The following is a 57671-nucleotide window of genomic DNA, read 5'->3' as shown; positions in this document are numbered from 1 at the left end:
CCCACTGTTTAAAAAGCCGGTTTGCGAAGTCCGATGCTTCCGCGCCTTCGAGAGTGCGGATTGTTACGACCGCTACTTGCGCCTGCGTTTTCCGATCGAGTTCGGCGCAGAGTGCATTGATTCGCTCACGATCCGCAGCATTCAAAACCCCAGCGAAATCGTTTAGGTAGTTCGTCGGACGCAGTTGCTCAACGCGCTCGGCAGACGCAAGCTGCCCAGACAGCAGAGCGATCACGCACAGAACAAGCGTGATTCTGGCTTGTTTCGTCATTATGGCTTTCTGGCACAGGGCGCGCCTGCGTGGATTCAATGACATCTCGCAATCGCGCACTCAGTCTGACTGCTACGCGCGACACAACTCCTAACTGGTTGGGGCCTTCGCAACAGGTTAATCGTACAGCGTTAAACTCTAGATGTGACTCTGGTTACGCCGGTTGGCTTACCGGGAGATGCTTGGCGCAAAGCATCCGTTAACCCTGAGCAGTTATTTCTCCGGTGAAGCCGTGCTGGCAGTCTGCATCAGAGACCAATGAGTATGGATGATGCGCCACTGGCTATCTTTAAGCCGATAGACTTCGGTCGTGTTCCAGCGCATTACTCCCTCGCTCCCGTGAGAAACGAAGTTGAACGTGAGAATTGCAGTATCTCCGCAGACTTGCACTTTGGGATCTATTAATTCATACCGGTCGAGTTTTATCTTGCCGCGCACTTCGTCGTATACCTTGCGCAGTTCTCCAATCCCGTTGAGACGGCGACTCTGAAACGGATTAAAATACGTTACGTCCGGAGCCGAAATTTCCAGGAAACCATCCGGATCACCGTTGCCCCAGCGATCAAGGGCGGCGCGCTCCATGCGAATGATCGTTGCCTCGGTGGCTTCCGATTCGTCAGCATGCAAAGCCGCCGGTATCAAGCCGACAACGAACAGCAAAGCGATTGCGGTCACAGCGTGATGCATAGGATTGCTCCAGTCCAGGTATGTTCCTGTTAGGCGAATACGTGCGCATCCCTTCTTTTGTGCAAAGCTGCCGGGACGCGCAGAAAACTTTTCGGGTGTACAGCCTACTCCGGACTAGCGGCTCTGGCGAATGAAAGCCAGGTGCTGGATTAGTTTCTTCGGTAGCGCCGAATAGCGAGACCATCGAGGCAGTCGCCTTGGCCGGTTTTCATTGAGGAGATTTCGCATCACAATAACCGGCGACTAGCGGGATGGAGTGCAACCATGGCATCGGTGCAAACAAATTCAGGTTCGATTGTTTCTCTCTGGCGGTACCCAGTGAAGTCCATGATGGGAGAGGAACTGAATGCTTCCGAGATCACCGAAGCAGGGCTGCTCGGAGACCGTGCTTACGCTCTCATCGACCGAGCTGACGGGAAGGTTGCAAGCGCCAAAAACCCGCGGAAATGGCCGCGCCTTTTCGACTTTCGCGCTACGCTGGCAGAAGCTCCACGGAGGGGGGAAAAGCCGCCGCCGGTCCGAATCACTCTGCCGGATGGCGCTACCGTCAATAGTCAGGACACAGGTGCCCACCAGAAGCTATCGATGGTGCTCCAGCGGGACGTAACGCTTCATGCGATCGTACACGGCAAGCGCGAGAAGATTGACTCCGCGGCACCCGATCTGCCGGCGGCCACGGCTGAGGAGTACTGGCCCGACATCGAAGGCCTTGATTACCGGAACACAGTCACCGAGTTCGGATTGCCTGAGGGTACGTTCTTCGACTCGGCAGTAGTGCATGTGCTGACTACGGCGACGCTCGACAGGTTGCGTACGCTGTATCCACAAGGGCGTTTTGAATCTCGACGGTTCCGGCCCAATCTCGTGGTACAAGCGGCATCTAGCGAAATTGATTTTGTCGAGAATGCCTGGATCGGGCACGTGCTCGCCATCGGCGATGCCGTACGCGTGAAGATCACTGGTCCTTGTCCCCGCTGCGTTATGACCACGCTGCCACAAGGCGATCTCCCCAGCGATGCGGGTATTCTGCGCACAGCGGCGCAGCACAACCACTCTAACGTTGGGGTCTATGCCTCCGTGTTGCATGGGGGAACGATTCGGCGTGGTGATTCCGTTCGACTCGAGTAGCTCGTATCAACGGTCAATCACGGCGCAATGCCAATGATTGGCCCACGTAGCTGGGTAGAAACAGAAATCTGCGTGAGTTTACCCGTCGCAGGGTCGAGACTAAAGCTCTTCGTGTCGTTGTCGCTGGCGACGAACAGAAAATCTCCAGTCGGATCGATCCATTGCGATTCCTGCCTCTATGAAACCAGTAGCCTGCGGATTATTCGCGAGCGGGGCGAGAGCACCCGAGCTTGCAATGCTGAAACCTTCGATTTCATCCGCTCCGTCAGCCTGTGATGCCCGAATGTAGAGGAACTTGCCATCCGGTGTGATGACCGGTCCGCCCGGGTTGAGTCCGGCGGGGAACGGTGAACCGGGCACCGGGGTCAATGATCCATCTCTGGCGAGTGAGAACACGCTGATGTCGCCATTCGTTGGAGGGGACACGATTGGTCCCGTGTCGTGGAAGTTAGTTACAAACACGAAATTTCCAAGTGGCGAGACAGCGACTGCGGATGGCGTGTTAGCGCTATCCGTTGAAAATGGAGACCCAGCAACAGGCGTAGCCGTGCCATTTGTATCCACGGCGTCAACGACGACCTGCTTGTTCTCCACATTGCTAGTGTCGATATTGAATAGGAATTTTCCATCGTGACTGATTGCGGGCTGGAACCCAGTGCCTGCTGTTCCTGAAGTGCCAACTTCCGTAAGCTGACCTGTGTTTGCATCCACAGACCACGTATCCCAGATCCTGTCGAGCCGCATGAAGAGGAACCGCCCGCCAGGGTCAACAAGCAGCACTCCCGCACCCATGGGCAGGTCGATCGGCGAGCCAGGCAGTTGCGTCAAACCTCCAGTGCTCTCGATTCGGAACTCTCCAATTTGATTCTTACCGAATGGTTCTCCGAATGAAGAGCTCGATATCCCACTGCCATACAGGAATTTCCCACTCGGCAGTGCAACTAGGGAGATGACGAACACGACATCGCCGAGCAGAATTGGTTTACTTCCAGACGTGAGCCTTCCGCCTGCCTGTATAGCTCCAATATCGATCTGATTGCTGGGCTCCCGCGTATAGATAAATCTCGCAGGCAACACTGGCGCGGGGGTTGGAGTGGGTACGGGAGTCGGATTGGGAACTGGAGCCGGACTTGGAATGGGTGCAGGAGTTGGAGTGTTTCCCGTCGGCTGATTGGTCGAGTTGGAATTATCGCCACAGGCAGTGAGAAAGACGAGCAGAAGCAGGGTGAACACAATCCTCAGTAATGGCGATTTACGGACAGGTGAAGGGGACAAAAGAGGTGGGCGATGGCGATGCACGGTAGCCTCAATTGCTCGATTGCTGTGGTCTGCCCTGCCAAGAGGAGGAGCACTCGCGTGCTTACGGCCTCGCGCACGGGCCAGCGTTTACTATCTGCGACCGGCTAACTGGGGGCTGGTTCTCAGGTGTAACCAGGAAGGATGGGACGACTCTAATGCCCTACTTGGTAGCACAACTGGGAAGCGGCTCAGAAATCGATGCCTGCAAGGTGCATGCACGTGGCAGCCCATATTCCGCGCCGCAACTCGCTAGCCAAAAGGCAGAGGCAGGATGCTCTTCGCTTCTATGAATTTAGCGGCCATTTCGGGTTGGGCTATTCCGGAGCTGAGGCAACGCATGCACAATTGAGCTATCACACGACAGTATCTCGGCAGAGAGATAATCTCTACACAGAATTGTACGGCGCAGATTCACGAAACTGATTCCAATTTACAAAAATAGCTCCCCATCGAAGTGGGCAAGCTCGGCATCCGAATTACCGTGATTCCGCATGCTCCGTCGAGGGTACCCGCATACGCAGGGTGTTTAGAAGATCGAGCGAAACTGAGTGGGAATTGGTCAATGAAGGCAGCCTAGCAAGGACGAGTGTGGGGGAGAAAATGAATTCCACTTCGATGCTCATGGAACTTGGATATCTACGACACAATTGGGGATGGTTTCTCGCACTGGGGATTATCCAGATTGTCATCGGAATTGTTGCTCTCGGGTTTATGCCCGCAGCCACGATCGGTACCGTCTTAGTGTTCGGATGGCTAATGCTGGTCGGCGGCATTGTTGAGGCTGTTTACGCTTTTCGATCACGCGGCGGGGGAGGATTCCTTCTTCATCTTGCGGGTGCCGTTCTTGGCGTGCTGATTGGCTTGCTCGTCGTCACCCATCCGGTTGCTGGCGCTCTCGCGTGGACGCTGCTGTTCGCCTCGTTGTTTACGGTCGGCGGACTCTTCCACGTCATCGCTGCCGCCTCGTTGAGATATCCCAAATGGGGCTGGTCGGTATTTGACGGCGCTATCACGCTGCTGCTCGGAATCATGCTCTGGGCCGAATGGCCGGTTTCGGGATTCTGGTTCCTGGGATTGGCGCTTGGGGTTAGCCTGGTTTTGCGTGGCTGGTCACACGTGATGTTCGCTCTCGCCGTTCGCAAAGTTAAGTCTCAGGCTCCCATTCGCCGTGTAGCCTGACCGAATCGCTAACCGCGAATTGGTTGCTATAGCTACTTACAGCTGCTGTTTCTTGCGTCAGACATTTCATGCGAGGCTTCCGGGACTGATTGCGACCCGGTGTTGTCTGCTAATGTTGGTGAAATGAAGACACTTGCGCGAACGCTTTCGGCCGTGATTGCTGTGGTTGTACTTAGCGCAGCGGTTATGATGATGAATGCCTCCAAGAAAAATGTCCGCACGATGGCGTACGTCTCAAATGCCGATAGCCGCGATATCTATGTGATGGAGTTAAGCGAAATTGACGGTAGCGTAAACGTCGTCCAGAGAATGACGGTTACAGGCACTGTCATGCCGCTGTCGATCAGCCCCGACCGCAAGTATCTTTACGCATCGCTCCGCTCGGAACCGAATTCGGTCAGCAGCTTTTCAATCAATCAGGACAGCGGAAAGCTGACACCCATAAAAACCGTCCCCTTGGCTGATGACATGGCGTACCTCTCAACGGACCGTACGGGCCGCTACCTGTTTGGCGCCTCATACTTCGGCAACAAGTTCTCGGTCAACGCCATCGGCCCCAATGGCGAAGTAGATCCAAAACCGCTGCGCGTGATACAGACAGGTAAGAACGCACACTGTGTCGCGACGGATCCATCCAATAGATTTCTGTTCGTCTCCAACCTCGGCGATGACGCTGTCATGCAGTACCACTTTAACGAAGCTAACGGCGAGGTCACGCCAAACGATCCTCCGGCTGTTAAAACCAAAAAAGGCGCCGGTCCACGCCATTTCATATTTCACCCGAACCGCCGTTTCGTATTCGGCACCAACGAAATCGACGGCACAGTGAATACCTATCGGCTCAATGTTCCCGGCACGCTCACGCTGCTCGCTTCGAATTCGGTGCTGTCCGCCGGTTTCGAGGGCAAGCCCTGGACCGCCGACATTCACATCACGCCCGATGGCAGGTTCCTCTATGCCTCCGAGCGCACCTCCAGCACGATCACGGCATTCCGGGTTGACGGAGACGACGGCAAGCTATCGCTGGTAGGCACATATCCGACCGAGACGCAGCCGCGGGGGTTCAATATCGACCCCAGCGGAAAATTTCTGCTAACAGCCGGCCAGAAATCGAATAGCGTGAGCAACTATGCCATTGATCAGAACACCGGGGCATTGCGCAAGGTGTCAGACGTGAACGTCGGGAAAAATCCCAATTGGATCGCAATCACGGAATTGCCTATCACGGAACTGCCTCGCTAGCGTTTCCCTAAGAACGAAGGGCAGCATGGTTGCGGTTGCGGCGTCGCGGTTCTTACCTTTATGATTACTGTGATGTCGGCCCGTGCCAAGTATATAGCGCTCTTCCTGCTTGCGTTTGTCTTCTTCGACTTAGGTATGCCTGAGTCTTGCTACGTACAGGCGGGTCCGTCAACCCAGAGCGAAATTCAATTCCAAGCTGAGCAGCAGGGCGGAACCGGCGGTCATTCTTGTCAGTTTGAGGAAGACTGCTTGTCATGCGCTCACTTTGCTCCTGCCGCCACGTTTGTTTTGCATGCCATTGCATTGACCTCTATGGCAGAACCTGAGCTGCAGATCCCCGCGCGCGCTGGATTATCGATCCTCCCTTATCACCCTCCTCGAGCTTAGCTCTCGCTTTGTCGTAGCAGCGTAGGCACTTTACTGCGCCTGTTCGTCCGTCATTTTTCATAAGCAGGACCATACTCACTCGCCCCGCCGTCGCAGGAACGGAATAGGGCCGGTGGCTAATATCCGGCCAAGCCGGTACCACACTGGAGTGTTCTAGTGAAAGCCAGGGGAATCATATTCATGCTGTTGGCCTGCGCGTTTGCGCAGAGTGTCTCTGCGCAGCAGTCCGAGGTCATTACCCTCGAACAGGCTCTTGCAAGAGCGCGCAACCGCGGACCGCAGATCATTTTGTCTCAATACCGCATTGACGAAGCACGCGGCCGACTCGCTGGAGCTTCGGTGTTCCTACAGGAAAACCCCACAGTCGAAACAGCAATTGGGCCTCGTATTTCCCCGAGTGGAGACACGACGGATTATGACGTGTCCCTGAGTCAGTCGTTCGAGCTTGGCGGCCGGCGCAGCGCGCGAATGGCCGGGGCTCGCGCCGGACTCGAACGCGAAACTGCCGCCAGCCGTGACGTACTCCGCCGGTTGCTGCGCGATGTCAGTGTAGCGTTTGCCAGAGGATTGGCCGCCAAGCAACGGCTCAAGCTCGCTGAGCAATCCAGCAAGATTGCGGGCGAACTGTTTCAGAGTATGGAGCGGCGTTATCAGGCGGGAGACGTTCCAATCCTCGACGTGAATCTCGCTCGCAACAGCGCGGCAAGAGCACGGGCTGACGTTCGGTCATCCCAAGCTGCGTACGCCTCTGCAGTCGGAGAGCTTCGCATCTTGTTGGGTGTGACCGCGGAAGAACCACTCGACATCGCCGGCGATCTCCGCGATCGCCGCCGTTTTGATTTATCTACGTTGACCGCGTTGTGCAGCGAACGACCGGACCTACGCGCACTCGCAGCAGAACGAGACGAAGCGCAGGCCGAGGTTCAGCTCGGCAATGCATTCCGTTGGCCAACGGTGGCCCCCTCTTTCAATTACAAGCGCGATCAGGGTGACCGAATCGTGCAGGGAGGACTCAGCTTCACGCTGCCGCTTTTCAATCGAGGCCAGGAGCTGCAAGCGGTCGGACAGGCCCGCACGCGGCGGCTCGAACGCGAACTCGAGGCGTCGAAGCGAGCTGTGTGGGTTGAAGTCCAAACGGCGTACGACGTTTATAACCTTCAGGTTTCCGCAGTCGAGGAGCTTGAACGCGATGCGCTACCGAGCTTGGAGGAGAACGAAACTTTGGCGCGACGTAGCTTCGAAGAGGGCGAGATCGGCCTGGCCGAACTGCTGCTGATCCGGCGCGAGGCACTTGAAACGCGTATCGCTTACGCAGAGCGGCTCTTCGAGGCCGCAGTAGCAGGAATCGAGCTAGAAGCACGAGCGGGGGTACTACGATGAAAATCATTACTACAGCACTCATAGCAATTCTGTTCCTAACGGGATGTTCTAAGCCGGAGAAGAAACAAGCCGAGCAAGATTCGGCGACTCCGGTTGCGAAAGAAGCAAAGCGCGAAGACACGTCCATTCTGCACATCGAGCAGTCGATGCTTCGTGATCTCCGCATCACCACGACAGCAGTCGAGTTCCGTACGGGAGGCGAGAGCATGGCGATTCTGGGCGAGTTGCATCCGAACGAGAATGCCTATGCCGAGATCGGTGCTCCTATCCCGAGTCGGATTGTTAGCATCAATGTCGCTCCCGGCCAAGCCGTGAGTGCGGGCAAGATTCTGGCAGTGTTGCAGAGCAGCGAGGTTGGGAAGGCACGGTCAGACGCCATTACAGCGCAAGCACGGTTGGAACTGGCGAAGCGGACGCTCGAACGGAAGCAACGGCTCGGAGCTGAGAAAATCGTGGCACAGCGCGAGATTCAGGAAGCCGACGCCAACATGGAGGCCGCAGCGGCCGAACTTCGCGCAGCCAAAGCAACGCTCCGCTCTCTCGGCCTCAGCGCAGCGGATGCAGAGAATCTTACTGACAACCCAAACTTCTCTCTGCGCAGCCCCGTCTCAGGCACGGTGATTGATCGTAACGCGGTGCAGGGTCAACTCGCCGAACCAAGCAAGCCATTGTTTCGAGTCGGCAACCTTGGCCGGCTGTGGCTGACAGTACACGCATTTGAACGAGACGCGGTGCGCGTGATGACAGGAAGTACTGCTCGAATCGCTTTCCCGGCACTGCCTGGTCGCTCCTTCAGCGGCAAGGTGACTCTCGTCGGCAAACAAGTTGAGGCAGATTCCCGAACCGTTCCCATTCGAATTGAAGTTGAGAACCGCGACGGGGTGCTGCGTCCAGGCATGTCGGCAACCGCGTGGCTTAAGGTCTGCGCGGATAACGGCAAAGTGCTGGCAGTCCCTGCAGCTTCTCTTCAGCGGCTTCAGGAGAAGTGGATTATTTTCATTCCCAAAGCGGAGAGGGAGTTCGAAATGAGAACGGTAGGTCGCGGACGAGACCTCGGAGGTGAAGTCGAAATTCTCTCCGGACTGAAGGCCGGAGAGACCGTTGTGGTTGATGGAGCGTTCCTCTTGAAAGCACAGTCCGAGCGGTCGCTAGGCGAAGGCGAAGAACACAATCACTAGGAGCAGGGAACATGATTAGCAAAATCCTAAAGAGTTCGTTCTCCCGCCCTGTGTTGACTCTGGTGCTCGTTCTCGCCGCATGTGCCCTCGGCGCGGTATGGCTTCAAGACTTGCGACGGGACGTTTTCCCCGATCTCTCTGCGCCTGTGTTCAACGTTATTGTGCAGAACCCTGCGATGGGAGCAGAGGAGCTGGAAACAGGAGTCGCCGTTCCAATGGAAGTCGCGCTTGCGGGCCTCCCGGATGTGCGACGCATCCGCTCGACCTCACTGCTTGGTGTCACACAGGTCACGGTAGAGTTCGAGTCGGACGCGGACTACAACCGCTCCCGGCAATTTGTGGCTGAGCGCGTCAACCAGGTAGCAGCCCAACTTCCACCCGGTATGGACGCGCCTAACATCTCAAGCCTCACGGGGCGGCTCAACGAGATCTTCGAGTTCACACTGGAAGCGCAACCAGGTGCCGCCGATCCTATGGTTCTGCGCGATCTTGCTGAGTTTGAAGTCCGCAATAGATTGTTGGCCGTTCCGGGTGTCGCTTCGATCGAGCGTCTTGGTGGCTATCTGCGGCAATTCCAGGTGCAGCTTGACCCCGATCGCATGTCGGCAAGAGGTATCACGCTTGATGATGTGGAGCACGCGGTGCAAGGCAGCAACATCAATGCCGCCGGCGGATTCGTCACGGAAGGATCGATGGAATGGACCGTTCGTGCTGTCGGTCGCGCCAGTAATGTCGAGGACCTCCGCAGCACAATCGTTGCAATGAAGAGCAGGACGCCGGTTCTGCTCGGCGACATTGCTGACGTGCGAGAAGCGCCCGCAGTTCGCCGAGGAGTCGCACACCGGTTGAATGGCGAAGTCGTAAGCTGCCGCGTCATCAAGCAGTTCGGTGCAGACACGATGATGGTTTCGGCGGGAATCCGCGAGGCTCTCGATGACATCGGCAAAACGTTGCCCAAGGGCGTGCAGCTGCGAACCGTTTATGACCAGTCAGTATTGATCGGAAGTTCGCTCGGAGGCGTTGAAAGGGCGATTCTGATCGGTGCCGTACTCGTCATCCTCGTACTGTTTGCTCTTCTAGGCGATCTTCGCGCCGCGCTCGTCGTTACCCTAACGCTTCCGCTATCGATTGCGCTGTCCGGGCTGCTTTTGAAACCGCTCGGTATCGGCATCAACACGATGACTCTCGGCGGACTGGCGATCGCTGTTGGTCTGCTGGTCGATGCTGCAATCATCGTCACCGAGAACATCGTCCACCGCATTACCGTTCGACACACGAACGGCAATCGACGTGAAACCGCGCTTGCGGCAGCGATCGAGGTCGGCAGGCCGATTGCGTTTGCCACGTTTATTGTCATGGCCGTTTTCCTTCCGCTGTTTGCAATGACCGGCATCGAGGGGAGGATGTACAGCCCCTTGGCTGCGGCTGTGGTGGCGGCAATCGCCGCGTCTCTTGTGCTCGCGCTGACGCTTGTTCCGGTGGTGGCTGCCATGTTCTTGCGGCCCAAACACAGCGTCGCAGAGGAAGACGTGTGGCTCGTGCGCAAGCTTAAGGCCGTTTACGCGCCGTTCCTGGATTACGCACTGAGGCACCGGGGAAAGGTGCTCATTGTGGCCTTCGCGGTAACCGCTCCCACACTCGTTCTCGCGCTCTATGTTGGCTCGGATTTCATGCCCAAGTTGAATGAAGGGGCCTTCCTGATCCAGACCGTATTGCCTCCCGAGACCTCTTTGGACGAAGTAGATCGCGTAAACCATCGTGTCGAAGATGCATTGCGCACTTTCCCCGAAGTCGAGGACGTGGTTCGACGCACGGGGCGTGCCGAACGCAGTGAAGATCCCATGCCGCATACCTGGTCCGACGTCCTCGTGATCCTCAAGCCTGACGGTGGGCGCGCGCCTGACCAGCTTGAGGACGCGATGCGCGAGAAACTTCAGGGCATTGCGGGCGTTACGACGCTGTTCACCACTCCGCTTGGCATGAGAATCGATGAAGGACTCGGCGGCACTCCAGCCGACATCTCTGTCCGAATCTTCGGCGCTGATCTCGACAAACTGGCGGCGCTCGGCGAACGGGCACAAGAGTTGATGCGCGGAATCAAGGGCGTCGAGGACCTGCGGGTCGAGAAACTCACCGGCATGCCTCAGTTGAAAGTGAGCATAGACAGACAGGCGGTTGCGCGTGTGGGCCTAACCCCTGGCGATGTCATCCGTGCGATTCGGGTGGGACTTGCGGGCGAGGAAGAATCGGAAGTGTGGATCGGGCAGCGGCGGTTCGACATGGTAGTCAAGCTGCAAGACGAACATCGCAACACTCCGAAATCAATCGGCGCATTGCTGGTCGATGGACACGACGGGTCGCGCATCCCACTTAGCCAGCTTGCCACAATCGAGCAGACCTTTGGCCCCGGAACGATTCGACGGGAAGCCGGCAGCCGGCGTATTGCGGTGGAGTCGGCCGTCGATGGAAGAGACCTCGGCAGCACCGCCGCCGAGATCAACGCCAAATTGTCGCGGGAACTGAGCCTTCCAACTGGATACTTCTTCAATGTGGGTGGTCGCGTAGAAAGTCAGTCTCGGGCTGCCGATTCTCTACGCATCGCCATCGCTGTCGCAATCCTGGCCGTATTCCTCTTACTGTATATGGCGTTGGGATCGGCAGCCGAAGCAGCGGTGATCCTGGCTACCTTACCCACAGCTTCGGTCGGTGGTATCGTCGCCCTGCTCATCGCTGGCGAGACCTGGAACGTGTCATCGCTGGTTGGTTTAATAGGCCTGTTCGGAATCGCCGTGCAGAACGGCCTCGTTCTCATCTCACAAACTCGTGGACTTGTGGCGGAGGGGATGCCGTTCGAAGATGCGCTTCGCGGTGCCTGCATCGGCCGCGTACGCCCAAAGATAATGACGGCGGCAACAGCGATCCTTGGCTTGCTTCCACTCCTCGTCTTGCGTTTGCATGGCACCGAGATCGAGAGGCCGCTGGCGGTCGTGATGATTGGAGGACTGGTCACATCCACCTTATTCACCCTGCTGGCACTCCCGACGTTCTACATGACTGTGCATCGTCTGCAAGAGCGCTACGCGAGTCGCCTGAGACATTCGTCTCAAACTGCGCAAATGGAAGGAGACTGACATTAGCCCTTGTAGTTCTTATGCAGTTCGTTATTGCGGCAGGCTTGAGCACGGATCGGCGCGTCCATAACTCAAGGCGACCACGTTCACGCAGCCAACGTGGTCGCCTTGAGTCAGACTTAATCCTGCAGCGACTTTGCTTCGCTTTTGTTGCGCGGGCTCTTGCGGTTCAACACCGAGACGAGTTTCGCGCCTGAAGGCGGCGTGCTCACGGCGCGCTTTGCAATGATGTCCGTGGCGCTCAGTTTTCTGTGGTACAGGTTCTCGTTCGCGCCGCCATCGGACCGCATCGTCGAACCCTCGAGCGAGATACCTGCAAACAATCCCTTCGCGCGCGAATACGACAGCACTTCAGCGCGCATGACCACGTCGGTGGCTGCCGCAGCCGTACGGCCTTTGGGGCCCGCCGCCGCGGACGCATCCGCTCCCAGTTTGACTTTGGACTTGAGCAAGGAGCGGCCTCCAGCGGGGTTCATGACCAGCAGCACGAAATCCGTCAGGTTGCCGCCAAGCTGAAACCCTATGTTCGCTCCTTCGAGGGCGTACATCGCTGGTGGGCCCCATGGCCCGGTGAAGTTCGATCCCGAGCGGCACACCATGGCGCCCCGGCCAAAGCTCCCGCCGATCCCGATGGCGAACTTCTTCACCGAGGGCAGCACAATCACGCACTCGGCGCGGTCGAGCAGGTCCTGCGGAATGTTGTCGGGGATATTAAGAATTTCGCCGAGCACCCGCCCGGCATCTTCCAGTCGATCCTGCTCTCGCTCCTGCCCGAGCAGTGTTAGGGGAACGAATAGGCTTGCAAAAAGACACAGCAATAGGACTTCGCGCATGATCCACCTCGCCTGTCCGCAAACTTACATCTTCGAGAGCTGCCGGTAAAGACCCGGAAGGCCAGTTCCCCCGCGTTCGCGGCAGCGACGAATCGTGTGTGTCGTCGCAACCTTCTCAATCGCCAATGCTCCCGACGGCCGCGAAACTCGGGCTGAAAGGCATCTACTGGCACTGGATGAGACACGCCAACGTGACTTGCACGACTCCGTGGGAACACCACTGGGAACCGTACAGGCGCTGGTGGGCCATTCGTCGCCGGAGATCACGCGGGAAATCTACCTGCACTCGGTGCCGGCGGATGCGAAGCAGGCGATGAAGAAGGTGGAAGAGGTGCTGTCGGACGCAAATAGACCCAAGTCTTGCAGGCAGCAAAACCGGCGTCTGATCTAATTAACTGAGCTGCTTGGGATTAGATTGGTCGGGGAGAGAGGATTTGAACCTCCGACCCCCTGGTCCCGAAAACGTGGCTCGACACCTTCTCTGATTTGTCTTCAACAACTTACATTTCTGCCAGCCATTCTCATTTCTACTGAAAAATGCCATTTCTGGGCTTATGGGTGACCTAGAGTGGGTGACCCAAGGAGCTAGGCCGCTCACGCCTTCGGCAAGGTTCGGTGATGGCCTATCTGGTTTCACTGTTCCTTCAGCGTCCACACAAGACCAACGCACAGGGTGAGCTTCAGGCACAAGAAGCTACTGACTATACAGAGGTGACTCGGGCACAGGGTTCTGTGTTTATGCTGTTCCAGCCCTTGTGAAACTCTCTTTCGTGCTTGTGACATAGGGTCAGGAATTGGTTCCTGCAGTCACCTTTGCAAGACTTCGTCTTGTCTGAACAGTAAAAATGAGAACCCTGCTTCTTCAATAGTTTCAGAACTTCTCTGTCTGGGTGTCCGTGCTGATTATCGCCAACTGGAATGTAGGCAGTAGTGGCCGAAAACCTCTTGACTAGTTCTTCGTCCAAGCCAGTTTCACTGCCGTGATGAGGCACCTTGAGGAACGGATACTTCGTTTCTTTGCTTGTAACAACCTTGAGTACGGCAGCCCCTGCATCTCCAGTGAACAATGCCTGTGAAGTGCCCTTGTACAAAAGCTCAAACACCACGCTTGAGTCGTTCTCAGGCTCGGTCTTTGGAGCATCGGTCAGTGCATTCTGGTGCTCAAGCCATGCCTCGGCGATTTTTTCCGCCATTTGCTGTTGCACAACCGGCAGCAAATCTGCATCGTCCCATGCCAAAGCGAGTAATTCATCTGTGGGGCTTAGAAATTTCAGCGTAACGCTCTCGCAAGGCCACTGCATACCAGCCTTAACCGAGACGATTTTGGCCACGTTATTGGCTGCTGCGTTAATGCCCTCCACCATGTCGAGTGCTTTCGCTAGTCTGTCGAACTTTGCTATTTTGCGATAGCCCTCAAGCGACTTCCTGAGGGGAGACCATCTGTTCTGCAAAACCGGAGGAATGTTGATTGCGAGAGGGGCGTTCTGCTTAATTCGGCATTTCTGCAGAACCATCGGCAATCCTCCAACATGGTCCTCGTGCAAGTGAGTTCCGATTATGAGGTCGAGACCTGCTGGTGCATAAGTGTTGACGTGCTTTACCACTTCTTCTGCTGAGGACTCTGGCCCAGCATCAACCAACACGTAACGCTCGGTTCCATTCGATAAATCTATGGTGATGAGAAAAGCATCACCCTGACCAACCTTTATCATGTCAATCAAGAAGCCCATCGTTTCTCCTCATGAAATCTGCTATGCGCTCGTTGCTTTTCCTCGCTCCGACTGTCTGGCCACACGCTTCACTATGTAGGCGGTTTGTTTTCTATATGCAAAGAGAAACATCACGAACAACAGCACTACGATGATGAAGGAACCTCGATGGGATAAAAACGTCATCTTGGCTTCAAGCTTCTCGTAGCCCGAAAGCAAAAGGAGCGAAGAAAAGACAGCGCAGAAGGTTCGGTATGAATTATTGGTCTCGGAGAGAGTGTCCAGCGTGGAGTCTTTTTCCTTAGCACTAAGGAACTCTTCGTATTTGGCGAAGCGAACGAACTTGATGCCCTTTAGGAAAGGCTCAAGAATCAACGACCCCAATCGGCTAATCACAAGCCCGATGAAGTAATAAACGAACACGCCCATGGCGATATCCGACTGAATAAAGGAATACCGTGTGAGTTTGGTCGCAAGAACGGCGAACACGATGCCCGGCAGCAGGCAATTGAAAATGTTGTATGACGTCAACTTCTCAAGTAGTTCCTTCATTCGTCCCTCGGAGGCGAAGTGAGAGTTCTACGTCGTTGTTTGGGAGGATACAGCAAGTATGCTCCCCGGGTGCAGACATTCACGACAACTACATTCGAAGTGCAAGAATGCTGTCTTCGCGCATATGGCACTTTACGTATTTGCGTCCAGAGCGACACCAACACTGTTGACTCGGCTTAATCGTGTTGATGTGGTAGCGCGGGTCTCCATAGTGTTCGCGACCAATCCACACTCCAGTGCGGTTGAAGACCTGCCATTTGGCCAACCATATCGGGACGTGGTCCATGAAGTCCACAACATCGTTTTCTCGGTGATCCCAGACACCTTCGGAGGCATAAAAAACACAAAGGGAGCCGTCGGCCCACATGTGGCGTCGCTTCTCCGGCGGGATTGCAGGCGACAAGACCCAGCACGCAGGGTGGCGAGCCGTCCCATCCCAACGAACCTCAAGTTCGAAAGATTGGCTAATGTCGGTGACGCTATCCATCCAGTCGTGTCGGCAGTGCGCGACAGAGCAGTTTGGATGATGGCCGATGTTGCCACCGACGATTCGCACGGTTCTCTCATGGGCGATGTCGTCGAGGATGTGTTCCATGTCCTCCCTTGGGGTAATCGGCTGCACCGAGCCACGCCAGACTGCGCACACCGCCATTCCCGCGGAGTACTCCGAATAAGGAAACTGCGGGTAGTAGCGTTTCATCTGTTCGATACTCTTCTGCAGCCGATTCATATGCCCTCTCCCTTAGCAGTCACCGTGCGACCCACGCGGACGGACATCGCGCCCCGGCGGTGTGTCGGGCGGACGGTTCGGTGGACGGTGCTCGTCATCCTTGCGGTGTTCCTCACTGTTTCCGTGCGAATTGTCGTGTTGCTTGCTATCCTGCTCTGCCATCGTGTTACCCCTGTCGTCTTCGTGAATTGCAACGTGCCCGAAGGTATGTTGCTGGATGGTTTGTACTACGGAGAGTGTTAAGGCGCAATACGGAAATCTCGTACTTGCTGTGGAAAAGCTCGTATGTTCATGAAAACAGGCGCAATATTTTTCTGCACAATGTTCTCTGGATATGGCAGAATCTTACTTCGGCATTACGAAATTTTCGTACTGGACCAGGGAGGCCGTCATGGCGGGGTTCGGAGACCTTCTCCGTCGCCTTCGGGGTAACCGTACTCAGAAGCAGGTCGCGAACGACCTGCAGATGCCTATCACGACACTTTCCACGCTGGAAAACCAAGAAAACCTGCCACGTGGGCCGGTGCTCAAGAAGCTCGCTGACTACTACGGTGTGCCCTTAACTTATTTCTATTCTTCATCGACTTCAGAAATGAAGCCTACCGACGCAGCGAAGGCGTGGCTGCAGCATGTTCGCAGTGCAGCGGTGAAGGACACGATTGCAACTTTCGCACCTCCTGATTTTTCTGAGGAGTTTAAGCGCCGGGTGGCGGACACGATAAAGCAGAAGAAGAATGGCTAAGCTCCACACCGCGAGCAATCCTCACGAGGACATTGGCTCGCAAGAAATTCTGGAAACGCTACTCGTTGAGGCGGGTACTGCGGGATTGTTGCCCACGAACGAGAAGAAGCTACTTTCGTTCTTGGGTCTTCAGCAACTCAGCTTCGATTTCATGAGCGAGGTTCCCTTCGTTAGCAAGGATGCTGCACCCGCTGGTGACCTTCGTGCTGCGTTGCATCTTGATGAAAAGGTCGTTGCGACCCAATCAGGTATGGGAGAGCAACGCACTAGATTCAGCATCTTCCACGAAATCGCGCACTGCGTCCTGCCCGACCACTTCGAAAACCTGTTTATAGACACCGACCAAACTCTGAGTTGGTGGACAAAAGCGCGGATGGAGAGAGAAGCGAATCAGTTCGCTGCCGACCTCCTGTTCCAAGGAAAACTTTTCACTGAGCAGGCTCTCAGCCTTCCAACATCGCTGCGGACCGTACTAGAACTCGCGCCTAGTTTTGGTGCTTCGTATGAGGCAAGTCTGCGCAGATTTACTGAACTGCACGTGGAACCATGCGCGCTCATCGTTTTCCAACGCGTGCCTCACAAAGAGGAAGACGGGTTTATCGAGGATGACGAGTATCGGGTCCAATACACGGTCACGTCGCCAAGCTTCAGGCGATTGTATTTTTCGGCAGTGCAGGTAACGGGCGGAAAATGCAAATCGGAAGATATTTTTGGCGTTCGGAGCGGGTGGCCTCTGAGCAGTGTCGTTGAGCGCGAACTCACGATTGACCGTGACGAGCAACCAGCGTGGCACTTCGCCACTGAAGTCTTTACAAACAGCTATAAAATCTTCCAGTTCCTGAAACACCCGCTTTCACAGCCCCAATAGCGTTTTACCAATACCGATTCAGCTCGCCTTTACAGTCAATTATCGGCGGACTGGCTACCAGCGGGTCAATTCGGTCTGCCTGCTCAAACATCCATTTGAGCCGGTTCGCCTTCTCCGAGCCGTCGGACAGGTCAACACCTTGCTGCTTCCAGTAGGACTGCAACGCCGTTATGAACTCCCGCATGTTTCGTGCCTGCACCCAACGGCTAGTCCATTGCTCAAGCTCTTGTACCTTCTTCTCCTCTTCCGCAATCTGCTTTGAAAGCTCCAGCCGTTCGATTTCTCGTTTCCTTTGTTCGATAGCAGCTAATCGCTGTTGCTCCGCCCTCAGGATGCAGTCACGAGCCGCCCGCATCATGGCGCTCACGATTTCTGGAATCGCCTGTTCGAGTTTTCGTTTCTTTCGGTCATGGAACCGAATTCCTTGCCAGTGCTCTTCATCGACCCGGAATTCGAGTTCGCCTGATGGTTGGTATTCGGTAGCGTTACGAGTCCAATTGGGAGATTCCTGAACAACGTGCCGACTCTTTTCCTTGTACCTCTCCACCACGGAAAACGAGATGCGTTGGGCGAAGATAAGTGCTGTTGTTCCGTGCTTTCCGTGCTCAACGGATATGGGACACTTCTCGGATTCGAGCGTTCGGATGACGGCGTTCATCAATCCGAGTGCTCGCTCCAATTGAGCATTCGATACGTGTACGTCAAGGCACGGCCCGGCCTGCCAATGGCGTTGCAACCGACCTTTGTCGTCAACCGTACCCCGTTTGAGACTCTTTTCAGTACTGACGACCAGCTTGTGCCTTGGCACGTCCGCTGGCCAAGACCACGGCTTTGATTCGAAGTCCTTGATTGCGAGGTATTCTCTATCAGTTGGCTCAGGCTGGGGAGGTGTTGGCTCTTTGGCGTGAGTAGTCATGGCTTCAGTACGCTCGACATACGTCAATGTTGGAAGATTCTTTGCTTTTGGCAGCGGAGGCCGCGTTAATCTCTGACCTGCGGCCTTTCTCGCCCAATACCCACGCCCAGGCAGTGGAATGCGGAGGGTTCGGCAGACCTTCCCAAGCATCACGTCAGAGATGTGGTATTTCGCGGCAACTTTGAGGAGTGGTTGCTCCCACACTTCTGCGTAGAGTTGCTCTCGGTTCCAAGCAGGCATGAATACGCGCGCCCCCGTTTCAACTCTCGCGGGCACGCGGCGATTCCGTACTGAGTTCGCACTCCCGAAATGCACACCCACGTATTTCGCGGAAATCGCCAGTTAACTCAGCGAGGCAGTCCGGGAAGCAGTACGGCATAAATCATCAATTCCATGCCCACGATGCGTTCACAACACGTTGCGGAACATCAATGCGCTAAGCCTACGCCCTGAATATGGATAAGAGCATCCGGAAGTGGGGGTAACGGCTGGTGCGGGACGCTGAGACAACCACTTCCATGCGTGAAGGCCCACGCCGCAAACTCAGAGGTTTTTTCGCCATCATTGACACAGTAGTTCCGATGGTGCGGGACGAGAGGTGCGAACTGTTGCGGCACGTGTATGGGCCGATTGCCGAAATATACAAATCTACTAGCAACCAAAACACGGTCAACAGAAACGTCGTGCTCCTGCTCGCGAGCGGTTCTGTGCGCACGGGCGGAGGTAATCTGACGATACACGCCATTCTCTTTGTAATACACATTATCGAGACGGTCTCGGAATCGCTTTTCCCTGAAATACTGGTCGAAAGTCATGACCTCATTGACCTGCATCAGGTAAATGAGATGCCCGTTGCCGAATTGTTTACCGCCGAAACCTGCGACCCACGAGCCAAGTGGCGCACGACCCCTGATGCTAGTCATACAACAGGCCAACGAGAGGTACTGGCCCGACGCACACGGCGCAAACCCCGTGTCGTCCGTCATCTTGTACCCGTAAAATTTGTGCTGCGCGGGCATGGCCCTTCCCGTCATCAATCCTCTTGGTCCTCCAAGAAGTAGTCGGAGTCCACGGATTTGAGTACAAGCGTTCTCCGGTCACTGACGCCGACGTTGTGCTCGTACATAAGGTGAGCCAACTTTTGCCCATCAATCAGAGCGATTTTCACCCCTACAGTCCTAACGTAATCGCGTGCATTTTCGTTATAAGACGAGGTGGTAATGAATACGCCTTTTCGGGCCTGCTTCCCCTGCAGTGCGCCTACAAACAACTGCACATCTGGTCGGCCAACCGGGTTTTCCCACCGCTTCGCCTGAACATGGACAAGGTCTAGGCCAAGCGGGTCTTCGCTTATAACTCCGTCAATTCCTTCATCACCCGGCTTTCCGGTGACAATCGCCGCTCCGTCTCTGAACTTGCCGTATCCCATCCTGTGAAGAAGGTCGATGACGAGCTTCTCGAAGAAAGCGGGGCTGCATGTTTTTACCTTGTCTAGGAGCTCGGACTCGATACGATGCTGAATGTTGCTGAATGAACTTTCCAGAACCTCTTCCGGAGCTGCATCGAGAGAAACGGAGGTTGGTGCGACAGCGACAGCGACGGAGGTCTGTTCGGTGCGATTTTCTCGACCTGATACCGCTTCAGCGTAATCGGGATACCGCATGAAGAAGGAACGGTCTAAGCGCACAGGATTTGACCGCAGAACCTCCCGCCCACGGTCTGTGATGCGCAAATGCTTCGGCTTCGGAAGTTCTACCAATCCAGCCAACCTAAGCTCCGAACGCGCCCAACCCAGCCGATTCTTGAACTTTGGCATCCCGCTCGGGATTCGCTCAGATAAATCCGCTTCAGTCAATCCGAATTGATTAGCTAGTGTGTCGCCCAATTCCTTTAATGCGTGAGTGCTACCGTCGGCGAGCAACTTCAACATCGGAAGCGTTATATCGAACAAACTAGGAATAGCCATCAGCCCCCCGCGCTAATCAGTTCCGCCCTTGGCGGCCTTGCCCTTTGCTGCGCTCGTCATTTTGTCCGCTTCTGTGACCCAGTCGGGCGAAAGTTGCGAAGCTACTGCGAAGATGTCCACGCCTGCTTCCAATTTCAGCCGATTTCGGAGCTTCTGCAGCTCCGTTTTGTATTTCGCGTATTTCGTGAGCAGTTTGTCAACGGCATCAGGCGTTTTTAGCCTCTCTATGGCATCGGGGTTGTAAAATGGCTTTCCCTCCAGTATTTCCAGCTTTATGCCGGTCAACACCGCGAGACGTTTCAGTTCTTCCTTGCCGTAGAACTTCGATGGCCACTTTCGGAGCTTTTGGCCGTTGTGCTTTTTGCAAAGCAGAGTCGCCGACCCCGTCGTGGCGGGCCACAGATAATAAACGGGAAGCGTATGGTCGATATTCGCGTCGGACACTTTCTCAAGCGTAACGCCGCACTTGAAACACTTTTGCTTGAAGCGCTCGGAAATTGCCTTGCTGTCCAGCTTGCCTATCCCTGCCATTTCAACCAGCAGCCGACGGTTCTGCGCTGCCTCGCGATGCTGGTCGGGCGTTCGCGTCGAGTTCTTTATGGTGTTGTACTGGGTCTTGCAACTTGCACACTCACCTTGATGCTTCGACTTGCGCGACTCGTGCGCGCCGAACGACAACAGCGGCTTCATCGTATTGCAGATAATGCAGTACTTGTATCGTTGCGATTCCTCAACATAGTCGTCATGGAGGACCTCGAAGCTGCCTTTCTTTAAGACCTCCTTTTTCGGCAATTTGACGAGCTTGTAATCGTAGAATTTCACCGACTCGCCGGACTGAAACTCAAAACCGCATTTTGGGCAGGCGAATTCGAAACCGTTTAGGAGTTCGTCCTCCTTCTTGAATATGTATTCCTCGCATTTGCTGTTCAGGCACTGGAATCCTCTGTAGACGACATCTCCCTGGCCTGCTACATGGGCGGCGCGCACCTGCCCCGTCTTTTCAACCGCTGTGTATTTTTTCCTTCGTGCCATTCACTTTATGTACCACCGCAACAGGATTGACGCACTACATTTGTTCGCATTCGATTGATTCAAAAGGAACACACGATTGCGTTAATCCGATGCGCATGTTACGAATGTCAATGCAGACATGCCATTCGCCGACTTAAGACGCTCAGTAGTCCGAAGACTCGATGAGGCAGATAGAGGAGACCGCGGCTGGTTCCTCATCACTCGTGTTCACCTCAGCAGTGCTCGACTGAGTGACGTGGCGAAGTACCTCTACAATCTGGGTTCACAAGGGCCTATACGGCTCGGGGCGCGCAACTATCGTGACTTGGCCGCACTGGTGGGCGTTACAGGAGCTGACCCCGGCGTTACCCTGCGACGACATCATCTTCTTGCAATGGAGATGCCACTTAACTTATTGGTGCGGACGGATGGACGAAGTTGGGATGAAATAAACCTAACTCCACTCGGCGTGGACTTAGCAACTGCCAACGATTCCAATGCGATTATGGAACGGGCACTCGGAGAGATTGTCTTCTGTAGAGGGCCCTACTACACGGCAACTCGACAGCAAGAGTACCAAGACTTCGAAATCCGTCCATACAGAGCTACATTGCAGGTGTTGCAGCGGACACACGGATGGATTGACCGCGACGAATATGATTTATTTCTCTCCCGCATTCGCAACGATGAGGAAATTGCTTGGGCTGTAGATGGCATCTTGGAATTCCGCAACGTTAATGATGCCCAAAGACAGCAATTGCTCCACGAAGTTCAAGTTCGTGTGCCCGGAGAAAAGAGCTATCAGAACTGGCGCGACATGGGCCTTCACACCTTCTCGCTTTTCTCCCTCGGCATTTCCGCCATTCGCGCAGAGCAGATTCTTAGACTGACACGAACCGCTGTCGAACCCGTTACGAGGGTTCCGCGACCTGCTGCTGTTGTCCGGCCAGTCCGCGCACAGCGAGGGATTGCGCTCCGAGTTCCACAGCCTCCAGCTAATGCCGCGTTGAATGCGCCGCCGCTGCCACGCGACCCGAACGGAGGCGCTGAAGGAGAACTTCTCGTCGCGAAGCTCCTAGAGGCAGCAGGATGGCGAGTTGTGTTCTACACGAATCGACGTGGCTTTGGATTCGACCTTTGGGCCAAGAATGGTGAAGCAGTGATGCTCGTTGAGGTCAAAAGTAGCTTGGCACGTCTAGGCTCGATTTCCCTGACGCGGGTGGAACACGCAGCCGCCCAGCAATACGGAAACAACTTTTACTTGGCTGCGGTTGAGAATCTTGCGGGCACTCCCACCGTTCAATTTATTCAAAATCCTGCAGGTCTCACGATTCAAGAACAACATACAACCGAGTACAACATCCGTCGCGACGTTTGGGAACGTGCTGCTAACGCCCTAGAAGGTTAGTCACGAGAGAACAAGATACTGGTGCTTGTTCACAGTGCCCTTGTCGCGCACGCCGTGCGATTCGCAATGCTCAACGTTTTCTGAGAATCGGTCAGCTACTCTAAACCACGGGGCGGCCACCTTCTCTATTTCCTTCATCATGTCGCATTTGCGACTCAGTCCTAAGTGCAGCACCACTACGCCATTCTTCCTGATGCGTTCTCGAGCTTGGCGGAAGATAGGTTCATAGACAGAAAAGGACTGCTTTTGCAGTTCGTCAACAAATGAAAGCGGACGAACATTGAAATCGTCTCGTTCCCATCCCATGAACCATAGACGCATCCAATTCGCGAGGTAAAATCTAGTGCTGTCGAAAAATGGAGGAGAAGTTATCACCGCATCCAAGTCGTTCACGTGCTGCGGCCAACATGCCGTCGCATCGCACTCCAACACCTCCCCTTCAACAAAATTGGATGGGAGTTGTTCATCCAAACTTCGACATACCTTTGCTCGAACATGAGCCACAACCCCCTTATACTTGCGAGGCCCGCTGGGAGCGAACGGCGTTATCGGGTGTGAACGACGGCTCAACGCATAAGGGCGATTCCCATGCAGAACGTGTAGAAGTGAAGCGAGCACTAATGAGCTGCTGGCGTCTTGGTTTTGACGCTGCGCGAAGAACTTTCTAGCCAACACAATCTCGCGGAATGTTCGCTGGTGAAAATATTCCGAGAGAACGCTGTTGAAACGAATCTGCTCCGCTCTGCCAATATCTTCTTTTGTCGGTTCATTGGCTTCTATGTACGTCTCAAGTTCCGCCAGAACTGTGCTCACCGCTTCCCTTGTGGGCTTCCCGAGCTTCGCACGCGAGATTGCCAATGCAGCTGGACTTATATCGAAGGAATACGAAAACCTCCCCTGTAACGCCGCCTCGAACGGAATCGTTCCAACGCCTCCGAAAGGGTCAAGTAAGCGACCATTTTCCGGAACAAATGTTTCGACAAGCTTGCTGGCGAGTGCAGGTTTCATCTTCCCTTGATATGAACAAAGGCTGTGGAGTGGGTGCCCCCAGTTGCGCTTTGATAGCGGCGGTTTCTGGTGCGGGAGCGCCTTCTTGAAACCTAACCAGCGCTTATCCCAATCATTGTGCCGTGTGACGGCGACAGCCGCCCGGCCTGGTGTGTTCCTGAAGACCAGCAGCACTTGTTTCAATGGAGAAGTATCTCGCGACACTCTGGTTCTGAGGTGCACCGATTCCCGAAGCTCCATGCCCAGAGCCTCGGCCAGTGAACAGAGAAGCTCATCCGTTGGAACGTGCACCTTCGCATAAACGGAATCCCCAATATCTATTGCGATGGTGCCGTTTTCGCGAACGTGAGACCTAAGCGATTTCAGTAGCAGGTCCATGTCGTAAAAGTAGTTAGCCACCATCCGGGGGATACGCCCATCGTATGCGTTTGCTTCCAATCGCCGAACAAGCTCAGCCACAGCAGGTGCTGTGCACGCATCTTTCTTGCCGCGAACGTCATTGATGCCAGCGGTGATAGCCGAATCCCGGAACGCTGACAAGTCAGCTTGCGAGCGTAGAGCCCGCAAAAACCACAGCTCAATTTTGGTATTGCGGAAGTAATTCGTGCCATTTAGGTATGGTGGGCTGGTTATAACAGCATCCACCCCCAGTGCAGGCAGATTGGAAAGCCTCTTTGCATCTCCGGTTACGAGAATCGGTTGCGTTGCGAGTTGCTCCGCGGTCTCCACATCGTCTGCGACGGTCTGCAAATTACGTTGGGTGAAGTCGATAAAGTCTTCAATGTCGGTAAGTTCCTTCCCTTTCCGGAAGCGGAGGTCGCCAGCTCGGCAGAGCAGTGAGCTAGGAACAAGAGAAGCGAGAATTGCTATTGATACGAACCGTGCGATTAAGGGCTCTCGACAGCTGATTTCGTCCAGCGCGGTTCGTGCTTGCAGGACGTGCTGATAGGTTCTCTCAGAAAAGAATGCACTCTTGTCGAAGACCGCTTGATAACACGCGTCGAGCTGCTTATCGGAAGCGGAGCCGACTACGAGATTGCGCCACTGACTGCACAGTTCTCTCAACCTATCCGCAACGGCTGCACGTTGTTTCGAGGCCAACGACAAGGCTGCAGTTTTTGCCTGAATAAGGAACTGAAGCAGTGGATTGAGTTCGCAGTAATAAGCTCGTTTTCCGGCTTTCGCCGCCGTGATAGGGGTTGTTCCAACACCCCCGAACGGGTCAAGGATGCTAGTGGAGTCGGGGCTGTGCCGCTCCATTACATGCTGAACGAATTCTGGTGCGTACCCCTCAATGTAGGGATACCACCGATGAAGCGGGGCAGTCTTGCTGCTCTTGAACGTGCTATATACACCGACATCTTCCATCCCGAAGAGGGCTGGCTGGGCCTCCCCCGTTCTTTTCTCTGCCCACGTCTTCAGAATGCGGACGCAGAAGCTGTTCAATGGCAACCCGTCGGATTGCGCAGCTTCCTGCAACGAGAGATAGTCCTGATGACCGAAGATTCCTCGCAATTCATGGCTGCTCAGCCCACGAACCTGCTCGTACAGCTCACACTCCTTCGTGCCGAATGCAATTTTGAATGTATTCCGAGCGCCGTCAGGCGCAGGGAAATCAGCGAAATAAACCGACTTGAAAGTTTGGCTGGCCATGAAATTCGTACCGAAACAACTGCCATACTATGGTAGTTGTTTCGGTTTGTCGAGCATGAACGAAGACTAATTGACGCTCAAATCGGGCGCTGCAACTTGCCGACGTGATTCGGTTCGGAGCTTTTCCGCTCGTGCGATGGTCAACGCTGGGTCTGCTCCTGCCGTAAGGATTGCGATTAACGATTCGGCATAGAACTCCAAACACGACCACACACGATGAATCAATCTTGCAAGCTGGCGGTCAGTCGGCGTTCCATCGAACAAAACCATCTGGGCAATGCAGACGATTTCTCCGTCCGTATCAAGCGAGAAGTGTGCCACAGACAGCCCCCAATTTATGAGGACCACCGTTTCGCAAGCGGCTGCTCGTTTGCTCGTGCTCGCGAACACCGGGAAATGCCCCATCACGGTCAACAGCGATTCATCTGCCGTGATTCGAATGCGCGACGTTACAGGGCCGCATCTGCCCGAGAAATGCAATTGGTCATCTTCCATATCTGCGTTCACTTCAAGCTTGTCTTTTAGCAACTGCTGAATGCGATGAAGCAAAGGGTTCATAGAGGTCCTCCAGCCCATTGGTGCGTCCCCGTTCGGCTAGCCCCTCACTCGGTTGAGGCATGGTTCGGCCACGAACGCATCGAGGGTCAAGGAGGTTGTTATGGCAAAGAACATCTGGGATGTATTCGGGAAGCGAATCGGTTCAACTTCAAAACTGCCTGATGGCAAGAGACACGTCTACGATACAAACGGGCAGCCCCTTGGGAACGTATCCTCGGAAGGGACATTCGGATTGAACGGGAACAAGATTTCCCGTACACCGGACGCGGGGCTGCTTTTTAAGCGTTCAAAGAAATAGCGAGTAGGAGAACGGGCGGCTCGCTATCAGGTTGGCGAACCGCCCGCTCGAACTAAATTTGTGAGTCATTGCGATAAAGAAGGAAGTACGGGTCAACGTTTCCACCGAATGCATCGCGCATAACACCCCGTGCGCTTTCGATAAAGTCACCAGAAAGCGAGCCTGACGGCGAATCAAAATTAATCACAAGGACTTTAAGACGTGCATCGTCGCGCATCTGCGAAGAAGCGTCTTCTGCTTTCGAGCGAACCTTGGACAGAAACCAGTCCTTGTTAATCGGCTCAGGTGATTCCCAACTCCAGCCACGTGTCATCATGGTTGTTCCTTCGCCATCTCGCACGGTTATCCTTGATACCGATTCGACCAAGTCCAATTCCTTTGTGAACGGCGGTTTCAATCCACGGATTGACTCCAGAAATGCCACAATCCGGCGCTCCTGCTCTGCCGTCGGCGGGTTGTCATACGGGTAATCGACGGCCACGTTGAATCCGAACTGCTCAGGCTCTGCCTCGTACCTGCGGCGAAGTTCGTGGTTAAATGCGTCGAGAATCGTGGTATTCGCCCTTATATTCTTGACTTCAATGTAGGCGGCTGATTCCCCACGATAGCCCTCGTAATCACTAGTTGTGCCGTCAGGCAATTGCTTGTGAACCGCACGAAGGCGACTATAACCCGCATCGCGAAGCACTCGTATCGCAGCCATTTCTGCCCAGAAATCGCCGCAGGAACCGTTGAAATCCGAAAATGGCCGTCCTGCGTTTCCCAGAACGTCTGCATTGCATTTCTTTTGCGCGTCCTCGGCTCCGATTTCCGTCACATAAATGTTGCAGTCTTCGTTCAGCAATTCGAGAGGATGAGCTTCTAGCGCCAACCAAGTGAATAATGTGCAGCGAGGCTCAGCGCGTCTGCTACGCCTTTCGAGCACCTTCCCGAAGACAGTACGAATTCCGCTGTACTGCGGAAGTTCCAAGTTCTGCAACGCATCGTGAACATTCATGCTCTCGATTATTGCGCAGTGAAAAGCCTCAACGGAAGTTTTGTGTGGAGACCCTTGTAAAACGAGCGAAATGGGCCGGGTACCCTTGGGCGAGTGGTTAAGGCGGTTCGAGTTCGCCGCATCTGTAAGCACGTCCGACAGTTGCGGAACAACTGTGCGCATCAATGGGTGTCTAAAGGTGCGGGAACGTGGAACCCCAGTCCCTGAGGTGTTCCCGATACCCTTGGGCGGGTGGTAAATCCTTCTTCGATTGTCCCCATCTGCAACGAGAACCGAGGGTTGCGTGAGGAATCGGCCACTCATTGGCCGTATTGAAGTGCGGGAACGTGGAGCCTCAGTCGCCGTGCCCGCTTGGGTATTGCGGCACACATGGCGAGCGGGTGGTCATTTCGAACTAGAATCCGCGCATCCCTAACCTGTCAAAACAGTTGCGGCAATTTGCACGTCATCAACTTCGTCTAGTCCGTGCGGAACATGGGATGATGCGCCATTGGATGCTCACTCGTAGCCCCAACCACGGGCGAACTCGTGCAACTCATTCGAAATCTCTCGAACGTGATAAGCGATTTGTTCAATCAATCGGCCAAGGTGCTTGTTATCGGGTCGTGGGGCTGTCTTCTTGAAACGAATACCGACCACGGCCTCGCAGTACCCGGTCATCTCGAACAGCTTCCCCAGAATTTCTTCGTCTTTCATCGTTAGGTTGCTCATGGGCGAGAGGTGCGTCACTGGCCACCATACCCTCTCAGTTCAGTATTCCTCGGGCAGAAGAAACGTCGTGCAAGAGCGGTCAGCTTCCGTAATCACCCAGATTTTCGTTCCGTCTTTCAGGTGATATGCCGAGAGTAATCTGAACCCTTCCGCTAGTGAACGCTCGTTCTCCAAGCGGTCATGCTCGTCCATGTCGCCCCAATCACCTGCAAGGTGTCGGCGTAACAAGTGGATGGGGCTATCGCCTGTTCGTTGAAATGATTCCAGAGCGCGGGGGGTGGCCACGAGCCTTCCAAAAGGAAACTTCACGACGGCGGGGATACCGTCATCTCGTCTTAGGTTGTTCATGTGCATAAGTGCGTCTCAGAACCCCTTATCTCTCGGGTGTTCCGAAAAACTGGGTTCGAGTTTTGAAAATCCGGTGAGCTTTTCCGGGGGGTGGGTATGGCAAAACTCGTTTTCGATATCGTGTCCCGAAGGGTCGGCAAGCCTTTGTCAAAAGGATTTGTCTTATCGCTGAGAGCGTGGCCCGTTAACACGCACCGAGAGCGACTGTGGATGGAGACGCACCCATCGCTGTATTCCGCTGGGATTGCCAGCACAAGGAGAAGCGATGGGAAAAGCAGCGAAGAAGGAAGCACCCAAACGGGTGCCGTTTGATTGGGCGAAGTTGAAGAAGATGGCTGAAAACGGAGCCAGCATCGCGGAAATGGCTTCCAAGACAGACCGCAACTACGACCCGAATTCGGAAGACCCATGCAAACCGACTCGGGCACGGCTCTGCATCGCAGCCAACAAGGGAGTTCGCATTGATGGCCGCCTCATCTGCTTCAAGCGCAGTTCAAGTTTGCAGGCCAAGAAGGCTACGGAATCGAAGGCCTCACTCAAGAAGGTCACGAAGGCAACGGCCAAGAAATCCAAGCCAAAGACTATCCCGAAACCTTCCGTGGTGCCCAAACCCGAAGCACCGAAGACCCAGCCCGAAGCCTAGTTGCCGAAGCCGATTGATTGCCCCGACCTGCCGTTGCCGGTTGGGGTTTTTCGTTTTGCCCCGATTCTCTCGTGAGGGCTTTGCCGTTTCCGTTCGCACTAACAGATTGGAAATGTGAAAAGGTCTTCTACCGACCATTTGCAACCATCATTCAAGGAGAGAAAATGAGTGTTCCGTTCTTAGTTCCAAAGCCCCATCAGGCTGTTCCGGAAGGCACCAGGCGGCCTTCTGCACTCCCAGTGGATGTTTATATCGACCACCTCGGCATCGGCTCGCGTCGGGGAATGAAGGATGGTTTGGATACAGTGGCCACCTTTCTTCTGGGCCGACCAGCCGATGCCAACGACGTGGACTGGCCTTCGATTCGTTACAACCAAACTGCCGCAGTAAGAAACTGGCTTTTGACCCGATATCGACCTGCCACGTGCAAACGAATTCTTGCTGCCATACGGGGTGTGCTGAAGGAATGTTGGAGGCTCGGGCTTATGAGCCATGATGATTGCCAACGGGCTTCCGACATTGCTTCTATCCGTACCGAGGATGAACCCCGTGGTCGCGCTTTGACGAACGAAGAACTCAAGAAGCTGTTCGATGCTTGCGCCGCCGATACCAGCATCGCAGGGATACGAGATACAGCGTTGCTCTCCGTTTTATACGGCATCGGGCTTCGCCGCTCCGAACTAGTCGGTTTGAACTTCAGAGATTACGACGCCGTGGAAGGAACCCTGAGCATTGATGGCAAGGGTGGAAAACCGCGTATCGGGTTCGTTCTTGAGAACGTGAAGGTCGCGATGAATGCATGGGTAAACGCCCGTGGCGATTGGGAAGGGACGTTGTTCGTGCCGTTCGTTCGGGGGATGAAGCTCAGCTACCGCCGGATGTCAGATGACGGATTGGCACTGATTGTCCGAAAGAGAGGCGAACAGGCTGGTGTGGAGCACTTTTCGTTGCACGACCTTCGACGCACGTTCATCACGGATTTGTTATCAGCGGGTGCCGACTTATCCGTGGTTCAGAAGCTCGCTGGCCATCGCAACATCAGCACAACCCTGATTTACGACAGGCGCGGTGATGAAGCCAAGGTGAAGGCGGCGAAGTTGCTGGCAATACCAAAGTAATCTCTTGTTTGTACCCGAAGACATCTCGACTATCCGGGTATATTGACCGTGTGCAGGCATCGGCAGGTTCGGACTGAACCAATCCAATCCAATTTGCCGATGTAGGAATGTAGGGTGTGTAGGGTTGTCCCTCTGCTCTCAGAAATATAAGACGTTTCATTCTTCAGACTTGAAGCGCAATGGGGATAACCCTACATGACCCTACATCCCTACACGAAGAATGGCTCTGATGAAAAAAAAGCTCTTGATATCGTCGTAAAATCCCGCAGACTAGGAACTAGGACATCCCCAGTCCAGCGAAGTATTCCGATAAAAGGAATTCATCGTGGCTATAAAAGCAATCGCGCTCCGAAGGGAGCGCGGTGCGAACTGAAAGAAGAACGGTAGGTATTCCAAGCCTTAAGTCCACGCTAGCAGTTCCCACCTTAAAGTCAATAACAATTGGCTCCTTCAACAATCTTGAAGAGCACAGCATCAGCGCACGAAAAACGTGCCCCTATGGCTTTGCTCGGAAACGGAGGGCTTATGCCCATTTATGAATCAAATGACTTTTCTGGAAGCTGCAAAGCAATTCATTTCACTCAATATCCCTGTTTTACCTGTCTGCGCCATCGTTGATGGCAAACCGCTGTGCGGGAACCCGAAGTGCCCCGGCAGCAAACATCCACTTAGTGTCCTCGTACCACATGGTGTGAAGAACGCCACAATCGACTTGGCCATCATCGAACAGTGGAATGCCAAGTATCCATACGCCAACATTGGCATCGCCACGGGTAAGAACAGCGGGGTTGTCGTTCTGGATGAAGACCCAAAGAACGGCGGCGATGCAACTCTTGAGAAGCTTATTGCCACGCATGGCCCACTGCCTCACACTCCGACTGCTCGAACGGGCAGTGGCGGCCACCATGTCTACCTCAAGACCCCCATTAATGGCATTAAAGGCGGGAACAATCTCTTTGGTGGCGGTATAGATTTCAAGAGCGACGGCGGATACGTTGTCGCGCCGCCGAGCCTACACATCAGCGGGAAGGAATACGAATGGCTCGTCAAATTGGGCGAAGCCCCACTTGCTGACGTGCCCGATTGGCTGTTGGCTGCACTAGAGAACAAAACCCAAGCACATACCAGCACCGAAGGGGGCACAGGTGCCATTCCCGAAGGTGAACGTAATGCCAAGTTGACCAGCTTAGCTGGGAAGCTTCGCAGGAAAGGTTTCACCCAAGATGAGCTTGAGGCTGCGCTTCGGGCATTCAATCAAAAGAACTGCACCCCGCCACTAACTGACAATGAAGTTGTCGCGATTGCAACGAGCGTGGTGAACTATCCTGTCGCCCAATTCGCTCGCACGGCACCGTGCTCCGATGCCGGGAATGCCGAACTGTTCGCGTACAAATATGGCGCTCAAGTTCGCTTCGACCACAAGAAATCCCAGTGGCTCATCTGGAAGCAATATTGGTGGGAACCGGATACACAAAAGCAAGTGATGCTGTTGGCTAAAGAAGTTGCCCGTGAGCGCCAAGATGCACTCGACGGTCACTCTGGCAAGGAAGCAAGGCGATTCGCCTTCGGTTCCGAAGGCAAGGCTCGTCTGGATGCCATGCTCACGCTCGCTAAATCAGAACCACCCATCTCCGATTCCGGCGAGGGTTGGGATGCCGACCCGTGGTTGATGGGCACGCCCAACGGCGTGCTCGACCTCACGACTGGTACGCTCCGCCCCGGAAAGCCCGAAGACAAGATTACGAAGTCCACCGATGTGGAATTCGACCCGAACGCCCCATGCCAACGCTGGGAGCAGTTCTTGGAAGAAATCTTCGACGGCAACCGTGACTTGATTGACTTCATCCATTGCGCCGTTGGCTACTCGCTATCGGGTAGTACGGCAGAACAGGTGATGTTTATGTGCTACGGCACAGGCGCGAACGGCAAGGGCGTATTCTTCCACACGCTAAAGGATGCGTTGGGAGCTTATGGATTCAAAGCTCCTTCGCTGCTGTTCGACCTCGACAAGCGCTCTTCCATTCCGAACGATGTAGCAGCATTGGATGGCAAAAGGTTCGCCATCATCACTGAGATGGACGAGTCGGCATACCTGAACGAGAGCCGTATCAAGGAACTCGTTCACGGCGACCAGATGACCGCCCGATTCTTGAACAAGGAATTCTTCACGTTCAGCCCGGTTGCGAAGTACTGGATTGCGGTAAATCAGAAGCCACGAACCAAAGACGATTCCTTCGGTTTCTGGCGTAGCATTCTGCTCGTTCCGTTCACGAAGCAGTTCTCTGGCGAAAAGGCCGATAAGGGCTTGCCCGAAAAGCTGCGTGCCGAAGCCGCAGGAATTTTCGCCTGGGCGGTTCGGGGCTGCTTGGAATATCGTAAGCATGGCCTCAATCCCCCGAAGCTGGTTGCTGATGCCACAGCGGAATACAAGCAAGAATCCGATGTTCTGTCCGGGTTTCTTGCCGACGTGTGTATCGTGCAGCCCAATGCATCAATTCCAGCCCATCTGCTCTATATAGCGTATGACAACTGGGCTGATGCTCAGAAACTCTCAATAAAAGAGAAGCTTACGAATAAGGGTTTCGGGATGAAGATGAAGCTCCGCTTTGCGACGAAGCGCAATGCCAAAGGCACCTGCTACGTTGGGATTGGCCTTGTAGCGGAAAACGAAGCCGACGTGGTGCCGACCAAGAGCATGGTAGAAACCAATGCGGCAGACCCGATGCACGACCCAGCGGTACTGCAAGCGTTCTCAACAACGGAACAGAAATCCAGCATGGCAACTGAAATACTTGCTTGCGACTCCACGGCATAGCGATAGGCCCCCTGAGAATCAGGGGGCCTTATTCGTATTCGGCAAGTACGCTCTAAACCGCCGGTGGGAGCGATTCACCCGTGTAAGTTGGCGGCGTTATTTGAGCGAGCGCCAGCTTCCTCCCGATTGCTTCGAACAGAACTGGCGGTGCCTTCTTATCGGCCACGTGCGGTTTTGAAGACAGCGCCACATCTCCTGATGCGCCATTGAGAAACTGCAAAATCACTTCAGCGTTAAGCGCGAAACCGCGCTCAGATAGAACGTTCGCAGAGATGCCGCACTCGAATGTACTGCCCGACTCTGGGTCTTGGGCCGCGACCATCAGCGATGAACCGGACGTGGACATCATTGCGCGGTATTCCACTTTGCGTCCCTTGAGCAACGCTTCACGTAGGGACTTCGAATCAACGATGCACACCTGTTCAGGATAGGATGCCGATTGGACAGTTGGAAGGAACTCGCCAATCGGCAATTTGAACGCGACGATTTTCGGCGGGCAGCTAAAAATGATGTTCTCGCCGGACTGAGCAATCATGACATTATCGGACGGCAGCGAACCGACACCCGCTACGGCAAAGAGGTAGGGATTTGGGATGAACAAATCAACGAGCTTATTTACATGAACATTTTCACAAACAGTCTCAAAACACATGGAGCCGCTGCCCGAATGTCCACGGACTTCACCCCCTTCGAAGCTAAGGTGGACGCCATCTTGCAGGAACTGATAGCCCGAATGCTCGGAAGCGAACCGTGCAGAAGCCGTGATTACCTTCCTAAGCACAGCAGCGTTGCATTGTGCAATGAGAGAAGGTTCCGTGGTCACGAAGTTTAGGTTCACACCTTCGCTAGAACGTAGCGTGCCACCGTCAAACACAAATCCTTTCGCAAGTTTCAAGAGTTGCTGCGGCGTGGTGGAGACAGCGAACTTAGGTTTATCCGATACGTGCCCACGAATCCACTGGATTAAGTTGTCTGCAATCGCCGCCCTGTCGTTCCCCTCAAGCGATTGCAAGAACGTGAACACTACCTGTTCAATATCTTTCAATTTCATCGAAAGAGCGGAACCGCCTTGTCCCACATGGGACGAGGTTCCATCCTCTGCCTTCGATTTGTGCTGCTCGGGCCAAGGAAGCTCTTTATTGGTCTTCTTGCAGTAGTGGCGAATCCAGCGATATGCCGTCGTTTTGGGTTTCTTATGTGTTTTCAACCACGCCTTGAAGCCCTCACCCTTCTTGCCCTTTGCATTCAACTTCTGGCAGAGCGCGTACAGGACGGGAGCGATGGCCTCTTCGCACTTCTTGTGCTCGTCCCACAGTTGCAGGGCTTGAGCCTCCAATACCTGCTCGTCTTCAGTGTCAAGGTTTTCTGGCGACCCAGCGGTGGACGAGTTCGGCAGGAGATAGGGGCCGTCAGAGTTTTTCTGATTGGTGATGTCTTTTGGTAATACGGGTGATTCGTTCATGCGAGCAGCGTAGGATTTTGCAATCGCGTCTGGTAGCTGGAAAGAAACACCTTGAATTCTTCCCACTGGAAACAAATCGCCCTATTTCATTCCATCTGCCCTAGCGGAACGAGACCCCGTATTTTCGGAGCAGTCGTTTCAGTTGCACTACTTCGGAGCGGAGGGGGCAGTTCGCATCATGCTTTTTCTTTTCACAAGCGCAGAAGACTTTTGCCACTTTGGCCCACGTCCATTTGAGTTGCTCGTGGTAGATGAGCGCCTTTATGGCAGGAATACGCTGCTTCGCCACGCGCCCCCGACTGCCTTTGCCTGCCTGCCTCAGAATGCTGTGGCATTCGTGGAGTGTTTTGGCTTCGAGCGCCCGTCTATTTGCTTCCTCGTAGGAGAGCTTACGGCTGCGAGGGTATGCCCAATCGAGAACTTCAGCGAAACTGCGTTGGGCCGGGTCGTTTTCGATGTGCCATTCGATTTCATCAACGAACATTTCCACGGCGTAGTTGCCAGTGGCATCCGCGGCCAGCGGGTTGGTAACAACTCTAGGCATGATGCCCTCATTTTCGCGAATACCACGCCTGAATCGCAACCATTACCTTCACGGCATCGCTGCTTCCGCAGAACTTCGGCCTTCGCTCGGGCCGAAACAATACGGGCGGTGAAGTAATGAGGTTAATCGGATGAAGCATGGAAAGTGTCCACAGGAAAATTTGTACACGATGATGGATTGGGCAAAGGATTCATTTACCCAGGAGGAATGCGAGTACTGGCGTTATAGGACTTTGAATGATTTGAAGTGCCTCCCCCTGCTTTCAATTGATGAAGCTTGCTTCTATTCCAGCGTTGAACGCGGCGAGCTGGTGCAAGCGATTCGGCATTGCAAGGTTGACGCTCGTAAGTTCAAGCGCGGGGATTGGGCAGTAGTTCGCACCTCATTGGAGAAGGCATTCGGCATTGCCGCTGAACTCCAGAACCCGTGCCCCCCGTCCCCGTATGCCGATGAGGATGTAGTGAACGAGTAGGCGTTTTGGGGCTGAAGGTTATCCACTGTTCAGCCCCAAATCAAACCAAAGGAGGAACGATATGCAAACAACAAAAACGAAGCCCCGAAATTCGGCCTAGCCTCGGGCTGGAGAATACGGGCTGATTCGAAACGGGCTTCATGGCGAAAACTAAATTGCTTCTCGAACACAATTGTACGGGTGATGGCTCGTGCGATTTCATCCTCACCCCGCCGGAAATTGCTTATTTGCTGCGGGTGCCTGCAAGCTGGGTTTACCAGCACAAGGCCGACCTACCCCTTTTCCACGTTGGGCGTTACGTGCGCTGCCGCTGCGGTCAATTGCGTTCCTTTGTGCGCAACCGTGGGAGCCACGCGGCATGAGCGCACTTGGGTCAAGCAGCTTGAATTTCCCTGATTTCACTGTTACCGGTCCTCTCCTCGGTTCTAGGGGGCATTGCTTGAGGGAACGGTATCAGAACGTAAAGGTTAAGGAATTTGGGGACAAGTGGCGCATCGACTTTTGGGATTACACGACCAATCCCCGTACCAAGCGCGGGAAGAAGTGGTCAAAGAAATACGTGCCCACCAAGCGGGAGGCACAAAAGCGTGCCGATGAATTCATGGAACAGGTGAACGAGCGCAACAATTCACCGCACCTTTGTTCTACCGATGGGGACACGTTCTCATCGCTCGTGAAGTTGTACAGGGACAAGGTATCCCGCCACCTCAAGAACTCGACCCGGATGAACTACGAGTTCTTTCTGGAAACGTACCTCATACCCGCTTTCGGCAGCACACGGCTAACGAAGATTCGCCGTATTGCCGTTCAAGATTTCGTCAACGCTCAAAAGAAGTTAGCGCCGAAGACGGTTAAGAACCTCCACGCTTGCTTCCGCGCCATTCTCAACGAAGGCAAACGGTGGGGACTGCTCAAGGACAATCCCGCTGTCGGTGTTCGTTTGCCGCGTGTGCTGCGTAGGCAGCGCGTGCTGCTTACCCCTCTTGAAATTCGCAATCTTATCGAAGCGCTTCCTTGGCCAACGAACGCATTGGCCATCCTGATGGTGCATTGCTCACTTCGGTTCGGAGAGGTGGATGCACTCCGTTGGAAACGAGTGCTGGCCGACAGAATTCAAATCCGTGAACGGTTCTATGAAGGTGAATTTGACGATACAAAAACGGAAGCGGGTGACCGTGATGTGCCGCTCGATTCTGTTATTAAAGAAACGTTTCAGAAGGCATTTCAGTTATCGCGGCATCGCAAGCCCGACGACTTGGTGTTCACAGCCTCGAACGGCTCGCCAATCAATCGTCGGAACCTCCTTCGTCGGCATTTGAAGCCGACCCTGACGAAACTCGGATTGCCATGCACGTTCCATGACCTCAGGCATCTGCACAGCAGCCTCTCAATGAGAACAGGGGCCAGCCCAGAAGTTACACGGGACAACATGGGGCACAGCACGGTGGATGTCACGCAGAACATCTACACAGGGACGTGGTGGGAACAGAGGGCAGCGGCAGTGAAAGAAATCGGGAAATTGATTTGGGGTAGCGCCGATAAACCAGCCGCAAAGGATTGAGCGGCTTGAAAGTAAGCTGTTGCGCCCTGTTTTTGAGTAGCGTATCGTTCTGCTGATTTTGCAGATTTACCCAAACAGGATTTCTAATCTGACGGGCATCGCTTGGAGGACAGGATTTTGCAACGTTCAATTCGTTTCATAGCATTCCTGTTATTGGGTTCGATAACACTTGCTGCACAGACCAAAGCGCCTGCCGTTAAGAGTCCCTCTCTATCTCGCTCCATACCGGCTGGCACGCCGTCGTCAGATAAACGTTGGGAGTATCTGGTTGTCTCTTTCGACAAGACGGTTTTCACCGACCCAACTGATAGCCCAGAGATAAAAGCTGGCGGGCTGTCGAAATTGGTGCAATATTCGAGAGCTGGGGTGACTTCTGCTAGCGAAGCACTATCTACCGAAAACCAAATGGACCTTTTAGGTAAGTTTGGTTGGGAACTCGTCGATATACTCGGAGCGATTGGAGGCGACCAGCAGATGGTGTTTCGTCGAGCCTCCGACCCCGAGCGGTCTGCCCATGAAGCGGCACTGATTAAGGAAGAGGGAGAACGACTAATTGCTCTGCAAAAGGAGGCAGCTGCGCAACTGGCACGCTCGGAAGATAATAAGACCGAGCTGGTTGACGTGGATGCTGTAGAGAAAGCTGCCGCGACACAAGAGGTGCGCCGGAAGGAAGAGGCTCGCCTCACGCAAGCAGTGAATTCCCTAACGAATTATCCAGTTGCACGTATTAGTGTCACGTCAATAGCCGCAACTCCTACCGACTCCAGTGTGCGTGCTGAAGTCGTAATTGATGGCACGGCTGTACTGGTTACTGGCAACAAATACCGCTCGTCCGAGGCCAACCGACTTGCAAAAAGAATTGCTGAAACCATTTATCACGCAGCCGGTCTCTCCCGGGATTGGTATTCGAATAGTTCGCTATCGAGTTCGTCATACTATCTGGGCGAAGTAAAACTGGCTGTGCTTATAAGCGTTTCTTTCGACGGTACAACTAAGACTATTGCAACAGAGCTCATCGGTGGTAAATGGCAAGAACGTGCAGAAAAGAGACCGTAGTCAATTTATGCTTTTGCCCATCTCAGAGGCGTGAGCGTCTTGGTCTCGAATGCTAAGTGCATTTTTGTCGCAAGCTGTAAACGCTATCGGGTGACCCAATTGATGTACGCTGAATTCTTGGGTGACCAAGCGATGCCTCGCTAGTTGCCGCATATTTCTCCCGCCCATGCCCCGCTCAAGAAAATCAATTTTCTCACTTGTTGCAATTGGCATCGCGGAGCAGTAGCCTTCGGCTCTCAGTCAAAAGCACACAAATCAGGTGGCCCGTGGAACTTGGCAAAGTAATTTTGGTCGGTGCTCCAATATGCGCCGCATCAACCACCGCTCTTCTGTCGTTACTGAAATGGTTTGATGAGCGTTCTCTCTCAAATCGGCAGCGCTCCGAAATTGCGAGAGCCGCGGAGCTGGCTCGGTTTATTAACATGGAGGCGCGAATCGGGATAGCAACTGAGAACAGAGAACTGGCCCAAAGTATCACGAAAAAAGCGAAGAGAGAGCTTACTCGCACTCTAGAGAAGTTGGCATTAGTCTCGCCGGAATTCGAGATACTGCGTTGCTATCCGTACTGTATGGCATCGGCCTTCGTCGCTCGGAACTGGTCGCGTTGGATTTCAATGATTATGACGCTGCGGAAGGAACGCTCAGTGTGGATGGCAAAGGTGGAAAACAGAGGCAAGGGTTCGTACTCCAGAGCGTTAAGCTCGCCCTTGATGCGTGGGTGGACGCCCGTGGCGATTGGGATGGGCCGCTGTTCCTTCCGTTTGTTCGGGGTGGGAAGCCCAGCCATCGTCGGATGACCGTGGACGGCTTGGCACTCATCTTTCGTAGACGGGGCGAACAGGCGGGCGTGGAGCACTTTTCTCTACATGACCTCCGCCGAACGTTCATCACGGATTTGCTTACGGCGGGTGCCGACCTGTCCGTGGTTCAAAAGCTAGCTGGCCATCGCAATATCAGTACAACGCTAATTTATGACCGACGCGGCGATGAAGCCAAGGTGAAGGCGGCGAAATTGCTCTGTATTCCCTAGCTTGCATTGCAGCGGGAGCAAACGGTGCCCAGCCCGACGGATTGGACGGAGTGTGGGTCCGGCGTCATGAACCGCCCCGTGTTTGAGCCGTAGTATCGCGCACCGAAGTAATCCAGGCCGGTTTCGGAATCGCGTTCTTTGCCGGTAGAATTACAACCCGCAAAGACTACGCTGATGAACATGCTGCAGAGCTCGTCATACTGATGCGCCAGTGCATCGTAGCCATGGAACCCCAGGTTAGCTTCGCGAACCTGGGGCACCGGGCCGCATCAAGCCCGTCATCGCCACGCTCAAGAGTCGAGCCGCCGCGAACGGATCGGGGAAAAACCCACCACCACCTGCCCCGCAGAACAAGGCCGCCGCAGCCACCGCCGGGCGCTAGGTGGGAGGGACGGCGCGGATGTTTTGTTTGGGGACGTTTTACAACTACCCCGCCGCAACGCCATCATCAAGCGCATCGAAGCCATGAACATCGCCTTCGCTCGCGCCCTCTAACCCGCACTTCTAACCACAACGGCCGCCCTCCGGGGCGGCCGTTGCTTCGACGGGCAGCTAAAGAAAGAACCCTCCCAAGAGGCGACTCCGGGAGGGTTTTGTTCTGCACATCAGTGCGACGCCACGCTTAGGTCGGTCTGTTCAAACACCATCTTTTCGGCTTCCACCTCTGGGCGATAAACCTGCTTCGTCCAGCACAGCATTCATGTCGCCGATGATGGACGGCTCCTCGGACGGCGGTACATGGAAGACGAGAACTCCGCCGAACATTCTCTCCCAATTGCCTCCGCTACTAACAACTCTGTCCAGCAAGACCGCGAGACGTTTAGATTCGAACAGGTCCTCCGGCACAACATAACTCATAGTTCTCAGCTCAGAGGGAGTAACGATCCGCAAGCATCGCAACATTCCTTCCGCAATGGTCTCAGTCTCGATTATGTCGTGGTAGTTTACTTCCCCGAGAGCCGAACTCTCTTCTAGCTTGTAGAGATTTGGACCAACGGGCGTCACGAGTAGTTCTTCAGAGTCGCCTTCAGAAAAGGTGACCTGCGCGACCCGAGATTGCTCACCGGAAACCATAATTGAATCCTGCTCCTCTGTGATGACGGTGCTATTTGAGGTTTATCGTTTTGTTGATGAGCCGTGGAGCATTCGCACCAGTAATTCTCAAACCTGTAACCTGCAGTTGAAAAACCAGCCTGGGCAAAGTCACTCTTCAACCCGTCGAAAACAGTCTTCAAAGCGCCTGGGCCGGGATTAGTCAGCACCTCCACTCCTCCGGGCGAAACGACAGACAGGTTCTTCAGTTTTATAGTGTCCCCAACGATTTCAATAGTTCCCTTAATCACAAGGGGACCTTGAGGCGTCTGAATCACTCTCTCAATCACTTGGCCTGTAACGTAGCGACCAACATTCAAGGTCGTAATTGCTGGGGCTGCAAGAGCCGATCTTGCGAGACCGTAACCACCTACCGCATACGGCCCGGCATTCGCGATAACGTCCAACAAGGAATGCGGCCTAGTGAGGTCGCTTATGGCGTAAGAAAGCTCAAAAATTCGGCCCTCTTGTGTGCCGTCATTTGCCGTTACAGTTGCGCTGGCTCTGTGTTGTTTCTGATATTCCGCATCCGCAGCAGCTACTTGTGCGCACGTTTCTCCACCTCGGTCATCGTCCTTTCCGTTTACACAAGCATTGCCGGTCGGGTTCGTGTTGCTCAGAGGGTTGTTGCGAACGTATGTGTACAGATTCCAGCTCTGTGGATCGCTCTGGTCTTGATCTATGAACGGTTCGTCAGGAGAGCTAAACCGTCCCATATTGCTGGCGTAGTATCGTGCCCCGAAGTAGTCGAGTCCGGTTTCTGTATCGCGTTCTTTGCCGGTGAACTTGCGCACCTTCGAAACGCAGTTCTCCGAGACATGCAGAATGGGGAGGTCGTACACGCATGCTTCCCGCATCGTAGTTGCGTGTCGAAATTGTCCGGCATCGTACATGCACGCAAATTCTCCGCACCGCCGTCATACCCATAGCGGGTTACTCAACAGTGACATCCCCGATGGCGGCACCCCACCCCCCACGCCACCAACTTGTGTCGAACGGAGCCCCACTCTCTGCTCGGCTCTGCGGCAAACGCAGGAGGTTGCAGCCTACCGTCGTCCCCTTTCTTAGGTTTCGAAGTGCAGTATCATCATGCCTGGCGGTCGCTACCAAGAATTTGTATTCGTCACCGGACACTGTAAACGGCTTTTCGAGTTCAAGAAGTAATGCAGGCCTGCTGTTCTGGTCCTGGCCTGTTTTGATGACGAATGCGTTGCGTGACTCAGACCCCGCAGAAGAAACCAAGTCCCACGGGTCGGTTAGTACGAGTTTCACTATGTGCCTCGGTGTTTTGTGGTGGCTGCTCATCATTTCATTTCATCCACTCTTTTAATTTTCACTGGAATTTTCCCCTTTGCGGTGCGCTCCATCCCGCCACCTGGCATGTTGTTAGCAGGCTTCACTCTTGATGGTGCGCCGAACTTTCCCTTTTGCACCTCCATAGTGGCTCGCACTTGAGGCTTCTGCGGCAAAGCAAGTCGTTGTTGTGCCCGATTCGCGTCTTTACTAATCGAGTCACTAACGTAATTTGTCCCTCCACGTCCGCCACGAATCAAGCCAGTGTCTCGCGTCGCTTGCAGCTCGCCTTCCGACATAGCTCTCTGCACAGTCTCGGTGCTTCCAGCACCTTTCAACTCAGAGGCGGCTTTTCCGGAAATGACTATTCCGGCTATTTGTCCAATTGCGCGTGGGTCACCCGCAGCAGCGGACTCGACCATATTTACCGACTGCGATACGAACTCACTGCCCGCTGCGGCTAGGTTTCCACCCACATTGCCGCTGAAGTATGTGTCCCGAACGTTATCAGCAGCCTGTCCGCTGGCCAACTGGCTAACTGCACCGACAGCGGCACCACCGGTTGTGTCCCAGACTCCTGCGAGTTCCTGCTTGAAGAAACTCCATTCCGCCTCGCAACAGTGGCCATCTGCGTCGGCGTGGCTCAGTGGATTGTTGCGAACATACCCGTAGAGGTTCAGGGTCTGTGGGTCACCGAAGTCGGCGTACGGTACAGGCTCAGGAGCACCCGCCCAGTCCGGCGACATCCACCGTCCCATGTTGGAGCCGTAGTATCTGGCCCCGAAGTAGTCGAGGCCGGTTTCGGAGTCGCGTTCTTTGCCGGTGAACAGGTACTTTTCAGAGCAGGTCGCAGTGTAAGTTTGCTGCTGCTCGCCGTAGGGGTAGAAGTCTTCATCAAGGCAGATTGTGCCGTCCGCCTGTGCGACTTTCCGTGTCGTTCCAAGATGATCGGTCAGGTAAAAGTAAGTATTGCCGTTTTCAACCTTAGCTACACGTTTCCCCGCAAAATACAGGTACGTGTCTTTGACCGTCACTCCATCGAGACTGGTTTCAAACAGCGGGTCGGAGCCTATGCCGGTCCAGTAGAGCGTGCCATTCGACTTCTTCACGCGCTTTCCGTCGCCATCGTAGGTGAACGCCAGCGAGCCTGCCGATGCCAACTGGCTCTCCGCGTCGTAGCTGTACTGGCCGTCCGTCATGTTCCCGGCATTGTCGTACGTGTGCGCACCGAAACGATTCTTGACGTTGGGGGTTTCTGACAAGGGCCAGTAGTTCGTCTTCCCAAAGTACGGAGTCTTCTGGTAAAGATTGCCCCAGGCGTCGACCGAATAATTGTTCCCCGCAGAAGATCCTGCTGTCCAGTAACTTACCAAGCGGTTGAATCCGTCATACGCGTAGTTCTGCGTCCGGTTGGAGTCGAGATCGTTGCGGACCTGATAAATGTTCCCGTTGTTGCTCCCATCATGGTGATCGTACGACAAGCTCATGACGGTGGCCGGAGGGGAAATGCGAGTGGAGGAGATAACCGCCGGCTGGAGTCGCGAGTTGAACGCTTTCTGGACCAGCAAGTTCGTCCCGAGTTTGAGGTTCGTTATCTCTCCATGCGGGGCGTAGTCGGAATTGCTCTGCACGCGTGCTATATCGACACCATTCCGTTGCAGCAGATTCGGTCTTCCAGCCAGATCGTATCCGAGAGTCAACACATTTGCTGGAGCGGTTCCGTAATCGATCGCGCTCACCGAGCCGTCTGGATTATAGGAATAGGTTATCTGCCTCGTCACGCCGTTGATAGTGCGCTTCTCGATCTTCACGCGTCCCGCTGCATCGTGCGACCAGGCTGTCGTTCCGGATGCGTCCCGCATAAAAGTACGGGTGAAAACCGGATGCGGATCCGGCAGGCTGGAGTCAGCCACATCGTATCGGTACTCGATATCCCAGGTAGACGGTGAGGTGCAATCCACGGAGTTGCTGTATTTCTTTCCTAACGGGCGATGCAGTTCGTCGTAGCAGTACGAGACGGTTACATTGCGCGCGTCAGTCTTTGATTTCAGCGTCCCGTCGGAATAATACTCATATGTGATCGTGCCCGACGCGCTATTCGATGGACCATACTCGGGACTGGTAGCCGACAGAAGCTGCGAGAGCGAGTCATAAACGAACGTGCGGATGCGTGCTTGCGCTTGGTTGTTCCCACGCTGTTCGACTCGCTTCAGATTGTTGAGAGCGTCATATTCATAAAGCGTGACAAAGGTGTTCTCAGAACCCGAACCATCGGTTCCACCAGTAAATGCAGTGGTGCTGGCAGTAAAGGATGGTGGTGAAAACAGATTGTCGTAGTTAGAAAACGACGAAGCGGAAATCGAGTAATTCGTGCTCGCTCCGCTGGCCTTCGAGGTGAACGTTATGGTCCAACCGCTTGCCACCGCCGTTACCGGGGAGCTCGGGGCGCTGTTAAACGCGGCTACAAGCCCGTTTACAATGCCCGTGTTATACCGGCTGTATGCGAACGACCTGCTGAACCCATTCACAGTTACTGACACCATGCCTGAGTCGTAAATGCATGGTCCATCATCGCAGTTGAATAGCTCTTCCCCTGAAATCGTAACTGTGCCATGTCCAGGAGTGCCTGGAACAACGACGGTTCCAATTTCATCGACTTGACTCAATCTTCCGGCCGCGTCGGAATACAGCGTCCGGCGCTTGCCAGCTTCGTCCACGATCTCTTGTCGATTGCCGTCGTAACTGGTCGAAGACACACTTCCGTCGGTGAAATCGATGCGGATCAAATGGTTTTCCCCGTCGTAGGAGTTCGTAGTAACCGGACTTGAAGTCGTCCCACGATAGGGATTGGTTACCGTTTTCGTGCGGTTCAAGCCATCGAGCGTCGTGACTGTCCTGATCGCCTCCGAGCAGCCGGCTGTGCCATCTTCGCAAAGCTCGGTCTGATAGGAGCGCCCTAAGGGGTCATAGAACTCGCGTGTGTATTTCAAGCTCCCGGAATCCGTGCGTCGGACCGCTGTCGTGACGATCCGGTTCGTGTCATCGTAGTCGGTCTCGACGTGTCCATTTGCTGGTAGGTTGGCGCTTTTGAGCCGCCCGAACAGATCGTACTCGAAGGACTGTTCATCGTTCTGGTTCGGCCCCCAAGTGCGCTTGAGAGCGCCCGTACAGCCGTTGTATTCGAAATACGAAGTGAAGTTCTTTGCTGTTGCGCTCGTTTTAAAAGCATAACCACCGGCGCTTCCGCAATAAAGACCATCGCCGTAGGTGTAAGTAGTCGTGTGGTTCAGCGGGTCTTTGACGGTGAGAATATTGCCCGGCCGGTCGTAGGTCGTGAACGTCGGCACGTTGCTGTTGGTCGTGTTCAGCCAGCGCCGAACTTCATTCAGATTGCCTAGCGGAACGACGGTTGCGTCGAACGTTCTGGCGTCACTGGGGACATTCTGCGATGGTTGAACTGAGTCATGAACGTAAAAGGTCTCGGCGACCTTGTTTCCGGCCCCGTCGCTGATCCGCTCAGAAGCTTTCAGCCCCAGTAGGTGTGCGTTGAGGTAGTTTGTTTCCTTGTGCCACGTACGCACAGTTTGTCTGAACGGTGTGGTGCTGTTGAAAAGGTATTCAGTCGTGCTGAGCGGATTGTCGATATAGCAGTTGCGATCAACAGCAGCCGGCATCGGGTTCAGCGGGTCGTACGGAATGAACCTGCTGGTGATGTCGTCGAAAGTCGTTGTGGTCTTGCTAACGAAATCTCCCGATGTACCGCGAAGAGTTGTTGTAATAGTTTCCGGGAACGACCACCTTTCCGGGCATCCGGCTAATTTGGTCGTGTAAGTCGTTTCTGTTTTTGTGTATGGTCCGGTGCCTCCACTATGATACGTCGTCCGGCTGAGCTCGCGTGGGGAATACGACTCCCGCTGCTCTCCAGGAGCCGTGCCAGGATCAAACGTGTACACCGAATCAAAACTGGTATTCGCGTCTACATGGAATCGAACGGTCATGCCGGAGTTGCTAGGCCAAACCTGCCCAATCGAAGGACTGTACCCAGTCAGTGAGCAATCGCTTTCTACCGTGCAGCGATTTCTTGCGACGACTTCCCTAAAACTCGCGACTGTTGTGTGATTATTTAGGCGTTCAGCATGGGTGCCCCAAAGGTGCGTGTACTCCTGGAACCCGTAAGTAGTGAATCCGACCGTAGGGTAGGTTATCCGCGTGAGCTCAACAAAGTTTGGCACTGCTGGGTTTGTATTTCCGTCGTCGTATTGGAAACTGAAGGTCTGCGCTTTGTCGCCAGTCGCGTCGCCTGTAAGTGTTACTGAGGCCAGCAAACGTGAAGTTGGAGCACCGTTGTACTGAGTTACGTACGCCTCGTTCTCGCACTTGGGATAGCCGTCAACCGGATTGTACCCGCACCAAGGTACCTCTTCCGGGAAGTTGAATTTCGGCGTGACCGGCAGTGCCGTGTACGAGAACTGCACTAGGCGACGGTGTGCCGCGGAATCTGAATAGCTGATGGATGTCAGCTCTGTCGCGTTGCCCACTTGAGTGTAGTTGAATGTTGCCTCTCGTCCGACAGAATCGATTATCGAAGAGACACGGTTCGGGCTCTGTGGGTCCGTGTTAATCGTGATTTGGTTCCCGTTCCGATCAACGATTCGATTTGCGAGAGAGTAGTAGCTTGGAAAATGTACCGTTGTCCCGTCTTTCAGGAATAACTTAATGTCGCTAGGGTTCGTGCCGTCGAGCCGTGCAGAAATCATCTCGTCAGCGTCTACGACTGTGACCAACTGTGAGTAGCCCTCGATTGAGTTTGGACAGCCTACTCGGTTGTTGAAGGCGTATTTAGCCCCATTTCCCAAGGTTATGATGGTTGATCCAAAGCAGAACTCATTGGAGTCACCGCTGACTGTACTGTGGGCCACGATAAAAGGCACCGTCAGGCGCCAGCCTAGGGCAACTTGCGGCCATACGTCCTCGTACTTCCAGGTGTAGTTCGAATAGAAGCCGGTTTCGTCATAGTATTCGTCAATCTTCCACATCTTGCTGTCATACTCGATGCCGACGTTCAGGTCCATTCCGGCGCGCCCTGGGAGCGAGACGAGAGGAACTTGCAAATTTAGGTTACCGCTGTTGTAGCTTATGTTCTCCCCGATTCCGCCATAGGCTTGGTACGGCTTTACTCCACTATCGTTGGCTGCGTTGACATAGCTTGGTGTCGATGAGCTTTGCCCGAATGCGACCCCGGTCAGGAGAGCGGCAGCAATAACTGTAGCGAAGCAGTTCCTATGCCTGCGCATTAACGGCCTCCCGCGGAGCGACTCGGAACATGGAAATCAAGATCGCTTAAACCGTTATCAAACTGCACTGATTCAAAAACGACAGCGTAACGAAACTCACCTGCGTCCCATGCCTCCTGCCGGAACGGGACCATTAGGCCGCGGACCTTGCGGTAGTCCGCATAACGTCGAATGAAGTGCCCCGGTGCTCGCATGTTTTGCATTGCCAGCCTTATGTAATCTATTTGCAGGGGCAAGCTGGTCTGCTGAGAGACCCAGACGATTACAGGGGAGGATAGGCGGATTGTGTCTGAGAGTAGGTCGGTTCCAGAGGGAACACGCCGAATCTCAATCTTCACGGCGGGCTCGTTTGACAGGGTCTCGAAGCCCAAATGATTGATTTCCAACTCGCTGTCATCCGCGTCTGCGAACCCGAGTAGGAAAGGGAATTCAATCGGTTTCGTCGTCAGAGCGACATGGGGAGGGAGTCGAAAGACCCTTCCATCAGCATCGACATCGGCCGCCGCAGACCCATTGAAGACCGCTGTTCTATCCGACAAGGATCCCACTCGTATCTTCTTCTGAGACCTTCCCCGCACGTCAAATCTAATTGGCACGGAGACCGTTTCAGTTCCTTTGGTTCTCTGTAAAGTCCCAAGCGCGATCAAATCCCCAGGGAGATTCGCACGATGCCATCCCAACTGTGCTTGCATTTGGTTCAGAATCGCAACCGCACGCGGGTCCTTCTGGGGCGATTGCCCACAAATTGCAGATGTCAAGAGAAGAGGAAGGCAGGCGAGAAACAGTCGATGTGTCATAGACAGCTCCTGGCGAGGCGCGGTAACGATGAGGAAATCGAATCGACTGCCCTGCCGCGCCGAAATTCCGGCACAAGTCTATGCGCAAAGTACGGAGCAACGACACCGGAAAATGTAACTCTGTTCCCATTTTGGAACAGAGATTGCTTTCAGAAGGTGCCGACCTGTCCGTGGTTCAGAAGCTAGCTGGCCATCGCAATATCGTGAGCCGTACCAACCGAATGGCCTCTCAGCCCAGATAAAAATCTGGGGCTGAAAATCACCACTCAACCAGTTGACCAATGTTGCCGCCTTCGTCGTTTCCCATCAGCGATTGGTCGTCACTTCGCCTAATGAAGTCCACCACCGTGATTTGGATAATCCCGCGGGTAGCGGTCTCGCGGTTCAGGAAGTAATGTGCCCATTCAATCCTGAAATAATCGTGGTCGAACATCGCTTTGGCATCCGACATGAGCTTGGACACCATTTGTTGGGCCTTTGTGCTCACCTCTATCTTCGCCATGCCGAGAATTTCAATCGCATCTCCCTTATCCATCTCCCACAACTTCTGCACGACAGGCTCAAAAGATTCGATACCCTTCTGCTTGCAGCGCTTGAGGATTACGTTGGCCCATTGTCGATTGGAGACCTCATCGGGTGTGGGTTCTTCCTTTTGCATGTAATCGGCGCAAAGCAGCCTGTCAATCAACCGACCCTTCTTGGGTGCTGTGTTGAACAACCACCCTAACGAGGCACGGAAGCTGCCGATAGCTTCAATCTCACCCAAGCACACCGAATTGTTCAGACGTTCCAAAGCGCACTTGTACATCTCAAGCCATTCATCTTCACATCCATCAAGCCACTGGGCGATGCGTTCTGCCAGCATCTTGTTCCTGAACGGCATTTCGCCGTTGCGTTCCTTCTTTGTGAGGAACACTGGTTCTAACCCCAACGTCTTTGCCCGGGCGTTCCAGCCATCCACGATGCCCACAATCTTCTTGCGCAGCACATTCCGTTCGGCTGCCTCTCCGCTAAGGCCAAGTTCGGGGCTGTAATCCCGCTTATCGAAGGGCACAACGTCGGGCTTAATGGCCGTTTTGACGAGTTCGGGGTGTCCTACTTCCACCACGGATACGGGAAGCGCCCCGGTTGCTTCTGTGCTCGACGGCGGGGTGGTCTGTTCGATGATGAGGTTGCCATCGTCATCGAACTTTGGCTTCAATTCGGGGTACACCTTGTAAAACGCATCCGGCACTATTTGTTCCAGTTGGTTCAATCGCTCGTCTTCCACGTTCATTGATTCTGTGATGTAGTTCAATGCGTTGGTAGCGAACGCTGCCAGCCTCGCGTATTGCTCGCCAGCTTCGGTTCCTTGCAATCCCTTGGGAACGGTAAGAATGCCCTTCTGTAATTCCCAGTATTCGTAAATCAACTCGTCGCCATCAACCAGCAGTTGAGACCAGCGGGATTTATCTTCATACTTCTTCGGAACGAAGGGAACGTATTGGGAACCAGCGACGGCTTGGGAACCAACCGAAGCGTCAACCGACAACACCTGATGTTCATATGTATGAATACGCTTCAATTCGGCCAGCGTATCCGCTTCTGAAAGTCCGAAACCCATCAGCAGATTCACAACCGTCTGGTCGGGCTTCCTCACACGGAAGACCTGCTCCTTCCCATTCACAACTGGAAAAAATGGAGAGCGCTCGATTGCTTTCAAGTTCAGCAATCCGCGCTTGCTTTCGTAAACTTTACGCTTCGAGATGTCCAGCACCTCCACTAGTACACGGTCAGGCAGAACGACTTGGCGATAGGCATTCGCACTGATTACGTAGCAGAAGAAGACCTCCGCCATCGCTTTATCTACTTTGCGGAGCACATTGTGGGTCGGCAGATGTTTTTCTATGTTGACTGACTTCATACAGAAATTTACCCGGATGTTCTTTGATGGAGTTGGGTTTATGCGGTTTTCTTTTGAACGGGCTGTTCACCCGTTGCTTGTGCTTTGGGCACCACTTGAAAGAACGGCTGCTGGTTATCTTTTAACTTCTCGATGTGCTTTGAAACGGCGCTTACACGTGAGCGCACTTCCTTTGTTTCACGGTTCAACGCTTTGAGCGTGGTCTTGAGCGCAATCAAGTACGCTTGTGCCTTGGCCAATTCGGCGGAGTTATCCTGAGGCGTCCAATGGTATTCGGGGCTGCCGAAAACAGCGACATCTTGCGTGTTCGGGTCGAACGCCTTTTCTGGCATTTCAAGCAGTTCTCTTGCGCTCTTCAATACCCCAACGAACGTGCCGCCCAATAGTGCAATCTGCTCTGGTTCACTCATCTGACATACTTGCCAAATTGGACTGCTAGCGCCCGAAGCGGCGGGTGCTGTATCGGCTCCGGCTTGTGAACCTTGTCCCACATGGGACGAAGTTGGTTTCGTTGCTGTATGGGCATAGGGGAGCTCAAGCCCGTTCTGCTCCGCGTATTCCCTAATCCAACGATAGGCTGTTGTGGGTTTCTTCTCGTTTGCTATCAACCACGCCCTGAAGCCTTTGCCCTTCTTCCCTTGAGCGTTCATTTTTTTGCAAAGCTCGTACAAGAGGGGCGCGAGCTTATCAACGCACCTTTCTTCCTCGCTCCAAGGAAACAAGGCCCGAGCCTTCAGCGATTCTTCATCCGGGTCGCTCCCCGGCGTGGATTCCGCCGGGGAGGTTGCGCATGTAGCTTTCTCTTCTGATTCAGGAATGATGAACTCGTATTCGGCTGGGTTCATTCCGCACCCCCAACTGAATCGGAGAACGCCTTGATTAATACGTTGAATTGGCCTGCACGCTTGGCGATTTCACCCGCAGCAAATTGAAGTTGTTCATGCGTCAGGCAAGCGAAATCCAGCTTTAGAGACGCATCATCAAAATCGCAGAAGGCCAACGTAAGGGCGTTCAGAACGCGGGTGATGTAGCGTTTTTCATAAGGAAGGGCCTTTACGGCCTCCAGTGCCTCGGCTTGATTCTTACCGGAAATCACAGCCGCGAAAACCTGTACATAAGGTTGAGCGATGGCCTCAACCTCGGGCGGCACCGGTTCGGTTTTGATATCGGCAATCTTGATGTGCTGCGGGGCTGCTTCTTTCTTCTTGTGCTTCATGTTTTCCTACAAGGCACCTAGTTGGTGTGCCTATAGGTACGTTCGTGAGACACATCCCATATCACTTTGTTACTATGCTGAAAACGAGCGACTTGCTCACACACTATGACCGCACCACGAGGCCCGAATTCGGCGCATTCCAACCACCTCAGGTCGCTGACCATGAAGCGGAAGTGGGCAAAGAAGAAGGAAGGATTGCGGGAAGCCGAACAGAACGCTAAGAATCAGGCGAGACAAGCAACGAAAGACGATTACACACGACGCAAAAAAGCGGGGCGACTCACAACGGAAGAACTTCGAAGGGAGGAGAGGAACAAAGAGCGACAACAAAGCCGTGCAAAATGGAGGGAGTTCTGTTCCGACCTCAATTCCAATTTGTTGCTGCGCGATATAGCGGTCTCAATGCGCAAAGGAGTCGAGAAGCGGAGGCCGACATTGGAACAGATAATCAAAATCGCGGTAAAAGACTTTGGGTTCACAATTACCGAAAAGAGACTGGTACGGCTCAAGCGAATTCTCGGTAGTGTGTAAGCAACAATCCTGAAATCAGCTACATGCGCAAGTGAGGGCCTGCGTGTCTCCCAAACGCACCTTGGGCCATGGATAACAAACCCCAACGGCTCTTCAAAGTGAAAGACGCAGCCGCTTACCTGTCGTTATCGCCTTGGAAGATTCGCAAGCTCGTTGCTGAAGGCGACATCCCCTACATCCAGTTGGATTACCGCGGGCCGTCCGTGCAATGGCTGCTAACCCCGCCTTGCCCATCCCGAACTTCGGCCTAGTCCGGGCTGGAGAATACGGGCTAAGAAGTGAACGGAAGGTAGAAGTGACTATTCAGAACTTTGCGGTGTTCATCACCAAAGACGCGCTCGATGGCCAGCGCTTTATGTGCTTCCCCATGCAGGAAAGTACTGACCTGCGGGATTTGACCGACACCCTACTAGAGAACTACGAATGGGTCGCGTACTTAGGAATAGTTTCAGTGCGTAATGGCAAGTTTCCAATGCCGCAAATCCGGAAACTGGAGAGGAATTGGTTCAATGCCGGCTCCCCCACTAAAATGGGGAAACTCCACCCCCGCTATGCTGCAGGGACTCAAGTATTAGCCGTTATTGATGAAGTAATCGCGCCAGCAGCGACCAAAGCACTGAATGATAGGGCAAAAGACGGTCACGTCGGCCTGAAATCTCTGGAAGTGACCCACGCTGATGTCGCGACTCTGCGCAGCGTGACGAATTCCCAAGTCGGTTCTGTCGAGTTGACGTTACCGGGTCGGGTAGTCACGTATCGGGTGAAGCAGGGCAATTTGTTTGAAGTGACGGACGATGCCTTCTTCACCGTGCGTGTCTCAAACAATTCGGGTTCCATCGTCGCGGACATTGTTTCAGCCGAAATACCAGAGCACTTGTTAGGTATTCAATAATCGCTGGCGAACACATATCAACAGAAAGCAATAGGAGCTGAGCAGCAGAAGTGCAACGCTCAGCTCCAGTTCGAATTTTCTCAAGGAGCACGTGATGATTTCGATAAGAACAAAGCCCCGAACTTCGGCCTAGTCCGGGCTGGAGAATACGGGCTAAGAAGTTTCGGGATTCGATGGCGAAAGACGCACCAATTTCTATTCAGCACAATTACACGGGTGACGGCTCGTGCGATTTCATCTTCACCCCTCCAGAAATCGCGTACCTGCTCCGCGTCCCTGCAAGCTGGGTTTACCAGCACAAGGCCGACCTCCCCCTGTTCCATGTTGGGCGTTACGTGCGCTGCCGTTGCGGTGAATTGCGTTCATTCGTGCGTACCTGTGGAGGCCACGCGGCGTGAGCGAACTTGGGGCAAACAGCTTGAATTTCTCTGATTTCACTGTTACCGGTCCTCTCCTCAAGTCGAGGAGGCATTGGTTGAGGGAACGCTATCAGGATGTGAAAGTTAAAGAATTCGGGGATAAGTGGCGCATCGACTATTGGGATTACACCACCACTCCGCGCACCAAACGCGGGAAGAAGTGGTCGAAGAAGTACGTGCCCACCAAGCGCGAGGCCCAAAAACGTGCCGATGAATTCATGGAGCAGGTTAACGAACGCAACAATTCACCGAAGTTCTGTTCTACGGATGGGGATACGTTCGCATCGTTGGTGAAGCTGTACAGGGACAAGGTGCTGCCCCATCTGAAGAACTCCACGCGCTTGCACTACGAGTTCTTTCTGGAAACGTACCTCATTCCAGAATTCGGTGCCACACGCATTACCAAAATCCGGCGCATCAAGGTTCAGGATTTCATCAACGCGAGGAAGAAGCTGGCACCCAAGACGGTCAAGAACCTCCACGCTTGTTTCCGCGCCATTCTCAACGAAGGCAAACGCTGGAGCTTGCTGGGGGACAACCCCGCCGTCGGGGTTCGCCTACCCCGCATATCGCGCAATAAGCAGCAGCGCACGATGCTTGCGCCAGCCGAAATTCGCAGTTTGATTGAAGCCTTGCCGTGGCCAACAAATGCTCTCGTCACCCTCATGGTGAACGGCTCACTTCGCTTCGGTGAAGTTGCAGCACTGCGCTGGAAAAGGATTTTGAAAGACCGCATCGAAATTCGGGAACGTGTCTATGAAGGCGAGTTTGATGATACGAAAACCGAATCGGGTGACCGCGATGTGCCATTGAATGGCGCTATGAAGAAGTGGTTCGAAACAGCCTGGAAGCTCACAAAACGGCGCAAACCGGATGACCTCGTGTTCTGTGCCCGTAATGGCTCGCCCATTAGCAGGCGCAACATGCTCAATCGCCAACTCAAGCCAACGCTCAGGGAGTTGAACTTGCCCCGTTGCACGTTCCACAACCTTCGGCACCTGCATTCGAGCCTTTCGATGCGTACAGGTGCAAGCCCAGAAGTGACCCGCGACAACATGGGGCATTCCGAAGTGGATGTAACGCAGAACATCTACACGGGTTCGTGGTGGGAACAGAGGGCAGCAGCAGTAGAAGGAATCGAGGCGTTGATTTGGGGTAGCACCGATACGGCGGTAGCTCAGAAGAGTTCGAAAACCAGCAATTCAAACGAGCAATAATGGAGATTTAAATGGCAACGAAAGCGATGAACTGATTGACCCACACACAGGCTCGATGGAAAGCCGTTCCTGCGGCTCCCGTCATAAACGAGTCTTCAAACCCGGAGGAGGCTTCTACCGTGGAGCATGGCAGTGCTCCAACGAGGAATGTCCCACGAACAAGAAGATTTGGGATGAGAAGGTCCCTCAAAGCAAGGTTTCCGCCACGGAGCAGCAACTAAACGCGTCAACCAAATACACACGAACACTCGCCTATTAGAATTTGACCCCGAATAGGGATTTCCAGAAGCCTTTTTCTCCGTTGTTTTGGTGTCTTGAATTGTTCTCTGAGGGTATTTGCAGCGATATTGATGTTCTCGAGGCACAGACCACCTGCGTGGTTCGCCGCTTAAAGGAATCTAGCAGTTGCATGACCGCGCCAGCTTTAGATTCCGTTTCGGCTGGCTCCGTCTGTTGTGCGATTCGTTGTAGAAGCGCCTCAGCTGCTTCCTGAATTGCTGTCGAATCCTCCGCAAAATCGAAGTCTCCGGGATTGGCAAGACGGCAGTACTCTTTCAGCTGGAAAAAGAATGTTCGTTCTTGGCTATCATCGATGGTCGAGATATCAGCCTTTGCAAAGAATCGTCTGAAGCACTTACGAGCATTTTCAATGTGGCCTGGTGATTTGGAGAGATATATGTCTGCGAGTTCTACCCAGCACCACCGGTTGCCAGCATCAGCTCCCTTACGAAGCCATTGGATAGCTCCGGTTGTGCTCTCGCTGCCCTTATATCCATTTCTATGCAATTGAGCTAGCTCGACATAGGCTTCTGGCGCTCCTAATCTTGCCGCTTGAACGAATAATTCATAGGCGTGCTTACGGTCCTCAACCTCTCCATTGAATCCGTATAGAAAATTGTCGGCTTGTCGTAGAACAGCCGCCCACGGCTCGTCTCCCTCAGTACACTCAAACCCCGTCTTTTCAACCGATTCGTAAACGCGTCCGTCTTGGTCAAGAGCACAGTTGTGCTGTCGTTGGGCTTCCCGAATTGCGTCTACGACCATGTCCATTGGCGCATTAAAAAACTCCCGCTGCTGCGACACTCGATAGCCCTTCGTTCCAAGATATGTGTGAACAAACTGCTCGGCTCGGGCAGAATCTCTTACGAAAGCCTTGTACGCCAAGATGAAAGGAGTAGGAACCGCTGTCACATTCAACTCGCGTACTCGTTCTTCCGGTGGTCGGGTTGTCCTGCCTACTTTTAGCAGATTCGGCATAGATGCGTTAATCAATACGTATATAAAGCCCGGTTCTGGCATTGTCATCTGGTTAAGGGCGGAATGTCCGCTGCATGTTTGATGAAGCGCAACTCAGAATAATACACAGGTCGAAAAACGCAATCCTCCCTTTGTTCCCGCCGGAGGGTCTGCATACGTTCACCAACATTTTGTCGTAGCCATGACCGGCTCAATCCACTCAGACCGCTCAGGAAAATCAACTCCTCAATGTCCTTCTCAATGATTGCAATCCATGTGCGTGGCCTATACGCTTTGGCTCGCAGTCAAAACCAAACCGCTGGGACATGAAATGAACGGCCCTATTCGCGCCATCGACAATCATGTGAATTTGCTCTGGGAACGCATCCGTCAGATGGAAGGGGAGTGTCCTTTCAACGGGAAGCCGTACCCCGAAGGCATGGCTCCGTTCCCCGGGAAATTGACCGGCCAAGGATTCTTCCCCGGTGGAGATGGCCTGTGGCGTGACGACACCGAGCTGACCGCGCCATCGAAGTCCCCGATGCCGATTGGCGGAATCATGTTTCTCGGCAACGATTTCGGTACGCTGCAAAGCTATGAGACGACTCTGACCAGAGGTTACGAGAATCCGCCAACGTGGAGGAATCTCAAACAACGGCTCGCGAAAACAGACATCCCCGGCAATGTTGGGTTCTACACAAACGCGATTCTCGGATTGCGCACGACGAACAAAGCATTGGACTCTATGAACTGGAATGGGCATCGCGCGTTCGCGGCCTTCTGCCGTGAATTCCTCGAATTTCGGATCGAAACGATGAAGCCGCGACTAATCGTGGTGCTTGGGCCGAAACCAAAGGACGCGGTCTGCGCCGACCTGCCGCAGCCCATCATTCCGTCGCTCGCGAAATGGACAGCGCGAGATTTGAACGCGATGTCAGAGGATGAAGCAGTTCAGCAGGGCAATTGGCGTGGTCTGAGACTAACGTTCATGCTGACCAGCCACCCGTATTCAGATTTGGGCAAAACCGAAGCGGGAAAGGCGGAGGATGCACGGAGGCTGGCGAAGGCGTGGAGAGTGGCGCAGGGGTGACAAAGGGCTCTCGGATTGAAATTCTGCGGGTTCAGCAGTACGCTTCGGCTCTCAAGCAAGAACTCCTAGAACATTCTATTCCCACCATAGAAGCGTGACCGACGTTGTGCTCAAGGATGCCCCACACTCTTCTGCTCCGCTCAAGAACTATTCACTGGCAGATGTGAATCCAAAGCGCGTCTCCAATGCCTCCCTGAGATTTGCTCCACGGCCCTCCGCATAATATTCATGATTGTTCAGCATGTTGTAGATTTGTGCCCACGCAGCCTCAGCTTGTTTGGGATTTTGGGAATTCTCAAGAAGCTCCAAGAGACCGTCTGCTGTACCTGCAGCATCTGAAATTTCGGAGTTACTGCTGAATGCGTCCGCAATCTTGTCTAAGTCTGAACTAGAAAGTATGGGCGCGAGCGGTATTACGAGCTGCTTAAGCCGCGACTCAGCAGTGCGCCATCCCCCGGATTCTGCCCACAAAAGTACAGCTTTGGGTACAAAAGCGGGGTCGCGCTTCGTTCGAATTATTTGTGCGAGCGTGTCCACGTCTACATCTCCGATACGCTCCAAGGCAGCTGTGCGTAGCTCAGGAACTCCTAATGCGTGTGGCAGGTATTTATGCGAAGTGTCGGCTGGGCCGTTTTGAACATAATTGAGTGCTCTCATTTGGCCAATTGTTCCAACGAAGTGCCATGTACCCTTAACGTTTGAGAGATAACGGATAGCTAAATCGAATTTTCGTCAGGGACTGCATTGAAAATCGTTGGCAGCTTTTCGGACAGGGTCTCGTCTGCCGCTTCGTGATAGAGCAACATTGTGGCGTTGAGTGCGGCTAACTGGCGACCCCGCTCGCTCTGTTTTCTGCGCTCATTCAGAAGGTCCTTCGTTAAGCCTATTATTACGGAGCGGACGACAGGTTTACGCGCTTTTCCAAGAGGGCCATCACTAAGGAACTTGAGTGCTTGTTCCGTGTTGTTCGGGAAATATTCAGACCCCACATCGGACCATATGCGCGTGAGGGCAGCTTGCCCTTGCGATGGCGGATGTTGCAACAGAACCGAAACCGCTGAATAGATGTGCGTTCGAGCTAGTTCAGCAGAGGGCATGTACGGTTCGTCAGGCGAAATCATCGTAGAGTGTGCGCAACGGTTTCGGTCATCGAATAGACGCTGGAGGTCTGTTGTTTCAACAGGAGAGATGAATTGAAAATCGTCCCTCGCGGAGTCCACCAAAGTGCGTTCGAACTCCAGTGAAGCCTTTATGTCATTTGCACTTCTTGCCGCATCGAAATCTGAGAGTTTCTGCCGAGCAGCGTTATCCCCAGCCATTTCCAATTCACGCAACTTGTGAATGAAGTCAAACAGCACCGCAATCCAAGTAGCGATTATCGCGGAGCGATATGCCCTTGCGTTGTAACACGCAACAGCTTCTGAGATGTGTGTTCGCGCTGCTTGTGAGCGGCAAAGAAGTATTAGCTCGTTCAGGTCTGTAATCACGATGTACGTATTAACAGCTTGCAATGAACTTGTCGAGGCTGATACTCAGATTCGAGCTGGAAGGCATCACTCGTCGGGTGAACCTTTCTTGTGGGTGACCTTTTGGGTGACCCAAGACAACAATAGCTCCCGAAAGGGAGCTTGTATGTTGCTGATTATAAATTATTTAAAATGGTCGGGGAGAGAGGATTTGAACCTCCGACCCCCTGGTCCCGAACCAGGTGCTCTACCAGGCTGAGCCACTCCCCGACACACTGCAGCAGCGAAGGAATTGCTGTGCTGCGATTTGACTTTGCAATTATAGCAAGCAGGA

Annotated in this window: 49 protein-coding genes and 1 tRNA gene (1 of these 50 running past the window's edge); 22 read left to right on the top strand and 28 right to left on the bottom strand. The window is 54.0% G+C overall.

All coding sequences use genetic code 11. The annotated features are described in order from the left end of the window. Window positions 1-271, bottom strand: partial view of a TPM domain-containing protein gene (locus VN622_06065; GenBank protein ID HWR35420.1) — the 5' end (the start) only. Its footprint begins 548 nt before the window's first position; 271 of the gene's 819 nt are visible here — the first part of the coding sequence; its start codon is at window positions 269-271; its stop codon lies beyond the left edge, outside the window. A gap of 213 nt (window positions 272-484) precedes the next feature. Continuing rightward, the gene (locus tag VN622_06060; GenBank protein HWR35419.1) at window positions 485-958 is read right to left on the bottom strand and encodes a nuclear transport factor 2 family protein; all 474 of its coding nucleotides are present in this window, start codon (window positions 956-958) and stop codon (window positions 485-487) included. 264 nt (window positions 959-1222) lie between these two features. Between VN622_06060 and VN622_06055 the strand changes: the two genes are divergently transcribed. Then, entirely contained in the window at window positions 1223-2086 is an 864-nt protein-coding gene (locus VN622_06055; protein ID HWR35418.1) for an MOSC N-terminal beta barrel domain-containing protein, read from the top strand. Window positions 2087-2185: 99 nt separating this feature from the next. On the opposite strand, the gene VN622_06050 is transcribed toward VN622_06055, so the two are convergent. Continuing rightward, the gene (locus VN622_06050) at window positions 2186-3319 is read right to left on the bottom strand and encodes a beta-propeller fold lactonase family protein (protein ID HWR35417.1); all 1134 of its coding nucleotides are present in this window, start codon (window positions 3317-3319) and stop codon (window positions 2186-2188) included. A gap of 666 nt (window positions 3320-3985) precedes the next feature. Between VN622_06050 and VN622_06045 the strand changes: the two genes are divergently transcribed. The 5 genes from VN622_06045 to VN622_06025 all read left to right on the top strand — a co-directional run bounded on the left by VN622_06045 (window position 3986) and on the right by VN622_06025 (window position 11882). Continuing rightward, window positions 3986-4564 (top strand): HdeD family acid-resistance protein, encoded by a 579-nt coding sequence (locus tag VN622_06045; protein ID HWR35416.1) that lies wholly within the window; start codon window positions 3986-3988, stop codon window positions 4562-4564. A 123-nt stretch (window positions 4565-4687) separates the two neighbouring features. After that, a complete protein-coding gene (locus tag VN622_06040) occupies window positions 4688-5806 on the top strand; it encodes a beta-propeller fold lactonase family protein (GenBank protein HWR35415.1) in 1119 nt (372 codons plus the stop codon). A gap of 543 nt (window positions 5807-6349) precedes the next feature. Continuing rightward, window positions 6350-7573 (top strand): TolC family protein, encoded by a 1224-nt coding sequence (locus VN622_06035; protein HWR35414.1) that lies wholly within the window; start codon window positions 6350-6352, stop codon window positions 7571-7573. Further along, the gene (locus tag VN622_06030) at window positions 7570-8751 is read left to right on the top strand and encodes an efflux RND transporter periplasmic adaptor subunit (GenBank protein ID HWR35413.1); all 1182 of its coding nucleotides are present in this window, start codon (window positions 7570-7572) and stop codon (window positions 8749-8751) included. Before VN622_06035 ends, VN622_06030 begins: the two co-directional genes overlap by 4 nt. An 11-nt stretch (window positions 8752-8762) precedes the next feature. Continuing rightward, entirely contained in the window at window positions 8763-11882 is a 3120-nt protein-coding gene (locus VN622_06025; GenBank protein HWR35412.1) for an efflux RND transporter permease subunit, read from the top strand. A 119-nt stretch (window positions 11883-12001) separates the two neighbouring features. On the opposite strand, the gene VN622_06020 is transcribed toward VN622_06025, so the two are convergent. Further along, on the bottom strand, window positions 12002-12715 hold the full coding sequence (locus tag VN622_06020) for a lipid-binding SYLF domain-containing protein (GenBank protein HWR35411.1): 714 nt from the start codon (window positions 12713-12715) through the stop codon (window positions 12002-12004). 208 nt (window positions 12716-12923) lie between these two features. On the opposite strand from VN622_06020, the gene VN622_06015 reads away from it, so the two are divergent. After that, window positions 12924-13106: a hypothetical protein gene (locus tag VN622_06015; protein HWR35410.1), complete on the top strand. Its 183-nt coding sequence runs from the start codon at window positions 12924-12926 to the stop codon at window positions 13104-13106. A gap of 310 nt (window positions 13107-13416) precedes the next feature. Here the strand turns inward: VN622_06015 and VN622_06010 are convergent, their stop codons facing one another. From VN622_06010 to VN622_06000, 3 genes are all read right to left on the bottom strand, one after another. Further along, window positions 13417-14445, bottom strand: coding sequence for an MBL fold metallo-hydrolase (locus VN622_06010; protein ID HWR35409.1), 1029 nt, complete (start codon window positions 14443-14445; stop codon window positions 13417-13419). A gap of 21 nt (window positions 14446-14466) precedes the next feature. Continuing rightward, window positions 14467-14976, bottom strand: a complete 510-nt coding sequence (locus tag VN622_06005) for a hypothetical protein (protein HWR35408.1) — start codon at window positions 14974-14976, stop codon at window positions 14467-14469. An 88-nt stretch (window positions 14977-15064) separates the two neighbouring features. Next, complete coding sequence (locus VN622_06000) at window positions 15065-15706, bottom strand: SEC-C domain-containing protein (GenBank protein ID HWR35407.1); 642 nt, start codon at window positions 15704-15706, stop codon at window positions 15065-15067. Between VN622_06000 and VN622_05995 the strand changes: the two genes are divergently transcribed. The 3 genes from VN622_05995 (at window position 15707) to VN622_05985 (ending at window position 17316) form a co-directional block, all read left to right on the top strand. Then, complete coding sequence (locus tag VN622_05995; protein HWR35406.1) at window positions 15707-15949, top strand: hypothetical protein; 243 nt, start codon at window positions 15707-15709, stop codon at window positions 15947-15949. A gap of 91 nt (window positions 15950-16040) precedes the next feature. Then, window positions 16041-16448, top strand: a complete 408-nt coding sequence (locus VN622_05990; GenBank protein ID HWR35405.1) for a helix-turn-helix transcriptional regulator — start codon at window positions 16041-16043, stop codon at window positions 16446-16448. Then, complete coding sequence (locus VN622_05985; GenBank protein HWR35404.1) at window positions 16441-17316, top strand: ImmA/IrrE family metallo-endopeptidase; 876 nt, start codon at window positions 16441-16443, stop codon at window positions 17314-17316. Before VN622_05990 ends, VN622_05985 begins: the two co-directional genes overlap by 8 nt. 4 nt (window positions 17317-17320) lie before the next feature. Here VN622_05985 and VN622_05980 read toward each other — a convergent pair whose 3' ends face one another. From VN622_05980 to VN622_05965, 4 genes are all read right to left on the bottom strand, one after another. Further along, window positions 17321-17995: a hypothetical protein gene (locus tag VN622_05980; protein ID HWR35403.1), complete on the bottom strand. Its 675-nt coding sequence runs from the start codon at window positions 17993-17995 to the stop codon at window positions 17321-17323. A 665-nt stretch (window positions 17996-18660) separates the two neighbouring features. Next, entirely contained in the window at window positions 18661-19266 is a 606-nt protein-coding gene (locus VN622_05975) for a hypothetical protein (protein ID HWR35402.1), read from the bottom strand. Beyond that, on the bottom strand, window positions 19266-20198 hold the full coding sequence (locus VN622_05970) for a restriction endonuclease (protein ID HWR35401.1): 933 nt from the start codon (window positions 20196-20198) through the stop codon (window positions 19266-19268). The genes VN622_05975 and VN622_05970 overlap by 1 nt, the downstream gene beginning before the upstream one ends. Before the next feature lie 12 nt (window positions 20199-20210). Beyond that, window positions 20211-21230 (bottom strand): hypothetical protein, encoded by a 1020-nt coding sequence (locus VN622_05965; protein ID HWR35400.1) that lies wholly within the window; start codon window positions 21228-21230, stop codon window positions 20211-20213. A 235-nt stretch (window positions 21231-21465) separates the two neighbouring features. Between VN622_05965 and VN622_05960 the strand changes: the two genes are divergently transcribed. Continuing rightward, a complete protein-coding gene (locus VN622_05960) occupies window positions 21466-22617 on the top strand; it encodes a DUF3883 domain-containing protein (protein ID HWR35399.1) in 1152 nt (383 codons plus the stop codon). Here the strand turns inward: VN622_05960 and VN622_05955 are convergent, their stop codons facing one another. The 4 genes from VN622_05955 to VN622_05940 form a co-directional block, all read right to left on the bottom strand. Continuing rightward, window positions 22618-25278, bottom strand: a complete 2661-nt coding sequence (locus VN622_05955) for a DNA methyltransferase (GenBank protein HWR35398.1) — start codon at window positions 25276-25278, stop codon at window positions 22618-22620. Window positions 25279-25344: 66 nt separating this feature from the next. Beyond that, complete coding sequence (locus tag VN622_05950) at window positions 25345-25836, bottom strand: YbjN domain-containing protein (protein ID HWR35397.1); 492 nt, start codon at window positions 25834-25836, stop codon at window positions 25345-25347. A gap of 350 nt (window positions 25837-26186) precedes the next feature. Continuing rightward, window positions 26187-26822, bottom strand: a complete 636-nt coding sequence (locus VN622_05945; GenBank protein HWR35396.1) for a hypothetical protein — start codon at window positions 26820-26822, stop codon at window positions 26187-26189. An 807-nt stretch (window positions 26823-27629) separates the two neighbouring features. After that, window positions 27630-27827, bottom strand: coding sequence for a hypothetical protein (locus VN622_05940; GenBank protein ID HWR35395.1), 198 nt, complete (start codon window positions 27825-27827; stop codon window positions 27630-27632). Window positions 27828-28455: 628 nt separating this feature from the next. On the opposite strand from VN622_05940, the gene VN622_05935 reads away from it, so the two are divergent. The 3 genes from VN622_05935 (at window position 28456) to VN622_05925 (ending at window position 32766) form a co-directional block, all read left to right on the top strand. Next, the gene (locus VN622_05935) at window positions 28456-28833 is read left to right on the top strand and encodes a hypothetical protein (GenBank protein HWR35394.1); all 378 of its coding nucleotides are present in this window, start codon (window positions 28456-28458) and stop codon (window positions 28831-28833) included. Window positions 28834-28913: 80 nt separating this feature from the next. Further along, window positions 28914-29951: a tyrosine-type recombinase/integrase gene (locus VN622_05930; protein HWR35393.1), complete on the top strand. Its 1038-nt coding sequence runs from the start codon at window positions 28914-28916 to the stop codon at window positions 29949-29951. A 535-nt stretch (window positions 29952-30486) separates the two neighbouring features. Beyond that, window positions 30487-32766, top strand: a complete 2280-nt coding sequence (locus VN622_05925; protein HWR35392.1) for a phage/plasmid primase, P4 family — start codon at window positions 30487-30489, stop codon at window positions 32764-32766. Window positions 32767-32818: 52 nt separating this feature from the next. Here the strand turns inward: VN622_05925 and VN622_05920 are convergent, their stop codons facing one another. After that, window positions 32819-34303, bottom strand: coding sequence for a hypothetical protein (locus VN622_05920; protein HWR35391.1), 1485 nt, complete (start codon window positions 34301-34303; stop codon window positions 32819-32821). 25 nt (window positions 34304-34328) lie between these two features. Further along, a complete protein-coding gene (locus VN622_05915; protein HWR35390.1) occupies window positions 34329-34772 on the bottom strand; it encodes a hypothetical protein in 444 nt (147 codons plus the stop codon). 130 nt (window positions 34773-34902) lie between these two features. Here VN622_05915 and VN622_05910 point away from each other — a divergent pair, with 130 nt between their 5' ends. The 4 genes from VN622_05910 (at window position 34903) to VN622_05895 (ending at window position 38891) form a co-directional block, all read left to right on the top strand. Beyond that, a complete protein-coding gene (locus tag VN622_05910; GenBank protein HWR35389.1) occupies window positions 34903-35244 on the top strand; it encodes a hypothetical protein in 342 nt (113 codons plus the stop codon). A gap of 439 nt (window positions 35245-35683) precedes the next feature. Next, window positions 35684-36805, top strand: coding sequence for a site-specific integrase (locus VN622_05905; GenBank protein ID HWR35388.1), 1122 nt, complete (start codon window positions 35684-35686; stop codon window positions 36803-36805). Between the two features lie 117 nt (window positions 36806-36922). Further along, window positions 36923-37861 carry a hypothetical protein gene (locus VN622_05900; protein ID HWR35387.1) on the top strand — a complete coding sequence of 313 codons (939 nt, stop codon included), beginning with the start codon at window positions 36923-36925 and terminating at the stop codon, window positions 37859-37861. Between the two features lie 523 nt (window positions 37862-38384). After that, entirely contained in the window at window positions 38385-38891 is a 507-nt protein-coding gene (locus VN622_05895) for a tyrosine-type recombinase/integrase (protein HWR35386.1), read from the top strand. Here the strand turns inward: VN622_05895 and VN622_05890 are convergent. From VN622_05890 to VN622_05860, 7 genes are all read right to left on the bottom strand, one after another. After that, a complete protein-coding gene (locus VN622_05890; protein HWR35385.1) occupies window positions 38888-39151 on the bottom strand; it encodes an RHS repeat-associated core domain-containing protein in 264 nt (87 codons plus the stop codon). The genes VN622_05895 and VN622_05890 overlap by 4 nt on opposite strands. A 376-nt stretch (window positions 39152-39527) precedes the next feature. Next, window positions 39528-39749, bottom strand: a complete 222-nt coding sequence (locus VN622_05885; GenBank protein HWR35384.1) for a hypothetical protein — start codon at window positions 39747-39749, stop codon at window positions 39528-39530. 143 nt (window positions 39750-39892) lie between these two features. Beyond that, a complete protein-coding gene (locus VN622_05880; protein ID HWR35383.1) occupies window positions 39893-40825 on the bottom strand; it encodes an RHS repeat-associated core domain-containing protein in 933 nt (310 codons plus the stop codon). Between the two features lie 462 nt (window positions 40826-41287). After that, window positions 41288-46348 carry an RHS repeat-associated core domain-containing protein gene (locus tag VN622_05875; protein ID HWR35382.1) on the bottom strand — a complete coding sequence of 1687 codons (5061 nt, stop codon included), beginning with the start codon at window positions 46346-46348 and terminating at the stop codon, window positions 41288-41290. A 1278-nt stretch (window positions 46349-47626) separates the two neighbouring features. After that, a complete protein-coding gene (locus VN622_05870; GenBank protein ID HWR35381.1) occupies window positions 47627-49270 on the bottom strand; it encodes a hypothetical protein in 1644 nt (547 codons plus the stop codon). 38 nt (window positions 49271-49308) lie between these two features. Further along, window positions 49309-50115 (bottom strand): hypothetical protein, encoded by an 807-nt coding sequence (locus VN622_05865; GenBank protein HWR35380.1) that lies wholly within the window; start codon window positions 50113-50115, stop codon window positions 49309-49311. Then, a complete protein-coding gene (locus VN622_05860) occupies window positions 50112-50486 on the bottom strand; it encodes a hypothetical protein (GenBank protein HWR35379.1) in 375 nt (124 codons plus the stop codon). The genes VN622_05865 and VN622_05860 overlap by 4 nt, the downstream gene beginning before the upstream one ends. Before the next feature lie 826 nt (window positions 50487-51312). Between VN622_05860 and VN622_05855 the strand changes: the two genes are divergently transcribed. The 3 genes from VN622_05855 (at window position 51313) to VN622_05845 (ending at window position 53545) form a co-directional block, all read left to right on the top strand. Beyond that, the gene (locus VN622_05855; GenBank protein HWR35378.1) at window positions 51313-51909 is read left to right on the top strand and encodes a hypothetical protein; all 597 of its coding nucleotides are present in this window, start codon (window positions 51313-51315) and stop codon (window positions 51907-51909) included. 173 nt (window positions 51910-52082) lie between these two features. Further along, the gene (locus tag VN622_05850; protein HWR35377.1) at window positions 52083-52307 is read left to right on the top strand and encodes a hypothetical protein; all 225 of its coding nucleotides are present in this window, start codon (window positions 52083-52085) and stop codon (window positions 52305-52307) included. Window positions 52308-52405: 98 nt separating this feature from the next. Then, window positions 52406-53545, top strand: a complete 1140-nt coding sequence (locus VN622_05845; protein HWR35376.1) for a tyrosine-type recombinase/integrase — start codon at window positions 52406-52408, stop codon at window positions 53543-53545. 255 nt (window positions 53546-53800) lie between these two features. On the opposite strand, the gene VN622_05840 is transcribed toward VN622_05845, so the two are convergent. Next, on the bottom strand, window positions 53801-54844 hold the full coding sequence (locus tag VN622_05840) for a GIY-YIG nuclease family protein (GenBank protein HWR35375.1): 1044 nt from the start codon (window positions 54842-54844) through the stop codon (window positions 53801-53803). Window positions 54845-55112: 268 nt separating this feature from the next. Between VN622_05840 and VN622_05835 the strand changes: the two genes are divergently transcribed. Continuing rightward, entirely contained in the window at window positions 55113-55871 is a 759-nt protein-coding gene (locus VN622_05835) for a hypothetical protein (GenBank protein HWR35374.1), read from the top strand. 147 nt (window positions 55872-56018) lie between these two features. Here the strand turns inward: VN622_05835 and VN622_05830 are convergent, their stop codons facing one another. The 3 genes from VN622_05830 to VN622_05820 all read right to left on the bottom strand — a co-directional run bounded on the left by VN622_05830 (window position 56019) and on the right by VN622_05820 (window position 57607). Then, window positions 56019-56408 carry a hypothetical protein gene (locus tag VN622_05830; protein ID HWR35373.1) on the bottom strand — a complete coding sequence of 130 codons (390 nt, stop codon included), beginning with the start codon at window positions 56406-56408 and terminating at the stop codon, window positions 56019-56021. Between the two features lie 179 nt (window positions 56409-56587). After that, on the bottom strand, window positions 56588-57358 hold the full coding sequence (locus VN622_05825; protein ID HWR35372.1) for a hypothetical protein: 771 nt from the start codon (window positions 57356-57358) through the stop codon (window positions 56588-56590). Between the two features lie 172 nt (window positions 57359-57530). After that, window positions 57531-57607: transfer RNA gene (locus tag VN622_05820), tRNA-Pro, on the bottom strand. Between the last annotated feature and the right edge of the window lie 64 nt (window positions 57608-57671).

Source organism: Clostridia bacterium, from assembly GCA_035561135.1.
Taxonomy (GTDB): domain Bacteria; phylum Acidobacteriota; class Terriglobia; order Terriglobales; family Acidobacteriaceae; genus DATMYA01.
Note: the sequence above shows the minus strand (reverse complement) of the source record. Positions and strands in the feature narration are given on the sequence as shown.

Coding starts and splice junctions, on each gene's coding strand:
- VN622_05990 (HWR35405.1), top strand. CDS start 16,041: ATGGCAGAATCTTACTTCGGCATTACGAAATTTTCGTACTGGACCAGG.
- VN622_05935 (HWR35394.1), top strand. CDS start 28,456: ATGGGAAAAGCAGCGAAGAAGGAAGCACCCAAACGGGTGCCGTTTGAT.
- VN622_05975 (HWR35402.1), bottom strand. CDS start 19,266: ATGACGGGAAGGGCCATGCCCGCGCAGCACAAATTTTACGGGTACAAG.
- VN622_05850 (HWR35377.1), top strand. CDS start 52,083: ATGGCGAAAGACGCACCAATTTCTATTCAGCACAATTACACGGGTGAC.
- VN622_05955 (HWR35398.1), bottom strand. CDS start 25,278: ATGGCCAGCCAAACTTTCAAGTCGGTTTATTTCGCTGATTTCCCTGCG.
- VN622_05970 (HWR35401.1), bottom strand. CDS start 20,198: ATGGCTATTCCTAGTTTGTTCGATATAACGCTTCCGATGTTGAAGTTG.
- VN622_06010 (HWR35409.1), bottom strand. CDS start 14,445: ATGGGCTTCTTGATTGACATGATAAAGGTTGGTCAGGGTGATGCTTTT.
- VN622_05835 (HWR35374.1), top strand. CDS start 55,113: ATGAACGGCCCTATTCGCGCCATCGACAATCATGTGAATTTGCTCTGG.
- VN622_06055 (HWR35418.1), top strand. CDS start 1,223: ATGGCATCGGTGCAAACAAATTCAGGTTCGATTGTTTCTCTCTGGCGG.
- VN622_05840 (HWR35375.1), bottom strand. CDS start 54,844: ATGCCAGAACCGGGCTTTATATACGTATTGATTAACGCATCTATGCCG.
- VN622_06060 (HWR35419.1), bottom strand. CDS start 958: ATGCATCACGCTGTGACCGCAATCGCTTTGCTGTTCGTTGTCGGCTTG.
- VN622_06025 (HWR35412.1), top strand. CDS start 8,763: ATGATTAGCAAAATCCTAAAGAGTTCGTTCTCCCGCCCTGTGTTGACT.
- VN622_06020 (HWR35411.1), bottom strand. CDS start 12,715: ATGCGCGAAGTCCTATTGCTGTGTCTTTTTGCAAGCCTATTCGTTCCC.
- VN622_05870 (HWR35381.1), bottom strand. CDS start 49,270: ATGAAGTCAGTCAACATAGAAAAACATCTGCCGACCCACAATGTGCTC.
- VN622_05940 (HWR35395.1), bottom strand. CDS start 27,827: ATGAAAGACGAAGAAATTCTGGGGAAGCTGTTCGAGATGACCGGGTAC.
- VN622_05865 (HWR35380.1), bottom strand. CDS start 50,115: ATGAACCCAGCCGAATACGAGTTCATCATTCCTGAATCAGAAGAGAAA.
- VN622_06030 (HWR35413.1), top strand. CDS start 7,570: ATGAAAATCATTACTACAGCACTCATAGCAATTCTGTTCCTAACGGGA.
- VN622_06005 (HWR35408.1), bottom strand. CDS start 14,976: ATGAAGGAACTACTTGAGAAGTTGACGTCATACAACATTTTCAATTGC.
- VN622_06000 (HWR35407.1), bottom strand. CDS start 15,706: ATGAATCGGCTGCAGAAGAGTATCGAACAGATGAAACGCTACTACCCG.
- VN622_05915 (HWR35390.1), bottom strand. CDS start 34,772: ATGCCTAGAGTTGTTACCAACCCGCTGGCCGCGGATGCCACTGGCAAC.
- VN622_05925 (HWR35392.1), top strand. CDS start 30,487: ATGAATCAAATGACTTTTCTGGAAGCTGCAAAGCAATTCATTTCACTC.
- VN622_05985 (HWR35404.1), top strand. CDS start 16,441: ATGGCTAAGCTCCACACCGCGAGCAATCCTCACGAGGACATTGGCTCG.
- VN622_06045 (HWR35416.1), top strand. CDS start 3,986: ATGAATTCCACTTCGATGCTCATGGAACTTGGATATCTACGACACAAT.
- VN622_05875 (HWR35382.1), bottom strand. CDS start 46,348: ATGGACCTGAACGTCGGCATCGAGTATGACAGCAAGATGTGGAAGATT.
- VN622_05910 (HWR35389.1), top strand. CDS start 34,903: ATGAAGCATGGAAAGTGTCCACAGGAAAATTTGTACACGATGATGGAT.
- VN622_05860 (HWR35379.1), bottom strand. CDS start 50,486: ATGAAGCACAAGAAGAAAGAAGCAGCCCCGCAGCACATCAAGATTGCC.
- VN622_05950 (HWR35397.1), bottom strand. CDS start 25,836: ATGAACCCTTTGCTTCATCGCATTCAGCAGTTGCTAAAAGACAAGCTT.
- VN622_05995 (HWR35406.1), top strand. CDS start 15,707: ATGCCCTCTCCCTTAGCAGTCACCGTGCGACCCACGCGGACGGACATC.
- VN622_06040 (HWR35415.1), top strand. CDS start 4,688: ATGAAGACACTTGCGCGAACGCTTTCGGCCGTGATTGCTGTGGTTGTA.
- VN622_05885 (HWR35384.1), bottom strand. CDS start 39,749: ATGAGTTATGTTGTGCCGGAGGACCTGTTCGAATCTAAACGTCTCGCG.
- VN622_05965 (HWR35400.1), bottom strand. CDS start 21,230: ATGGCACGAAGGAAAAAATACACAGCGGTTGAAAAGACGGGGCAGGTG.